Source organism: Bacteroidales bacterium (assembly GCA_013141385.1).
In the GTDB taxonomy this organism is placed as follows: Bacteria; Bacteroidota; Bacteroidia; order Bacteroidales; family Tenuifilaceae; genus UBA8529.
The window spans coordinates 1-57,671 of the sequence record JABFRB010000010.1 but is presented as its reverse complement, the minus strand read 5'-3'; the positions used below and the strand labels follow the sequence as shown (position 1 = coordinate 57,671).

Annotated in this window: 47 protein-coding genes and 3 tRNA genes (1 of these 50 running past the window's edge); 22 read left to right on the top strand and 28 right to left on the bottom strand. The window is 36.4% G+C overall.

Annotated elements, in window-relative coordinates:
• Positions 1–556, top strand: the 3' portion of a protein-coding gene (locus HOO91_05695; GenBank protein ID NOU17033.1) for a penicillin-binding protein. 1,832 nt of this gene lie to the left of the window's left edge; the window shows 556 of its 2,388 coding nt (coding positions 1,833–2,388); the start codon falls outside the window, past its left edge; it ends in the stop codon at positions 554–556.
• Between the two features lie 2 nt (positions 557–558).
• Here the strand turns inward: HOO91_05695 and HOO91_05690 are convergent, their stop codons facing one another.
• The 6 genes from HOO91_05690 to HOO91_05665 all read right to left on the bottom strand — a co-directional run bounded on the left by HOO91_05690 (position 559) and on the right by HOO91_05665 (position 7,215).
• Positions 559–2,229 (bottom strand): ABC transporter ATP-binding protein, encoded by a 1,671-nt coding sequence (locus HOO91_05690; protein ID NOU17032.1) that lies wholly within the window; start codon positions 2,227–2,229, stop codon positions 559–561.
• Positions 2,229–3,500 (bottom strand): NAD(P)/FAD-dependent oxidoreductase, encoded by a 1,272-nt coding sequence (locus tag HOO91_05685; GenBank protein NOU17031.1) that lies wholly within the window; start codon positions 3,498–3,500, stop codon positions 2,229–2,231. Before HOO91_05685 ends, HOO91_05690 begins: the two co-directional genes overlap by 1 nt.
• A 98-nt stretch (positions 3,501–3,598) precedes the next feature.
• The gene (radA, locus tag HOO91_05680; protein NOU17030.1) at positions 3,599–4,963 is read right to left on the bottom strand and encodes a DNA repair protein RadA; all 1,365 of its coding nucleotides are present in this window, start codon (positions 4,961–4,963) and stop codon (positions 3,599–3,601) included.
• A gap of 21 nt (positions 4,964–4,984) precedes the next feature.
• Entirely contained in the window at positions 4,985–5,989 is a 1,005-nt protein-coding gene (locus tag HOO91_05675) for a flippase-like domain-containing protein (protein ID NOU17029.1), read from the bottom strand.
• Positions 5,990–6,008: 19 nt separating this feature from the next.
• On the bottom strand, positions 6,009–6,359 hold the full coding sequence (locus HOO91_05670; protein NOU17028.1) for an aspartate 1-decarboxylase: 351 nt from the start codon (positions 6,357–6,359) through the stop codon (positions 6,009–6,011).
• 16 nt (positions 6,360–6,375) lie between these two features.
• Positions 6,376–7,215, bottom strand: coding sequence for a pantoate--beta-alanine ligase (locus tag HOO91_05665; protein ID NOU17027.1), 840 nt, complete (start codon positions 7,213–7,215; stop codon positions 6,376–6,378).
• Positions 7,216–7,525: 310 nt separating this feature from the next.
• Here HOO91_05665 and HOO91_05660 point away from each other — a divergent pair, with 310 nt between their 5' ends.
• Genes HOO91_05660 through glmS form a run of 3 tightly spaced genes read left to right on the top strand, consistent with a single transcriptional unit; the run spans position 7,526 to position 11,541 of the window.
• Positions 7,526–8,359, top strand: coding sequence for a glycogen/starch synthase (locus tag HOO91_05660; protein ID NOU17026.1), 834 nt, complete (start codon positions 7,526–7,528; stop codon positions 8,357–8,359).
• Positions 8,340–9,701, top strand: coding sequence for a DUF4270 family protein (locus HOO91_05655; GenBank protein NOU17025.1), 1,362 nt, complete (start codon positions 8,340–8,342; stop codon positions 9,699–9,701). Before HOO91_05660 ends, HOO91_05655 begins: the two co-directional genes overlap by 20 nt.
• Before the next feature lie 4 nt (positions 9,702–9,705).
• Positions 9,706–11,541: a glutamine--fructose-6-phosphate transaminase (isomerizing) gene (gene glmS, locus HOO91_05650; GenBank protein ID NOU17024.1), complete on the top strand. Its 1,836-nt coding sequence runs from the start codon at positions 9,706–9,708 to the stop codon at positions 11,539–11,541.
• A gap of 57 nt (positions 11,542–11,598) precedes the next feature.
• Here the strand turns inward: glmS and rfbB are convergent, their stop codons facing one another.
• Positions 11,599–12,654, bottom strand: coding sequence for a dTDP-glucose 4,6-dehydratase (gene rfbB / locus HOO91_05645; protein ID NOU17023.1), 1,056 nt, complete (start codon positions 12,652–12,654; stop codon positions 11,599–11,601).
• A 98-nt stretch (positions 12,655–12,752) separates the two neighbouring features.
• Here rfbB and HOO91_05640 point away from each other — a divergent pair.
• Positions 12,753–12,825, top strand: a tRNA-Lys gene (locus tag HOO91_05640).
• A gap of 125 nt (positions 12,826–12,950) precedes the next feature.
• Here HOO91_05640 and HOO91_05635 read toward each other — a convergent pair.
• The 7 genes from HOO91_05635 to HOO91_05605 all read right to left on the bottom strand — a co-directional run bounded on the left by HOO91_05635 (position 12,951) and on the right by HOO91_05605 (position 22,722).
• Positions 12,951–14,153 carry a HipA domain-containing protein gene (locus HOO91_05635; GenBank protein NOU17022.1) on the bottom strand — a complete coding sequence of 401 codons (1,203 nt, stop codon included), beginning with the start codon at positions 14,151–14,153 and terminating at the stop codon, positions 12,951–12,953.
• A gap of 55 nt (positions 14,154–14,208) precedes the next feature.
• Complete coding sequence (locus HOO91_05630; GenBank protein NOU17021.1) at positions 14,209–14,553, bottom strand: helix-turn-helix transcriptional regulator; 345 nt, start codon at positions 14,551–14,553, stop codon at positions 14,209–14,211.
• 118 nt (positions 14,554–14,671) lie between these two features.
• Complete coding sequence (locus tag HOO91_05625; GenBank protein NOU17020.1) at positions 14,672–15,820, bottom strand: hypothetical protein; 1,149 nt, start codon at positions 15,818–15,820, stop codon at positions 14,672–14,674.
• 2 nt (positions 15,821–15,822) lie between these two features.
• Entirely contained in the window at positions 15,823–17,244 is a 1,422-nt protein-coding gene (locus tag HOO91_05620) for an MBOAT family protein (GenBank protein NOU17019.1), read from the bottom strand.
• A gap of 109 nt (positions 17,245–17,353) precedes the next feature.
• Entirely contained in the window at positions 17,354–18,586 is a 1,233-nt protein-coding gene (locus HOO91_05615) for a TolC family protein (protein NOU17018.1), read from the bottom strand.
• Between the two features lie 39 nt (positions 18,587–18,625).
• Entirely contained in the window at positions 18,626–21,667 is a 3,042-nt protein-coding gene (locus HOO91_05610; GenBank protein ID NOU17017.1) for an efflux RND transporter permease subunit, read from the bottom strand.
• Positions 21,668–21,672: 5 nt separating this feature from the next.
• Positions 21,673–22,722, bottom strand: coding sequence for an efflux RND transporter periplasmic adaptor subunit (locus HOO91_05605; GenBank protein ID NOU17016.1), 1,050 nt, complete (start codon positions 22,720–22,722; stop codon positions 21,673–21,675).
• Between the two features lie 464 nt (positions 22,723–23,186).
• Between HOO91_05605 and HOO91_05600 the strand changes: the two genes are divergently transcribed.
• The 3 genes from HOO91_05600 to dcm all read left to right on the top strand — a co-directional run bounded on the left by HOO91_05600 (position 23,187) and on the right by dcm (position 26,641).
• Positions 23,187–23,849 carry a DUF2461 domain-containing protein gene (locus HOO91_05600; GenBank protein NOU17015.1) on the top strand — a complete coding sequence of 221 codons (663 nt, stop codon included), beginning with the start codon at positions 23,187–23,189 and terminating at the stop codon, positions 23,847–23,849.
• 24 nt (positions 23,850–23,873) lie between these two features.
• A complete protein-coding gene (locus HOO91_05595) occupies positions 23,874–24,482 on the top strand; it encodes an HNH endonuclease (protein NOU17014.1) in 609 nt (202 codons plus the stop codon).
• Between the two features lie 914 nt (positions 24,483–25,396).
• Positions 25,397–26,641, top strand: coding sequence for a DNA (cytosine-5-)-methyltransferase (gene dcm, locus HOO91_05590; GenBank protein ID NOU17013.1), 1,245 nt, complete (start codon positions 25,397–25,399; stop codon positions 26,639–26,641).
• Here the strand turns inward: dcm and HOO91_05585 are convergent.
• Positions 26,627–27,340 (bottom strand): restriction endonuclease, encoded by a 714-nt coding sequence (locus HOO91_05585; protein ID NOU17012.1) that lies wholly within the window; start codon positions 27,338–27,340, stop codon positions 26,627–26,629. The genes dcm and HOO91_05585 overlap by 15 nt on opposite strands.
• 118 nt (positions 27,341–27,458) lie before the next feature.
• On the opposite strand from HOO91_05585, the gene HOO91_05580 reads away from it, so the two are divergent.
• Entirely contained in the window at positions 27,459–28,094 is a 636-nt protein-coding gene (locus tag HOO91_05580) for a hypothetical protein (GenBank protein NOU17011.1), read from the top strand.
• 131 nt (positions 28,095–28,225) lie between these two features.
• Here the strand turns inward: HOO91_05580 and HOO91_05575 are convergent, their stop codons facing one another.
• A complete protein-coding gene (locus tag HOO91_05575; protein NOU17010.1) occupies positions 28,226–28,747 on the bottom strand; it encodes a GNAT family N-acetyltransferase in 522 nt (173 codons plus the stop codon).
• A 1-nt stretch (position 28,748) separates the two neighbouring features.
• Positions 28,749–29,582: a hypothetical protein gene (locus HOO91_05570; protein NOU17009.1), complete on the bottom strand. Its 834-nt coding sequence runs from the start codon at positions 29,580–29,582 to the stop codon at positions 28,749–28,751.
• 354 nt (positions 29,583–29,936) lie between these two features.
• On the opposite strand from HOO91_05570, the gene HOO91_05565 reads away from it, so the two are divergent.
• Complete coding sequence (locus HOO91_05565) at positions 29,937–31,037, top strand: class I SAM-dependent RNA methyltransferase (GenBank protein NOU17008.1); 1,101 nt, start codon at positions 29,937–29,939, stop codon at positions 31,035–31,037.
• 53 nt (positions 31,038–31,090) lie between these two features.
• Here the strand turns inward: HOO91_05565 and HOO91_05560 are convergent, their stop codons facing one another.
• On the bottom strand, positions 31,091–31,756 hold the full coding sequence (locus HOO91_05560; protein NOU17007.1) for an HAD family phosphatase: 666 nt from the start codon (positions 31,754–31,756) through the stop codon (positions 31,091–31,093).
• Between the two features lie 83 nt (positions 31,757–31,839).
• Between HOO91_05560 and HOO91_05555 the strand changes: the two genes are divergently transcribed.
• From HOO91_05555 to HOO91_05540, 4 genes are all read left to right on the top strand, one after another.
• A tRNA-Ile gene (locus HOO91_05555) sits at positions 31,840–31,916 on the top strand.
• A gap of 221 nt (positions 31,917–32,137) precedes the next feature.
• Positions 32,138–32,212, top strand: a tRNA-Val gene (locus HOO91_05550).
• Between the two features lie 328 nt (positions 32,213–32,540).
• Positions 32,541–32,996: a KTSC domain-containing protein gene (locus tag HOO91_05545; GenBank protein NOU17006.1), complete on the top strand. Its 456-nt coding sequence runs from the start codon at positions 32,541–32,543 to the stop codon at positions 32,994–32,996.
• Positions 32,997–33,219: 223 nt separating this feature from the next.
• A complete protein-coding gene (locus HOO91_05540; GenBank protein ID NOU17005.1) occupies positions 33,220–33,600 on the top strand; it encodes a TIGR03987 family protein in 381 nt (126 codons plus the stop codon).
• Between the two features lie 87 nt (positions 33,601–33,687).
• Here HOO91_05540 and HOO91_05535 read toward each other — a convergent pair whose 3' ends face one another.
• The 6 genes from HOO91_05535 to HOO91_05510 all read right to left on the bottom strand — a co-directional run bounded on the left by HOO91_05535 (position 33,688) and on the right by HOO91_05510 (position 44,574).
• Entirely contained in the window at positions 33,688–35,136 is a 1,449-nt protein-coding gene (locus HOO91_05535; GenBank protein NOU17004.1) for an NAD(P)(+) transhydrogenase (Re/Si-specific) subunit beta, read from the bottom strand.
• Between the two features lie 13 nt (positions 35,137–35,149).
• A complete protein-coding gene (locus tag HOO91_05530; GenBank protein NOU17003.1) occupies positions 35,150–35,455 on the bottom strand; it encodes an NAD(P) transhydrogenase subunit alpha in 306 nt (101 codons plus the stop codon).
• Positions 35,456–35,628: 173 nt separating this feature from the next.
• Positions 35,629–36,756: a Re/Si-specific NAD(P)(+) transhydrogenase subunit alpha gene (locus HOO91_05525; protein ID NOU17002.1), complete on the bottom strand. Its 1,128-nt coding sequence runs from the start codon at positions 36,754–36,756 to the stop codon at positions 35,629–35,631.
• A 191-nt stretch (positions 36,757–36,947) separates the two neighbouring features.
• Complete coding sequence (locus HOO91_05520; protein NOU17001.1) at positions 36,948–37,547, bottom strand: M23 family metallopeptidase; 600 nt, start codon at positions 37,545–37,547, stop codon at positions 36,948–36,950.
• Between the two features lie 245 nt (positions 37,548–37,792).
• On the bottom strand, positions 37,793–42,943 hold the full coding sequence (locus tag HOO91_05515; GenBank protein ID NOU17000.1) for a T9SS type A sorting domain-containing protein: 5,151 nt from the start codon (positions 42,941–42,943) through the stop codon (positions 37,793–37,795).
• A 170-nt stretch (positions 42,944–43,113) separates the two neighbouring features.
• A complete protein-coding gene (locus tag HOO91_05510; protein NOU16999.1) occupies positions 43,114–44,574 on the bottom strand; it encodes a LamG domain-containing protein in 1,461 nt (486 codons plus the stop codon).
• A gap of 417 nt (positions 44,575–44,991) precedes the next feature.
• Here HOO91_05510 and HOO91_05505 point away from each other — a divergent pair, with 417 nt between their 5' ends.
• Complete coding sequence (locus HOO91_05505) at positions 44,992–45,975, top strand: acyl transferase (GenBank protein NOU16998.1); 984 nt, start codon at positions 44,992–44,994, stop codon at positions 45,973–45,975.
• A 62-nt stretch (positions 45,976–46,037) separates the two neighbouring features.
• On the opposite strand, the gene HOO91_05500 is transcribed toward HOO91_05505, so the two are convergent.
• On the bottom strand, positions 46,038–47,213 hold the full coding sequence (locus HOO91_05500; protein NOU16997.1) for an aminopeptidase: 1,176 nt from the start codon (positions 47,211–47,213) through the stop codon (positions 46,038–46,040).
• Between the two features lie 709 nt (positions 47,214–47,922).
• Here HOO91_05500 and HOO91_05495 point away from each other — a divergent pair.
• The 3 genes from HOO91_05495 to thiL all read left to right on the top strand — a co-directional run bounded on the left by HOO91_05495 (position 47,923) and on the right by thiL (position 51,544).
• A complete protein-coding gene (locus tag HOO91_05495; protein NOU16996.1) occupies positions 47,923–49,542 on the top strand; it encodes an aromatic hydrocarbon degradation protein in 1,620 nt (539 codons plus the stop codon).
• Positions 49,543–49,658: 116 nt separating this feature from the next.
• The gene (locus HOO91_05490; protein NOU16995.1) at positions 49,659–50,375 is read left to right on the top strand and encodes a hypothetical protein; all 717 of its coding nucleotides are present in this window, start codon (positions 49,659–49,661) and stop codon (positions 50,373–50,375) included.
• A gap of 125 nt (positions 50,376–50,500) precedes the next feature.
• Entirely contained in the window at positions 50,501–51,544 is a 1,044-nt protein-coding gene (gene thiL, locus HOO91_05485; GenBank protein ID NOU16994.1) for a thiamine-phosphate kinase, read from the top strand.
• Between the two features lie 15 nt (positions 51,545–51,559).
• On the opposite strand, the gene HOO91_05480 is transcribed toward thiL, so the two are convergent.
• Positions 51,560–51,940: a YraN family protein gene (locus tag HOO91_05480; GenBank protein NOU16993.1), complete on the bottom strand. Its 381-nt coding sequence runs from the start codon at positions 51,938–51,940 to the stop codon at positions 51,560–51,562.
• A 21-nt stretch (positions 51,941–51,961) separates the two neighbouring features.
• Between HOO91_05480 and HOO91_05475 the strand changes: the two genes are divergently transcribed.
• Positions 51,962–52,633, top strand: coding sequence for a DUF4412 domain-containing protein (locus HOO91_05475; GenBank protein NOU16992.1), 672 nt, complete (start codon positions 51,962–51,964; stop codon positions 52,631–52,633).
• Here HOO91_05475 and HOO91_05470 read toward each other — a convergent pair.
• Entirely contained in the window at positions 52,596–53,549 is a 954-nt protein-coding gene (locus HOO91_05470; GenBank protein NOU16991.1) for an LD-carboxypeptidase, read from the bottom strand. The genes HOO91_05475 and HOO91_05470 overlap by 38 nt on opposite strands.
• Positions 53,550–53,782: 233 nt before the next feature.
• Here HOO91_05470 and metG point away from each other — a divergent pair, with 233 nt between their 5' ends.
• A complete protein-coding gene (metG, locus tag HOO91_05465; protein ID NOU16990.1) occupies positions 53,783–55,816 on the top strand; it encodes a methionine--tRNA ligase in 2,034 nt (677 codons plus the stop codon).
• Between the two features lie 57 nt (positions 55,817–55,873).
• Here the strand turns inward: metG and HOO91_05460 are convergent, their stop codons facing one another.
• Positions 55,874–56,272, bottom strand: coding sequence for a hypothetical protein (locus tag HOO91_05460; protein ID NOU16989.1), 399 nt, complete (start codon positions 56,270–56,272; stop codon positions 55,874–55,876).
• A 215-nt stretch (positions 56,273–56,487) separates the two neighbouring features.
• On the opposite strand from HOO91_05460, the gene HOO91_05455 reads away from it, so the two are divergent.
• Together HOO91_05455 and HOO91_05450 are read left to right on the top strand one after the other, a co-directional pair.
• Complete coding sequence (locus HOO91_05455; GenBank protein ID NOU16988.1) at positions 56,488–57,009, top strand: IS630 family transposase; 522 nt, start codon at positions 56,488–56,490, stop codon at positions 57,007–57,009.
• A gap of 10 nt (positions 57,010–57,019) precedes the next feature.
• Positions 57,020–57,424: an IS630 family transposase gene (locus HOO91_05450; protein NOU16987.1), complete on the top strand. Its 405-nt coding sequence runs from the start codon at positions 57,020–57,022 to the stop codon at positions 57,422–57,424.
• Positions 57,425–57,671: the final 247 nt, after the last annotated feature.

The following is a 57,671-nucleotide window of genomic DNA, read 5'->3' as shown; positions in this document are numbered from 1 at the left end:
ATATGAGATGGTTGGTGCTTATAGTACCTTTGCCAATAAAGGAGTTTATGTAGAACCATTGATGGTTACCAAGATAGAGGATAAGAATGGTAACGTATTGGCAAATTTTACTCCTCAAAAAAGCGAGGCAATAAGCGAGCAAACGGCATATTTAATGATTAACCTGTTAGAAGGAGTAATAAATAACGGAACGGGTATTCGGTTAAGGCTAACGTATGAACTTCTTGGCCCAATTGCAGGAAAAACAGGAACTACTCAGAATCACTCCGATGGATGGTTTATGGGAATGCTGCCTAATTTAGTTACTGGCACATGGGTAGGAGCAGAGGATCGTTCTGTACATTTTCAGGAATTGTATTTTGGGCAGGGAGCAACTATGGCTTTACCTATTTATGCTCTTTTTCTTGAAAAAGTTTACAAAGATTCGCGTTTAGGTATTTCCCCTAATGATATTTGGGAAAAGCCATTGGTAACCAAATATTTTGATACTGATTGTGAGGATGCAAAGGGAAAGAAGAAAATAAAAAAAGAGATAAACGAGGATGATTTTTTCTAAATTTAATTATTGCTTTCCCTACCAGGGATTGAATTAATTAGATTTTTTGTGTATTCGGTCTTTGGTGAGTTAAATATCTCATCCGAAGATCCTGTTTCAACCAATTCGCCATTTTTTAGAACAATAATTCTATCGCTAATGTATTTTACAACAGACAAATCGTGCGATATAAACAGCAAAGTTAAGTCAAATTTTTCTTTTAGATCTTTAATTAGATTCAGCACCTGTGCTTGAACCGAAACATCAAGCGCAGAGACTATTTCATCACAAATAATGACTTTTGGATTAACGGCTAATGCACGGGCAATAACTATGCGCTGTCGTTGACCTCCAGAAAATTCGTGAGGATATCTGTAGTAACTTTCGTGAGGTAAGGCTACATTCCTTAACAAATCGAGAACTCTTTGCTTTCTTTCCTTCTCGTTTCGATAAATATGATTCACCTTCAATGGTTCGGATATTGCTTGACCGATTGTCTTTCTGGGATTTAAGGATGAATAGGGATCTTGAAAAATTAGTTGAACCTCTTTCCTAAACAGAGATCTGGAACCTCTGTCCATTTTTCTGAGATTCATCCCTTTATAGGTAATTATTCCCGATTGATTTTGAATTAAGTTGAGCAAAGTTCTTCCAAGGGTTGTTTTCCCCGATCCTGATTCGCCAACAACACCAAGAATTTCACCCTCAAATAGTTCAAGGCTAACATTATCGACCGCATTAAATTTTTTAATAGCGTTTCCCCAAAGATTTTTTTTGGTGATGAAACTGGTGACAATACTTTTTGCAGAATAGAGTATATTATAATTCGTGGATGTTATTTTATCGGGTGCTTGGGCTAAATTATTATTTCCGTTAATAAAATCCTCAACGGTCAACAGACGATATGGTTTTTTATTTAGAGGAGGTCTACTTGCTAGCAAGCCTTTTGTATAAGGATTTTGAGGCGAGGAAAATATTTGTTTCACAGAGCCCTGTTCTACTATTTTCCCATATTGAAGGACAATTACTTTATCGGCTATTTCACTAATTAAACCTAAATCGTGGCTTATAAATATCATTCCCATTTGATATTTATCCCGGAGGGACTTTAATAGTTGCAGCAATCCCTTTTGGACAGTGACATCTAGGGCAGTGGTTGGCTCATCGGCAATCAGAAGTTCAGGGTTTCCCGATAAAGCCATAGCAATCATTACCCGCTGTTTTTGCCCGCCACTTAGTTGATGGGGATAGCTATTATATACTTTCTCTGGGCTTGGTAGTTGCATTTCAGTCAGGAGATCAAAGCACCTTTTCTTAGCAGTATTTCCCCGTAGATCTGAGTTGAGAAGAACCGCTTCGAGAAGTTGCTTTCCGCATCGCATCGATGGATTAAGGCAGGTTTGGGGTTCCTGAAAAATCATTGCGATGTGCTTACCTCGAATAGTTTGAAATCTTTTTTCGGTGAGGGCAAAGAGATTTAAAGTATCACTGCTATTCAACAAAAACTCGGAGGTACCGTTTTCAATTATAGCCTGTGGTGGTAATAGCCCCATTAAGCATAGAGAGGTAATAGTTTTTCCTGATCCTGATTCTCCTACAACACCCAATATTTCACCCTTTTCTAACTGGAATGACATCTGGATGAGGACATTGATATTTCCAAATTTCACACTAAGGTTTTCGACCTTAAGCATTATAATTCAGCATTTGAGAATTGATTTGCAAGAATAGCTTCGCCAATTAAATACCCATGAGCGGTTGCATAAATTATTGAACGAGTGGCACCAGAACAATCACCGGCGAATTTTATATGCTGCATGGATTTGTTATTCAGGCGATTTGAGTAAAATTTAATTTCAGGTGCGTAAACCAGATTATCATTATTTGCAACTCCAGGAATAACTTTATCGAGATTTTCGACAAAGTCGATTATACTTTCAATAATTCTTCGAGGAAATACAAGATTTACATCGCCAAGAATAAAACTTTTAGGATCGAGAGTTGGTAAAACTCTATATAAATTCTTTGTTCTTCTTGATTCCTTAAAATGACTATAGGTTTGTAGGATTACTTTATCCTCTCCAGCCAATAAATTCGATAGTTTTGCGATATAGGAACCGTACCCAATAGGATCGTTGAATGGCTCTGTGAACTTGAGGGAGGTTAAAATTGCAAAGTTGGTGTTATTGCTTTTCTCCATCATCTTAGCATGACCATTTACGGTCAAAAAATCCCCATAGTTTTCGGTAACAACAAAGCCAGAAGGATTATTACAAAATGTACGCACCATATACCCTGTTTTGCTTCGGTATTTAACCTTAAACTCGTACATCTCCTTATTTATCTCATCAACAACATGGTTGGGAAGTTCGAATCGAATTCCCATATCAACCCTTGTATTATCAAGCACTAACTTGGGAAATTTGGTCATCATTCGGTTAACCAGTTTGTGACCACTACGACCAACCGTTATTATGGCTATATCAAATAACCCATCCCCATTAATTTTAGCCCCATTTTTTTCTTCATCAATATCAATTACCTCGTAATTGAAGTGAAAATGGATATTTGGATGTGATGAAAAATCGTTGTAGATATTGAAAAGAACCTCTTTTAGTTGATCCGTTCCAATGTGATAAAAATCGGAACTGATGGGAAGAAATCCTTTTTCGTAAAAAAGTTTGTAGTAATGATGGTTTCCAAACGATTTACCTGTTTCAACAAGTTTGTTATCTGTATAATTTATATAGTAATCCACAAGTTTTTTTTGAAGCATAGGGTCGATGAAGATATCGCCGCCCATTTCTGTGGAAACGAACAGTTTTCCATCAGCTCTTATCCCCGAAATACTTGATGAGTATACATCTTTGCTTTTTTCAAAGACATGAATTTCATGTGATGATTCTTTTAACTTTTCAAGAAGGCCAATAGCAGCAGCCCCAAAACCAACAATAGCAATTTTCATAATGTTTTTAATAAATCAGGTTCAAATATCGAAAACAAAAATCGATAGTGCAAGAGAATAAAACTTAGATGTTGTAAATAATAGATGAAAGGCGGAATTTAGTTTTTCCCAAAAAGATGCCTAACCAGTTCCTCAACCTTTGATATTTGTACAAGGTCAATCCCATCAGTACGTTGATCTATACCCTTGTTGTATTTGGAGACAAATATTTTTTGCATTCCAAGTTTCTTTGCTTCAGCAATTCTTTGTTCAAGTCTACTAACTGGTCTAATCTCTCCTGAAAGGCCTATCTCTGCCGCAAAGCATGAAGTACTTGGAATAGAAGAGTCGAATGCTGATGAGAGAATGGATGATATAACAGCTAAATCAATAGCAGGATCAATAACCTTTATCCCTCCTGCGATATTTAAAAAAACATCTTTTGTAGCCAACTTAAACCCAGCTCGTTTTTCCAGAACGGCTAAAAGCATATTCAACCTACGAGTATCAAATCCAGTTGTTGATCTTTGTGGTGTTCCGTATGCAGCAGAACTTACAAGTGCTTGTATTTCTATTAGAAAAGGCCTAGTACCATCAATTGCGGCAGAAATGGCAATACCACTCAAAGCCTCATCTCGATGCGAAAGAAGTATTTCCGAGGGGTTTGTAACTTCAACCAGTCCACTGCTTTGCATTTCGAAAATTCCAAGTTCGGATGTTGAGCCAAAACGATTTTTTGCCGAGCGAAGGATACGGTAAATGAAATTACTATCACCCTCGAACTGTAAAACTACATCAACAATATGTTCAAGAACTTTGGGACCGGCAATACTTCCATCCTTTGTAATATGACCGATAAGAATAATTGGAGTCCCCGTTGTTTTAGAATAACGAAGTAATGCTACTGTTGATTCTCTTACCTGTGAAACACTACCCGGTGAGGATTCAATACTGTCAGTATAAAGTGTTTGAATAGAATCAATTACAATTAGATCGGGTTTAACATTTTCTGCTTGAGTAATGATATTTTCCAGAAGTGTTTCGTTTAATATTAAACACTCCTGATTATGTGGGTTTATTCTATCAGCCCTTAGTTTTACCTGTTTGGCACTTTCTTCTCCCGAAATGTAAAGGATTTTAAGATCTCTTAATCCAAGGGCAAGTTGCAGAGCCAGTGTCGATTTTCCGATGCCAGGTTCACCTGCCAGCAGAATTAGCGATCCTGTTACAATACCACCACCTAATATACGGTTTACCTCACCGATTCCTGTATCTAAACGTTTTTCGTTATTTGAGTCAATATCCCTAAGCGGTTTTGGTGTTGCGTTTCGAGAAACATCAACAAGACCGGATCTAGACTTGTCTTTACTTATCCTTTCTTCAACATAAGTATTCCATTCCCCGCAAGCAGGACAACGACCAAGCCATTTCACGGACTCAGCACCACAGTTTTGGCAAACATATGTACTTTGAGTTTTGGCCATTAGCTATGGATTTAGAATTTATTAAGGATTTGTGGGTTTTGTTTTTTTCTTTATAAATAAAATGGCCATGGATATTGTTCCTAAGACAATTAGAAGAATTGTTTGTGATTCATGAGCGATTGTAGCAAATACAAGACCATCCTCACGTGAAATTCCGAAAAGCCCTAATCCTGTTGCAGTAATAATATGGAAAGCCCCAAACCCCCCTTGTACGGGAACAATCATTCCAAAGGAACCAACAACCATAACAAATAGACTATCAACTAAACTTAGATCACTTGTAGGTTTGGTTGAAAAAACGAGCAACCATGTCATTAGCAGATATAAACTCCATATGAGGAAGGAGTAGAATATAAACAATCCTCTCCTCTTCATTCCTGATACAGATTTTAATCCATCAACGATACCGTAGTACATGCTTTTTACACGAGCTTTAACCTTGTGGCCAAAGACATTTTTTCGAATAAGATGAAGTAATAAGTATATAAAAAGCAAAAATGAAGCGATTATAATAATTGACATAAAAGAAAACCCAGAAGCCTTAAAGAAGAGAGGTTTAAATATTTTATGGAGAAGAAATTCCCCAAAAAAATCTATTTTAATAAAGAAAACGAGAACAACACAAAACAAGAGCATAACCAAGTCTGATGCTCTTTCAACCAGAACAGTTCCTATAAGTGATTCAAATGAGACATTGTCGGTTTTTTTGAGCACACCACATTTTGTAATTTCACCTAATCGAGGAAAAGCAAAGTTTGCAAGATAACCAATCATTACAGCACCAAAAACATTTTTGATGGATGGTTTTACACCCAAGGGTTCAATGAGTAATTGCCAACGCAATGCCCTAACTAGGTTAGCAAATATCGCCACGAGTATGGAGAAAATAACCCAAATGTAGTTTGCATCCTTAAAGCCAGTAATAATGATATTTACATCCACTTTGCGGAATGCAAAATACAGTAAAATAATCGCAAGGGCGAAAAAGAGCGAATAATTTAATACCTTCTTAATAGTGTTGTTCAAGAATTATTGATATAAAGGATTATACAAGTTTGTTCGTGATGGTATCAGGGAAAATAATGGAAGGTTTAAATTTTTTGGCTTCCTCAAAGGCCATCGTTGCATACGACATAATAATAATAACATCACCCACAGCACATTTTCGAGCGGCAGGTCCATTGAGACAAATTTGCCCAGAACCACGTGCCCCTTTAATCACATAGGTCTCAAGTCTTTCACCATTATTAATATTAACAATCTGAACCTTTTCGTTTTCAATCAGATTAGAGGCATCCATTAAATCTTCATCAATAGTAATACTTCCAACATAATGTAGGTTTGCCTCAGTAATTGAAACCTGATGGATTTTTGATTTTACAATTTCAATAAACATTTCTATTATGGATATTTTATTTATAAAACGTATTATCAATTAATCGAACATTTCCTGCTTGAACAGCAATGCAACCAATAATTGACTTTGAATCTTCCCAGTTTGATACAGGCTGCAAAGTTTCACTATCGACCAAAGAAAAATATTCAACAATTAGATTAGAATCCTTGTTAATGTTTGTAACTACCCAGTGTATTAAGCCTTTTACGGATAATTCATTTACTTTGTTGCGCGCTTCTGTTAAAGTTTTGTGGATATTGGGCGCACTTTTTCTTTTCTCGGGATCCAGTAGTAAATTCCTTGAACTCATTGCCAATCCATCTGGTTCGCGCATAATTGGACAACCAATTATTTCAATTTTCAACTTAAGTTGTTTTACAAGATGGCGGATTACTGCCAGTTGCTGAAAATCTTTTTGTCCAAAATAAGCACGGTGAGGCTCAACAATATCAAAAAGTTTGGATACCACCTGCGCAACACCATTGAAATGCCCAGGGCGATGTTCCCCTTCCATAACTTTGTCAAGTAACCCAAAATCAAAAATACGGGTGTCCTTTTCTGGGTATATCTCCTGTTCGGAGGGCATAAAGATGTAGTGAACACCCGACTCTTCTAACAGTTTTATATCATTCTCTGGTGTTCTGGGGTAATTCTTAAGATCTGATTTATCGTTGAACTGGGTTGGATTAACAAATAAACTTACAATAACAACATCATTTTCGTTTACGGCTTTGTCAACCAATGAAATGTGACCTTGATGAAGAGCTCCCATGGTGGGAACAAAACCAATTGTTTTGCCAGATGATCGATGATTGTTAAGGATTTTTTTCGTTTCAGATATTTTGGTGATTACCATAATTAGTTAAAGCAAATTGATAGAAGTAAAGTTAAATAAAGCTTAATAAATAAATTTATAATAGTTGAATAAATCGTTGCAAAGGTCGTAAAAATTTAAAAACTAATGCCATCCAAGAAAGAAAATGAACTAATTAAAAGCGCATTATCTAAGATATACTGAAAATCAGAGAATAAGCCAATGATAAATCTGAATTATTTTTTATACTTTTGTACAATTGAAAAATACCCGGATACGGATTTATTAATTATGTAATACCCGAGTCCGGGTTTTTACCTCTGATCTTTCAAATCAGAAACCTGAAATACTAATGAAGAGCACAAAGGTTCTATTTATCTCACAAGAAATTACGCCCTATTTGCCAGAAAGCGAAATGGCATTAATTGGCCGTAATCTCCCTCAAGGAATTCAAGAGAAAGGGAAGGAGATACGAACGTTCATGCCGCGATACGGATGCATAAACGAAAGACGAAACCAGCTCCATGAGGTTATTCGCCTTTCGGGGATGAATTTAGTTATCGATGACACGGATCATCCTTTAATCATTAAAGTTGCCTCAATCCAAAGTGCTAGGATGCAGGTTTACTTTATCGATAACGAGGACTACTTTCACAGAAAGTTTACCTTGTATGATGAGGACAAGAATTTTTTCGAGGATAATGATGAAAGATTAATTTTCTTTGCCCGCGGTGTATTAGAAACAGTAAAAAAGTTGCGGTGGGCACCAGATCTGATTCACTGTCATGGATGGATTTCTGCATTTGTTCCTTTACTCATAAAGAAAGGGTATAGTGACGATCCGTTGTTTGCAAAGTCAAAGGTTATTTATTCCATTTATAACGATGAATTCAATAAGAGTTTGAGGACAAGCGTTAGGAATAAGATTCTAATTGATGGGGTTACAAAGAAAGATGTTGAACTTTTAAAGACCCCCGATTATCTAAGCCTTACAAAATTAGCCGTAAACTTTTCCGATGGGATAATCTATGGTAGTCCTGAAATAAATAAAGATGTTGATGAGTATATTAAAACCATTAACAAAATCGTTTTACCATACCAAGCTCCAGAGCATTATATCGAATCATTTAATGATTTTTACGATCAGATTTTAAACAACTCAATAGATGGTCAAAAGAAGAATTAGTTTTAGAAGGGTTTTGAGTTCTTTTCATAGAATTGTAACCTATCAGTTTTTCCTTGCATTAGTTGCAATTGCATTAATCTTAAGTTCTTGTTATAACGAACCAGAATTTATAGGAAAAAATTTATTACCCATAAGCGATTTAAAATCAGTGAAACTTGATACCTCTTTTGAGGTATCTGCCTACACTGTTAAAACAGATTCAATTCCCACGGGCTTATATAGTACAGCTGTTTTGGGATGTTACAATAGTAATATATTTGGAAAAACAAAGGCCGATTTTCTTTCGCAACTACTCATTGTATTTACTACCGATACTATATTGAAAAAAATCTCACCTAGACCAGAGCCTGACTCTCTAATTCTTTACATGCCATTGTCTAGAACATGGGGAACTAAAAACAAAACAATAAATGTTAAAGTTTACGAACTATCGGATACATTAAATTACTCAATTTATTACAATGGGTTGGCATCTGTAGATGGAAAATATTACCCTACTCTTATAAACGTTCCCACAACGTATAGCGGAGAGGACACTTTAAAAATCCGATTTACTAATGAATTTGCTCATAAACTGATTAATGCAGACACTTCTTTATTAGTCTCAAACGCCAAGTTTTTAAAGTTTATGAATGGGTTATATATCACTAGCGATGATTATAATGGAAATGACGGAGTTTTATATTTTTTTAAAAGTGGAATGTTATTGAAGTTATTCTATGATTCACATGAAGGAGGGGTTAAACACGATACGATATTTACCTATGGAACGGGTTCGGGTCGATATAATCACTTCATTCATGAATTTATTCCAACAGCCAGACCTGATTTGCAAATACAACATTTTAATGATACAACATTTCAAGATTCAGTATTCTATATTTCAGGATTAGGCGGGGCAAGAGGTCTTATTAAACTTGATGGCGTTAGTGAGTGGGCAAAAAAAATGCCTATAGCAATAAATCGTGCAGAACTACGAATTGATGTACAAGAACACCCTGATTTCCCTAAAGATTCGATAATTAGTCCTCTTCTATATTACTATAATAGAGATAATGATACTTCATCTTTAAAGAGTTATAGGGCTACTTCTGCATATGATATAATAAGTCTATACGATTATTCAATAACACAAGTTCAAACAGCGAAATATTCAAAACCCAAAAAATACTATAGTATTGATATAACCCTTCACCTCCAGAATTTGTTAAAAGGGAAAATTAAAAAAGATTATTTCTATTTGGAACCAAATGACTTTAAGGTGAATTGTAAAGAAGGTATTTTTAGAACAGGAAATAATAGTAATCGAATAAAACTTATTATAACTTACTCAAAACTATAAAAATATGTGTGGTATTGTTGGATATATTGGTCATCGGCAAGCATACAATGTAATAATTAATGGATTAAAAAGATTAGAGTATCGTGGGTATGATTCGGCTGGAATATGCGTAATAAATGGCAAATCGCAATTATTTAAATGTAAAGGGAAGGTTATCGATTTAGAGAATCATATTAAAGTAAAACCTCTTGAGGGAACCATTGGAATTGGTCATACTCGATGGGCAACTCATGGCGAACCTAATGATGTCAATGCGCATCCACATGTATCGATGAATGGGATATTTACATTAATTCATAATGGGATAATTGAAAATTACAGTCAGCTTAAAACGAAACTTGAAAACAGAGGCTATAAGTTTACTTCTGAAACAGATACCGAAGTTCTAGTCAATCTTATAGAGTATATATACGAGAAAGGTAATGTTACTGCAGAAATAGCCGTTCGGCTTGCATTAACAAAGGTTGTTGGAGCCTATGGGCTTGCTATTTTATGTCACAATGAGCCCAACACATTAATTGCCGCACGTAAAGGAAGTCCATTGGTTATTGGTGTTGGTGAGGATGAATATTTTGTAGCATCAGATGCAACACCTATTGTAGAGTATACCAATAGCGTAATATACCTTAATGATAATGATGTTGCTGTAATAAAACGAGGAGAACTTAGTCTAAAGACTATATACAACGAATCGTTACAACCAAACATTCAAACCCTTGATTTAGACATTGAAGAGATTGAGAAGGGTGGTTTTGACCATTTCATGCTTAAGGAGATTTTTGAACAACCAAGAAGTATTCATGATACATTTAGAGGAAGAATATCTCCAAACATGGATGAAATTCATCTGGGTGGTTTATATCATGTTCTCCCTCGATTAATTGAGGCAAAACGAATTGTAATAATTGGTTGTGGAACATCTTGGCATGCTGGTTTGGTAGGTGAGTATTTACTTGAGGAGTTGGCGCGAGTACCTGTAGAGGTTGAATATGCTTCTGAATTTAGATATCGCAATCCGATTATTTATAAGGACGATGTTGTTATCGCAATCAGTCAAAGCGGAGAAACAGCCGATACGCTTGCTGCAATCCGTTTAGCGCGAAAAGCAGGAGCTCTTGTTCTAGGTATCTGTAATGTTGTAGGCTCAAGTATTCCTCGGGAAACGGACGCAGGTGTTTATACCCATGCAGGACCTGAAATTGGTGTTGCTTCAACAAAGGCATTTTCCGCTCAGGTGACTATTCTAACCATGATGGCTCTTTTATTAGGGTGGAGGAAAGGTTATTTTAGTCAAGAAAAGTATAAAGAACTTATTAAAGAGATTATTCAAGTTCCCGAAAAGATTCAGAAAATTCTGGAATCAAATGATAAGGTTATTAAAATTGCGGAGATTTTCAGCAAGTCGACTAATTTTCTCTACTTAGGGAGAGGGTATTTTTTCCCAGTTGCTTTAGAAGGTGCTTTAAAACTTAAGGAGATATCATATATACATGCAGAGGGTTATCCTGCTGCCGAGATGAAGCATGGGCCAATTGCCTTAATCGATGAAAAGATGCCTGTTGTGGTGATTGCTGCCAAAGATAGTAGTTACGAAAAAGTGGTTAGCAATGTTCAAGAGGTTAAAGCGCGGAAAGGTGTTATTATTTCCATTGTTACAGAGGGAGATACTTTGATTAAAGAGATGTCGGATTATGTATTGGAGATCCCAAAAGCGCACGAGATTGTTGAATCGCTCCTTGCGGTTGTTCCTTTACAGCTGCTAGCTTATCATATTGCTTTGATGCGTGGGTGTAATGTTGATCAACCAAGGAATTTGGCTAAATCGGTAACTGTTGAATAAGCAGTATGTAAGTCGATAATAATGAAAAAGGGAGCAAATCGGCTCCCTTTTTCATTATTATCGACTTACATACTGCTTTTGGTAATACTGCTGATAACCTCCCGATACAATATCATCTAACCATTTCTGGTTTTTAAGGTACCATTCAACTGTTTTGGTTAACCCCTCTTCGAATTGTAATGATGGAGACCAACCCAATTCCTTTTGAAGTTTTGTTGAATCAATTGCGTAACGGAGATCATGACCAGCACGATCTTTTACATATGTGATAAGTTTTTCCGATTCTCCTTTAGGTCTTTGGAGTTTATCGTCCATAATCTTGCAAAGCAGTTTAATTAGATCAATATTCTTCCACTCATTGTTGCCACCAATATTATAGGTGTCGCCATGTTTTCCTTTATGGAAAATAAGGTCAATAGCCGATGCATGATCTTCAACGAATAGCCAATCCCTTACATTCTCGCCTTTTCCATAAACAGGAATTGGTTTACTGTTTTTGATATTATTAATTGCAAGTGGTATAAGTTTTTCAGGAAACTGGTTACCTCCATAGTTATTCGAGCAGTTTGAGATTACAACAGGTAACCCATAGGTATGATGGTAGGCTCTAACCAAATGATCAGAGGATGCTTTAGATGCCGAATAGGGACTTCTAGGATCATAAGAGGTTTCCTCTGTGAATAATCCTTCTTCGCCTAAACTACCATAAACCTCATCGGTTGAAATATGGTAGAAAAGTTTTCCACCGTAGTTATCTTTCCAATATTTTCTGGCTGCATTTAATAGAACAACAGTTCCAAGAATATTGGTTTTTATGAATGCCATAGGATCAGAAATGGAACGATCCACGTGAGATTCCGCTGCTAAATGAATTATTCCTTCGATCTTATTATCGGCAAAAACTCTATCTATTGCCGATTCATCTGTTATATCAGCCTTGATGAACTTGTAGTTCGATTTTGCTTCAATATCAGTAAGATTTTCGAGGTTACCAGCATAGGTTAAAACATCTAGGTTGATAATCTGGTAATCGGGATACTTATTTACAAATCTCCGAATAACATGAGAGCCAATAAATCCAGCCCCTCCAGTAATTAGAATTGATTTCTTCATTGAATTTATCTATAAGCGTTTAAATCAAGTGCAAAGAAACACAAAAAATATTTTAAAAATAGTGTAAAAAGGTTACATTTGCACCCTATTTAAAAAATCGGCTCGTAGCTCAGCTGGTAGAGCACGTGACTCTTAATCATGGGGTCGAGAGTTCGATCCTCTCCGAGCCGACACATGGAAGGCACTTATGAACTTTACGTTTGTAAGTGCTTTTTTATTTGTGCCAAGGATTTGCCCGTCAAACCATTAATAATCCTAAAGAGTTTATGGTTAAAACTCTTGGGAGCCTCTATTAGTTAAATTAACCTATTGAATGCAATAGCCATTGAATCCTGTTCTGATCTAGATAGTTTGTATTTATTGGCAACAGATCTCCAATTACTAACAGATTTTTTAACTTGCTCAATTATGCTTAACGCTTTCTCCTTGTCAAGTCTAAAATAGTCAATTACACCTAATGCTACATTCAAATCAAGAGAATTATCTTCCAAAGAAATATTGAGGGAGAGACCTGTTCCAGTTTCATTTGGATTTAGATCAAAAGCAGGAGAGAGAATCCAGCCTTTATCAGTTGAAATGAAGCCATGATTTCTTAGATGGTCATCGGTATTGGATATAATAACATTAAAAACGATTCTTCTCCATAGTTCCTCCAGATCTCTCTCAACATATGCACCATGGCGAGCTATGAACTCGGCAAGTTCTATATAGCTTACTCCATCGTGAAAACTAGTTCCATCTGTATAACCCAGCAATGTCATTGCAGAAGCGTAGTGTATTCTTTCTCCTTTTGATGTTCTATCGAATCTTTGTGTCAAGAAAGTGTGATGTCTATTTGACAATTTTTGAATTTTTGCTTTTGCAACATTAATTCCAGCCCCAGTTGCAAGTTCATTTGCAACCATTTCCCAACCTCCAATATCCTTGCTATCATTCTTACTTGGGAATTTTGCAATCCATAGATTTTTCTCAGTATCCAACACGCTTGCTTTGGGTCTTGCGCCACCTATTGAGGAACCCGGGTTTACAAGCATAGTTAACCATTTCCAATAATCAGGATTCTCATTTGCATTATCGTCTTCTAGTTTAAGACTTATTTCTTCTAGTTCTCTTAAAGATGTCCAAGGAGGTGAAGCAAATTCCTTATTATCATTTAAGAAAGAACCTTCAAGAGTTTCTTTAAACCGAATAGCTCCCATACGATGTCCATCAAAGACTCCAAGTAAGTAATCTGTTTCTCTTAGTGTTCTCTCGCTTCGATTCTCTCTTCTTGCCGAAGCTGATTCTCGTCTTCTCATTAGGAGTCGTCCCCAACGATCTGGTGAGGAGTCAAGAAAAACCCCAAAATTCTGCTTTTCATCATTTGCGTATTGTGTTCCAGAGTAAAACTGCAAATCAGGATCAAGCAGTTGTGAATAGCCCGATTGAAGCCATTCTTTAGAGTAGTTAAAAGAAAATATTTCCTTACCCCTTACATATTCAGCAGTTAGCAAGCCCATGTAAATTGGGTCGATCATACCTATCCAATGAGCAAATACATATATTTCTCTTCGATTATTCATCAGTATTGTCGGTTAGTTTTTCTTTTACTTTTTTTGGAGCTCTTTCTTTAACAATAAGGTTAGCGTCCTGTAGCCTTCTTCCTAGCTTGTCATCTTTTGCAACTTCTAGTATATCGTTTTCAAGACCAAGCACAAAAAGAACGCTTACGATTGCACCAATACTTACTCTCGGATGTCCTTTTTCAATTGATAGGAGGGTAGGTCTGCTTATATTTGCCCTTTCAGCAACTTGTTCCGTGCTATATTTTCTTCTCAACCGTGCAAGTTTTATATTCTCACCTAAAGATGTGATGGATTTCTGCACTTTTGGAAGTAGAATTTGATTCTTTGTTTTCATAACGTAAATTATATATTACAAATATAGGTATATTTGATAAATATAATTAACATTATAAATATTTTGTAGTAAATCTTGACTTCCTAAAATGTAAAAAAGCAAAACAACAACAGGATTATTAATTGCGAGATAGTTTAGAGGTTTTAATCTCGTTATAAGCACTTTCAATAAACCCCCAACCCAGATTCGGCAATGTTGCTTCGGTTGCAAGTATTATGATTACATCATGATTCATAATCTCGTTTCGTAGGTTTACTTGCGAAACCTCCATGGTTTCACACAAAACAGGCGAATATATCTGTTGATTATAAAACCAAAAATGGTTGCTTGAGAAAGTTTTCCATATTCCAAGGTTATATAGCCCCCAGTAAAAGCTATCGCTAACAACCAGCACCGATGGTTTAATTTTACCTGAATCTGATTCTATTAGCACTTTGGGATATCCCATCTTTTCTCTTTTTAGCTTAAAAAGCAAGTTGAGCCCATTGCCTATATCGTAATCATCCTTTCGGGTGTAATCAATTTCAATATCATTCCAGTAGATATTAGGCATATCGATTTTTCTTTTGAATTCAATATATTTAATGATTGAATCGGAGGCAATGCACATCCCGTAAAAACTCCAATGAATACCTTGCTTTGGGTAAAGTTTATATTTTGATGTAAATTTATTATCAACAAAAAATTTATTAAAGTCGATATAATTCAGCCCAAGATCCTTTGCCTCTTTTATATAGTACTCATAGTTTGTTGTTCCTCTTGGAACTTTGTAGTTATCTGGAAAAAATTCAGGGTAGAAGGAGCCTTTTCCTGCAGCAAATACAACTATTACATCCTTGTTATATTTTGAAAGGGTATCCTGTAAAATCTTAACTTTCTGTAACCGATGTCTTATGCTATCAACACCAATAAAATCGGTTCCGTTATATGCCCTTATATAGTTTTCCTCATATAAATACATGTCTTTACCAATAATAACCCCGTTGGCTTTGGCTTTATCAAATAGGCTGAATTCAATTTGATTATTCATTCTGACAAAGAAACTTCTGAAACCAAAGTTGTCATTTAAGTACTTTTCTTCTTGCTGTTGATAATCCCCATCGAACCAATTTTTAATAGTAAGATTTCCTTTGTCAGCAAGTATAACACTTCCCCACAAAGGTTTGATAGAAATGATTTTATAACTACCCTGAAGAATAAATATCAGAAAAGCAAGAATAGCTAGAAGAAGCAATATCACACGTAATTTTTTCGAAGCTCTTTTCATTGCTAAAACCTAAAATATATAAATGGGTTGAACCCGAATGCTGTTATTAAACTAATTGAAATAAGAAGCAAAACAATTGATAATGTTGATACTACAACATGTTGCTTGAGATTATAGGTTTCAATATAAACTTTATCCTGAATGGTTTGACCAGATTTAGAGTAAGCAAAGAAAGCGAAGATTACTGCGATACCGAAATAGGTGTAAAACTCATAACCAAAGGACGGTATGGTATTAAAATTGAAGGCAAACATTCGTTTAACATAGGTAAAGGCATCGGCAATTTTTTCGATTCTGAAGAACACCCACCCAACTACAACTATTAGAAATGTAATGATGGTGCTTGGAAGTTTGCCTATTGTATGATAGAATTTTAGCAAGAATCCCCGTTCAAGCACTAAAAATAATCCGTGATAAGCGCCCCATAGTACGAAACTCCACGATGCTCCGTGCCAGAAACCCGAGGCAAGAAAAACCAGCCAAAGGTTAAAATATAAACGAAACTTGCTTACCCTATTTCCCCCCAATGGTATATATAGATAGCTTCGCATCCAGTTTCCCAATGATATATGCCAACGCCTCCAAAATTCAGTTATACTTTGTGATATGTAGGGATTATTAAAATTTTCGAGAAACCTAAAACCAATCATTTTACCTAGGCCAATAGCCATATCGGAGTAACCCGAGAAATCAAAATATATTTGAAACGTGTAGGCAAGAATTCCCACCCATGCCGTGTAGGTACCCATTCCGCTATAGTTCATCGAGAATATTGCATCAGCCTGTTGACCAAGATGATTAGCTATTAAAACCTTTTTTGCTAGGCCAATGGCAAAGCGATAAAATCCTGTTAATCTATTATCTATAGTATCGTTCTGAGAGCGATCCGTAATTTGATCGGCTAAATCATGGTAGCGAATAATTGGCCCAGCAATTAGCTTTGGAAATAGAATGATATAGAGTTGATAATCCCAGAAATTATCCAAGGGTTTGTGAACTCTCCTGTAGACATCAACAACATAGGTAATTGTTTCAAATGTATAAAAGGATATCCCAATGGGTAGAACTAATTTTGTCCATTGAATTGCATTAACACCAAAGGATGAGAGAAGAGTGTTAAAATTCTCGATAAAAAAGTTTGAGTACTTGAAGTAAAATAGAAGACCGAGATTGACAGAAACAGAGAGAGTGAGCATCAACCTTCGGTGAAGGGTGTTTTTGGTTTGTGACATCCATTTTACTAAATGGAAATCGAGAAATGTTGTACCGAGGATTACAAAAATAAACTTTGGAGCACCCCAGTTATAAAATATAATGCTGAATAGAAGAATTACAATGTTTTTATATTTCTGGCTAACAGCGTAGTAAGTAATTAAAAATGCTGGCAGGAAGTAAAGCAAGAAAACAATGCTGCTGAATACCATAAAGATCGAACTCAAAAATTTTTATAAAAATAGTAAAAGCGGGAAAATACCCGCTTCTATTTATGATCTTTAGCACAACACTGAGTCACACGATTGTAATTTCATAAAATTACATCAAAGACAAAAGTTGCTTTAGTTTTGTTTCAGCAATTTTAAGATTGTACTCAAAGTTAGTAAGTCTTGTGCAGGATTGAACGTAGTTTTCTTGGGCTTGGTGAACCTCCAATGTGGTTGTTTCGCCTAGTTTCATCCTTTGTAAACTTATTTCAAGATTTTCTTTGGTTAGCGCATTATTTTCCTTTTCAATTGCTTGTAAACGTTGCTGATTCTCGAATTGAGTAATTGCGTTCAACAGGTCGTTTTTAACTTGGTGTTTGATGTTCTCAAGATCATATTCTGCCGATTGAACATCAAGTTTTGCTATTGAAACTTGTCTGCGAATTTTTCCTGATTGATACAGTGGTATTGAAATCGATCCACCAAATTGAGGGCCATAATTACTCGATGAATTATCGATTTGCGACATGTAGTATCCTGCTCTAAAATTGATTTGAGGGAAACGTGATTTGTTGAATTCTTTTAAACCCAATTTGGCAATATCCATTTGTTTCTGAAACGATAATATGCTAGTATTCGTTGAGTTTAACTTTTGGATCAGTTCATCTTTGCTGAACGAAAAGTTGATTGGAATAGAATCTGAGACCTCAAATAAAGAATCAGGACTTACAGCGAGCAGCTCATTTAAATACTTTTTTGCTGCATCAATTGTAAACTGTTGGTTGATTGCGTTTTCAGTGTAAACATTCAAATCAATTTTTGCCTGAAGCAAACTGGATTTTCGGGCAGAGCCGCCATCGAAAGAGGTTTGTAGAATCTTAACGAGCGTCTTGTTGTAATCTATTATTTCGTTTATTGAATTTAGCTGCTGCTTTTGTCTTACAACATCAAAATAAGCGGAAACAACGCTATATTGAGTTTGTAATACTTTTTCCTTAAACTGAATCTCGCCTAGAGATTGAATTTCACTTAATTTACTCTTTGTAACAAACATTTTGCCACCATCAAATAGCATCCACGATAGTTCAATCCCTGAACTGAGTGTTTTATACGATTTTGCATTGTTTGGTGCAAAATTGCTGCTTCCTGTGAAAGAGACATTTGGCATCATGCCAGCATTGCCAAGTGTATTATTTGCCCTTGAAACTGCAGCATCATTATGGGCTACAAGAATTCCGTAATTATTTTTCAAGGCAATATTTAATGCATCCTCCACGGTCATTATGGTTTGGGCATCAGCAATTGAAAAAATAGTTAGGAATATAAGAACGAAAAATGATTTCATTTATATCAACATTAATATTTATTAATCAGGTAGATGCGATTATTTTTTACTTGAAAATAATATATACATAACCGGAATAACAAATAGGGTTAGTACTAAGGCAAAGAGTAAACCCCCTACCACAACAATACCAAGCGAAACACGGCTTGATGCACCAGCACCGATAGCCAAAGCAATTGGAAGCGCACCAAAGGTTGTTGCCAACGAGGTCATCACAATAGGTCGAAAACGAGCAGAGGCAGCTTCAAATGCAGCATCTTTTTTGCCCAACCCGCTCTTACATTTCTGGTTTGCAAACTCTACAATTAGAATCCCGTTTTTGGTAACAATTCCAATAAGTAGAATCATCCCGATTTGGGAAAAAATATTTAAGGTTTGTCCAAAAATCCAAAGCGAAAGCATTGCGCCTGTTATTGCCATAGGTACTGTGAGCATAATAATAAAAGGATCACGGAAACTTTCAAATTGAGCCGCAAGAATTAAATAGATAAGCAATAATGCCAATATTAGTGCAAATGAAATATTCGAGTTGCTTTCGGCAAAATCTCTAGAGGGGCCTGCAAGATCTGTACTAAAAGAATCATCAAGCAGTTTTGCAGCAATTTTTCGCATCTCCTCAATACCTTCCCCTACGGTTTTTCCTGGAGCAAGGTTTGCAGAAACATTAGCAGATTTATACCTGTTAAAATGATATAATGTAGGTGGATTGCTATTCTCCACTATTGTTACCAGATTGTCTAGCTGAATCATTGTACCAACATTGTTTCGCACATAAAGCGATGAAATATCGGCCGGTTTGTTTCTGTTTTCCCTATCAACCTGTCCAATAATAAAATATTGTTTGTTGTTTTTCAAAAAATAACCATATCGACCACCGCTTAATGCTAAATTTAATGCATCGGAAACATCTCTTTCGCTTACGCCAAGACTTGTGGCTTTCAGTCGATCAACAGTAATGTTTATTTCAGGTTTATTAAACTTTAGGTTTACATCAACACTACTGAAAATCGGACTACTTTGAGCCTCATCTAAGAACTTGGGTAGTACCTCTCGAATCTTATTGAAATTTAGATTTTGCAGTACAAACTGAACTGGCAGCCCACCTGATGATGCAGCTGTTATAGTTGCCTCCTGACTGGAAATAATTCTTGCATCGGGAATTGACCGATACATTTTTGTTAACCTATCATATATTTGTTGTTGCGAAGCCTTACGTTCGCTGGGATCCAAGAGAAATGTCATAACGTTTCCTGTATTTGCTCCTGAGCTTCCCATACCACCTCCGTATCGAGCAAGAATAAAATTAGCTTCGGGTATTGAATCGATCTGTTTTTTTGCAACCTTATCAATGATTTTTTGCATTGCATTAAATTCGGTTCCCTCTGGAGCTGTTAAAGAAGTTCGAATAAAACTATGGTCTTCAAGAGGTGCAAGTTCAGATTTTAACTGCTTGGAAATTATAAAAATCAATAAAATACAAGCCCCCAAAATTGCAAAAGAGATCCACTTTTTCGCAATAAAATAACTAAGTATTCTGCGATATCCATTTTCTAAACCCACATAAAAGTCTTCGGTGGCCAAATAGAATCGAGAGTGGTGTGACGCTGAGCCTCCAAGAAAAACGTTAAGTACGGGAGTAAGAGTAAGTGATACCAAGGCAGAGATTAGCACTGCCGATGCAACTACAATACCAAATTCTCTGAACAATCTTCCCGTAAAACCTTGTAGGAATACAACAGGAATAAAAACAATAGCCAGTGTTATTGATGTTGAGATAACGGCAAAGAATATTTCACGAGTTCCTTCAATAGCAGCTTGCATTTTATCCATACCCCGTTCAATTCGCTTAAAGATATTTTCGGTCACCACAATACCATCGTCAACTACTAGCCCCGTGGCTAGGACAATTCCTAGTAGTGTTAGCACATTGACAGAATAACCCAGAAGATACATTACGAAAAATGTTCCAATGAGCGAAACAGGAATATCAATTAGCGGTCGTAATGCGATTACCCAATTTCTGAAAAACAGGAAAATGATTAGTACAACAAGTGATATTGCAATAGCCAATGTTTCTATTACGTCACGAACTGATTGTCGAACGAATATTGACCTGTCACGCCCCACATCAAGGCGAACGCCTTCTGGCAGGAATTTTTTAATCTGTTCCAAACGTTTATAAAACTCATCTGAAATCTCAATGCTGTTTGCTCCGGGTAGTGGAATTAAAACCATTGATAAACCTGTTGCCCCGTTAATACTAGCAGCGGATTCCTCATTTTGAGGACCCAACACGGCTTCACCAATATCTCTAAATCGAATTACCTGATTATTATTTTGTCTAATTATAAGGTTGTTAAAATCTTCCTCAGTTGTTAACCTTCCATAGGTTTTTACAATAAGTTCAGTTCCATAACCTCTTATCTTTCCCCCTGGCATTTCAACATTTTCCTTAATTAGAGCGGAGTTTATATCCGATGCAGTGATGCCTCTTGCAGCCATCTTCAAGGGATCTAACCATAAACGCATCGCAGGTTTTTGTTGACCGTAAATACTTACTGAGCTAATCCCCGGAATGGTTTGAAATTTTTCCATCAGAATATTTTCCGCATAGTCGCTTAGTTCAAGGGAATTCATTGATGTGCTTCGAACAATAAGGAAAATAATTGGATCTCCATTCGCATCAGACTTGGTAACCGTAGGGAGTGCGTCAAGGTCTTGGGGAAGACTTCTCGCTGCTTGCGAAACTTTATCGCGAACATCATTTGCGGCCTTTTCCAAATCGGCATCAAGGTTAAATTCAACGGTTATATTGCTAGAACCAACTGATGATGATGATGATATTGATTTAACCCCTTCAATCCCATTAATTGATTTTTCTAAAGGTTCGGTAATTTGCGACTCAATTATTTCGGAATTAGCTCCTGTATATGATGTTTGAACAGTTATTATTGGCGGGTCAATTGCTGGATATAAACGTACTCCAAGAAACGATAAACCGACTACTCCTAGAAGTATAATCATGAGACTCAATACAATAGAGCCTACAGGGCGTTTCAATGCAAGATCTGAAATAATCATAGGTATCAGTTTTTTACATTTGAAAATGATAGTTTGACACCCTCTTTCAAAAACAGAAGACCATTGGTTACAATCGTATCACCCATGTTGATTCCATCGGTAATTTCAACCTTTGACTCTTTTCTTACCCCGGTTTTAACCATTACAAAATGAGCCTTTCCATTTTTCGAAACTATTACACTTTTATTCCTTTCCTGAGGAATAATGGCTTGGGTAGGAATAAGAATTGCATTTTTATTTTCACCAAGGGTGAGTTGTACGTTCGTAAACCCGCCGGGTACTAATTCTTCAGGCTTACTGTTAACTAATGCCCTAACTTTAATATTTCGAGTGGCTGCATCAATTCCGCCCTCGGTTGCTATTACTGTTGCATCGTATTCGGTATCTTTCCCATAAATAGTAAACTTCACATTCAATCCGGGTTTTATTTCGCTACTATATTTCTCGGGAACGCTAAAATCTAATTTTAGCTTATCCTCCATTCGGATTGTTGCTATTTGAGTTGAAGGGGTGATTTGAGCCCCAACGCTTATATTACGTAGCCCGATAATTCCATCGAAAGGAGCCAAAATCTGTGATTTTCGAATTAGGGTTTGTTGAACTTCAATCCCAGCCTTTATCGTGTTAACATCCAAAGAGGTTTGATCAAAATCGGATTGGCTAATACCATCTACTTTTAATAGATCTGATTGTCTTTGGTATATTTTTTCCTGAACCTCAAGCTGTGCCTGTAATTTTTTAAGATTGGCTTGGAGGTCATCATTATAAAGTTGGACAAGTAGAGTTCCCTTTCGAACTAACCTCCCTTCGGGTAAATTGATTTGAACAACCCTTCCTGCCATTTCGCTCATCAAGGCAACCTCCTCAAAGGCCAATAATGACCCAGAAATGGTAATTTGATTCGTAAGTAAAGTAGGTTTGGTAATAATGGCATCTACTTTTATTTGACCTCGTCCACTTTGCCCTTTACTGGGTTCATTTACCTTCTTTTTCCCGCATGACACAAAGGAAAAACCTGCAATTGCAATGAGAATTATATATACAAATCGATTCATATTGTGTGTAAGATTGATAAAGTTTGAGTTTGATACTCTGTAATGCGTTTGGTTTACTTTTGAAAAGAATTATGCAAATTAAGAATCAAAGATAGGTAGAACATGGTTATAAGATGTTTTTTAATGAAATGATTTAAAACACAACTATAAATAATCTCACGCAAAGTCGTTAAGGCGCAAAGAAAATAGGATAGATGTGTAGCAAACTTAAAATCAATTGAAAGACAATGGTTAAATTGTACCAAATTGAACCTACATCTGTTCGCAAAGAGAAAAAACCAAAGGTTTTTTCTCCCTTAGCGCACTCTGCGCCTTTGCGCGAACCATACAGGGGTTCAGCGAAATTAAGTTTTAATGATTACCTTAACTTGTAATCCTTACTTTCAAAGAAAATGTTTGCTAAAATATAAACCTGAGTGGTTACGGAGAAAGAATTATTCGTGTAAATTTGAGAAAAAAAAGAAATGAAATCAGCATTAGATTTTCTGGTAGCCCTTAAAGCTAATAACGATCGCGATTGGTTCAATGCCAATAAGGATTGGTTTCAAAAATCGGCGGAAGAATTCAAAGAGTTTACCAATTCCCTAATCCTTGGAATTAATGAGTTTGATGATTTTGTGGGATCGATTGATCCTAAGGATTGTATTTTTAGGGTATATCGCGATGTTCGATTTTCGGCAAATAAAGCCCCGTACAAGACAAATTTCGGTGCATACATCGCAAGAGGAGGTAGGAAAAGCCCGTATGCTGGTTACTATTTTCATTTAGATACTGAAAGTTCGTTCGCATCGGGCGGAATATATATGGCAGCACCTGATGTTATGAAGCGGATTCGTGAGGACATAGATCTTTATGCGGATGAGTTTTTAGCAATTGTAAACAACAAAAAATTTAAAGAAACCTATCAGTTTTTTGATGAAGAAAAGTTAAAGCGAGTACCACAAGGTTTCGATAAAGATTCACCAGTGGCTGAATATTTCAAGTTTAAGCATATAACCCCATACCATAGCCTAAGCGAGAAGGATATTACGGATAAAAATCTCCTTAAGAACACCCTCGTAGTATTCAAAGAGATGAAACCGTTGGTTGATTTCTTAAATCGATCAATTAGGGGGTTAAACGAATAGTTGTATGTCATTTAACTTGACGAAATGAACCCACTTATCAAAAAATTACTTGGTTTTGACCAAGACACTTCTGATGAAAAAGTCAGAGAAGATTGGGCAATTAGAACAAAAAATGTATGTAAACCTTGTTGGGAATTGAAGTATTGTCCTTATGGTGCGCTTGTAGAGGATTTTCCGCTTTTATCAATGATACGAGAAGAGGCAATTGAGAACATAAATTTTATTAAATTACAACTTGAGAAAGGGACATACGACAAGGAAAGGACAAAATATTTTGAAAAAGAAGTCAGAGACTTTAAACCTGAAGATTATCCTGAAAGAAACACCTCAGAAGACATTGAGAAGAAATGTTCAATTTTCGGTCATTTGTGTCCTGTGTTTTTTGTAAACGAACCATTCACTGAAACAAATGAGAGAAGAAGAATTGGACGTTATATACCAAGACATATTATGCTTAAAGTCGTGCGAAAAGATAACAATCAATGTCAAATTTGCGGAAAAGTACTAAAGGACGACGAAATTGAATTCGATCATATTATTCCACTTTCAAAAGGAGGAAGCACAGAAGAACATAACTTAAGAATTACGTGCGTTGGTTGTAATAGAGATAAATCTGATAATTTTGAACCATAACAAATAAACAACACACCCTGTTAGCCCAAGGTTATAAATAAATAGTAATAATCAATCGGTTTGGCGTAGATTAGCAAAGCGCACCTGCGTCAGTTTATTCTTGCAGGCTTTGCCTGCATATTTAGAAAGCCTTTTGGAAATTACTTCTTTTTCAGCCAACTAGTTTCTAAACGGTTTGGGCTGAGGTTCTTTTTCCACCAGATCGTTTCCAAACGGATTAAAAGTACATCTGGGAGAATTAACCTGTTTCCAAAATGTTTGGGAATTACTTTTTTTCCACCAGCTTTTTTCCAAAAGTTTTGGAAGGAGGTTCTTTTTCCGCCAGCTTGTTTCCAAAAGTTTTGGAAGTTATTTTTTCTTCGCCAGTTCGTTTCTAAAAATTTTTGGAATTACTTTTTTTCCACCGGATCGTTTCCAAACGATTTAGAAGTAGTTTTGGGAGAATTAAACAGTTTCCAAAATGTTTGGGAATTACTTTTTTTTCACCAGTTTGTTTCTAAAAGGTTTGGGAGGACTTATTTTTCCGTCAGCTTGTTTCCAAAAGGTTTAGAAGCACCTCTGGGAGAATTAGCCTGTTTCCAAAATGTTTGGGACTTACTTTTTTTTCGCCAGATTCTTTCCAAAATATTTTGAAACTCCCTTTTTTTCGCCAGATTCTTTCCAAACCTTTGGGAATTACTTCTTTTTTCAGCCAGTTTGTTTCCAAAAGTATTTTGTGGAAGGGGTTTCCTTTTAAAAGGTTAAGTTTCCAACACATTGAATAAATAATCTCAGCGAGTTTTGTTCTAAGCTAACAAATACCACAAAACCTAAATGAGACGGGTTGTTAAAGTGTTAATAAATATAGATGAAACGGTAAGTAGAAAACGATAAAACCACAATATATTTGTAACCATTGTGTAAGGTTATATAGTATGGTTATGGGTGAATACTTAACATTGTCAGAAGCTTCAGAACTTATTGGAAAAAGCAAAGAAACGTTGAGAAGATGGGATCGTGAGGGTATATTACCTGCCGTACGGGAGCCAATTAACAATTATAGAGTATATAAAAGATTGGATGTAGAAAAACTCTTCGGTGAAATTTTAAATATTAAAACTCAAGAAGTTGACGACAACTTTACCGAACCTCAGAACTCATATTCTGTGATAGAATTATTTGCGGGTGCTGGCGGCTTGGCTGTGGGATTGGAAAAGGCGGGATTAAAATGTTCTGCATTAAACGAGATTGATAAATGGGCTTGTGAGACACTTCGAAAGAACCGCCCCAATTGGAAAGTACTTGAAGGTGATGTTCGCTCATTTGATTTTTCTGAATATCATAATAAAATCGATGTTGTTACAGGTGGATTTCCATGCCAAGCATTCAGCTATGCTGGTAAAAAACTCGGGCTAAATGATGCCAGAGGAACTTTATTCTATGAATTTGCACGAGTTGTTAAGGAGGTAAATCCTCCAATTTGTATTGGGGAGAATGTTAGAGGTTTATTAAGTCACGAGGGCGGAAAAACATTACAAGGAATGATTTCTATTTTAGACGAAATCGGGTATAATGTTACACCAATTAAAATTCTTAAAGCAATAAATTTTAAAGTACCCCAAAAAAGGGAACGCATTATTCTGGTTGGTGTTCGAAAAGACATTGATATAAAGTACGAATACCCTAAACCATACAGAAATATCTATAATTTAGAGGATGCTTTAAAAAAAGGGCAATTATACGATTCAGATGTTCCTAAATCAGATGGGGCGAAGTACCCAAAAAGTAAAAGGGATGTACTGGATTTAGTCCCACAAAAAGGTTATTGGCGGGATTTACCGGAAGATATCCAAAAAGAATACATGGGTGGGAGCTTTTATTTAGGTGGTGGAAAAACAGGAATGGCTCGCCGAATAGGATGGGATGAACCCTGTTTGACATTAACATGTAGTCCTGCTCAAAAGCAAACAGAAAGATGTCACCCAGAAGAAACACGCCCTTTTACGGTTCGTGAATACGCTCGAATTCAAACATTTCCCGATGATTGGAAATTCACTGGTTCTATTGCGCAGCAATACAAGCAAATAGGAAATGCTGTTCCTGTTAATTTAGGAAGAGAAGTGGGATACTCAATCGTAAAGTTTTTAAATAAATATTATCAACAGCTAAAAATGAAATAAGGGTGATTTTCTTATTTCTTTAGCCAAATCATCACAGCCTTTTTTAAAGAAATCTTTAGTATCAAAATTATTGATGCATTCATGTAGTGCAACCACTAGGTGATCGTAAAAATCAGGAAAACCTGTAATTCTATGCCAAAAATCTTTGCCAACAAGCACTGGATGCGTTTTATCAATTTTTTTGTAATGCATGCTCAGTTCCGAAGGTTCGCCGTAAAGCACACCTACAACGAAATCAGTATTGCTAATACCTGCTAAAGCTTTATTGGTTCTTGCCAAATTAATTGTATCGGTAAATTTCTTGATTAAAGGTTTAACATCCTCAGAATTAATAGTATTTGGACCAGCTTTCAATTGACACCATTTATTCCGTTTGTCTATTTTATCAACAAACTCAATATCCATTCCCTTAATTAGAGAGCCTTGAGCAATATTTAGCTCAATAAACATATTTTGAATTTGCGTCCCAAAAGAAGTATTAATTGAAGTTCCCAAAACTCTAGGATAGTAAAGAGCCATCGCAATTCCTTCGGGGCTATATTTATCATCCAAAACTTTCGATAAATACTTAGCAACTATTGGATTGATTTTATAAGATTTTAGTTTTGAATTCTTTTTTAAAGATGAGTTTACATGTGGTTCAAAAATCTTTTTCTCAAAAAAATCAACGATCTTAATCGTTAGGTCTTGTTCTGTCATATTTAATTTATTTCAAATATAGCAATTTCTATCAATCAATGGAATGTCAATATATTGCTGGAATATTGAATGATCGCTATATTTGCCAACACATCTTTAATAGACAACCCAAAACCGCATGGAACAAATATTAATAGGAAGCCTGATTTTAAGCATTATACACGCCTTAATCCCAAATCATTGGATTCCGTTAATTGCAATTTCAAAAACCGAAAGGTGGACAAATAGGGAAACTCTTTTTGCAACCTTTATTACAGGATTCTCACACACGCTAAGCACCATATTTATTGGGATAATAGTTGGATTTGTGGGTATAAAACTATCCCAAAACTATAGTTACATCACGAAAATTGCAGCCCCGCTCATATTAATAATAATAGGAATAATCTACTTCGTAATTGATTTAAGATCATCGCATCACCATCATCATCACTTTGAGGTAAATGAGCAGAAACTTAAAAATAAAAAATCGCATTTTGCGATTATTTTATCGTTAAGCATTGCAATGTTCCTTACACCTTGCATTGAAATTGAGGCTTACTATTTTCAGGCAGCAACAATTGGGTGGTTAGGAGTTTTGATAGTTTCCTCGGTCTATCTACTAGTTACCCTAATAATAATGTTCTCACTTGTTTACCTTGGATTAAAAGGGATCAACAAAATTAACTCACACTACCTTGAGCATCACGAGAAAAGGATAACAGGAACGGTACTAATACTTTTGGGATTGTTAGCCTATTTCGTTGAGTTTTGAGATTAAAGAATCAATGTCGTTTAGTTAAGGAGATTCCGCATCAAGTGCGGAATGACAAGAGGTGTGTACATCATTCTTACTGTCATTCCTGCGAAGGCAGGAATCCCTATGTTATAAGAATTAAACCTTAACTAAACGACATCGATTAAATTGTTAGGGTTTATAATTGAAAAAATCAAAAGATTCTGAAAAACACCATTTTTAATAATCGCATTTTTTAAAGTTGCCTCCTTTACCAATCCATTCTTCTCAAGAATACGAGCCGATGCTATATTCTTTTCGAACACCTCTGCGTACACCCTGTGTAGTTTAAACTCATCAAAGGCTTTGCGAACAAGTTCTCCAACAACCCAAGTTCCAATCCCTTTTCCCCAATAATCTTGGCTAAGCCAATACCCAATCTCCCCATTCTGCCTATAAACATCCTCTTTTAGGAGAATCCCTGCAGCCCCAATGGCTTCGCCATCAATATCAATTGCAAATTCGGTTGTTGGATGGCTATTCGAAACTATTTGAATAAACTGAATGGCATCCATTTCGGTATATGGGTAAGGGAATCGATCCCTTAAATTTTCAGCGATTAATCGATTATTTGCATGTTTTGGGAGTGATTTGCAATCAGCTAATTCGAAAGGTCTAAGAATAACATTCATTTTAGTAATACTTAATGGTTCGAGAAATCTTATGCTCAAGTTTTTTATCCTTGATTTTATTGTTCTTCCCAAGGGTCACCTGATAAGTGTTTTTTTCAACCCAATTCCCTTGCCCATCAAGCTTGTACTCATAAAAATAGCCTTGATCAATTTTAGTTGGGTCCTCTAGCGACTCAAGCATTACCTCACCATTTGGATAGTATTGTCTTTCAATTTGACCAGATTGGTAGGGTTTCAACTGATCTATTGGATAAAGCCAACGTCCAACAAATTGATTTGTCGATTTTAGTACCATCACCCGTATGATATTGACATTTGGGGAGTAACCAATCTTTTCTATCATCGAAAAACCGCCCTTATCATCTAAAACCCTTACCTCAATAGGTTTACCTGTACTATCGCAAAAGATCATGCTTGTGGATTCGAGAATCTTATTCTTAAAAGAGATAATTTCCGAGATGTATCCCGTTGTATCGTTGTATGTTAGTTGGGTTTCATCTACCTTCCAGCCAAGCATATTCACAAAGTATCGATGAGTTTTCTTTGTTAGCTTACGATTCTGGTTATAATCGTAGATAGTTTCGCTGAGTTTGCCGCCTGCGTTCCCAAATCTCGATTCATTGATAATATACCCATCTTTATTAAAACGCATAGTAATTTTAAATGGTCGAGGAGGAACTTCGTTAATCATCAATTCGTAGGTATCTTCAGTACTTTCAATCGTTGAACCCTTGCTTTGGAATGGATTGCTTTTTAAATAAACTTCTATTGTGGGCTGTGGAAAAACATAAAATGATGAAATACAAAAAAAGGTTATGATTAATAGTTGTTTCATTGATGGTGGGTGGTTTGGTAGTTGTTTAGGACACAAATTTAACGAACATTATTAACTTGTTTTAACAGGAACGGATATTTGATACTTTTGCTATTAATAAATTTGACGAACAATTTGTAAGAGTGTGATTATTCAGCGACAAAATAATTTCACGCAAAGTCGCTAAACCGCAAAGAAGACAAGATTGATGAGAAACTAAATTAGAATCAATTAAGATGACATGACTAATTTCTACCAAATTGGATTCACGGTTTGAGCGCAAAGGGAAAAAACTTTTAGTTTTTTCCCTCTTGGCGTGCTTTGCGACTTTGCGTGAACCCAGTTTGGCTTAACTAAATTTTATACTAAAGCCAGATGTTATCCAAAGGATGTATTGCTGAATGTAGAGGTTGTAAGCATCGTGAATGGACTATGGAGGATAGCCTTCAACAGAAATACGCATTTCTATCAAGCAAACTATCAACATGGGACGATATCCTAGAACCCGTTGTTTCTGTTCCCGATGAAAATCGCTGGGGATACAGACATAAAACCACTTTAAACACCCGATGGGATGAAAACGGTTGGCATTTTGGGATGATATCGATGGATGAGTTAATTGATATTCCAGATTGTCCTCTTCATAAGCCGGAAGTAAACGAAATTCTTAACATACTTAAGAAGTTTTTGCCTACTGGTATTGAGTTTCCATTGGGATTCTATGTTCAAACATCAGCCCAAATTGTATTGATTGTTAAAGCGAAGAAGGTTCTTAATGATTATTGGTTAACAGATGAAGTCATTTCCGCACTTCGACAGAACGGAATTCAGGGTTTTTGGATTCACTATAATCCTTCAGCGGGCAGGCGTTTATTTGAAAAAGCAGAGTGGAAATTACTATTTGGGCAAGAAAGATCATTAGATTTTAATGATCTTTGGTATGGCCCTGGAGCATTTCAGCAGTTAATCCCTAGTTTATACAACAGTTCATTGGATGAAGCACTAAACTTTTTTAGCCCTCTTAATAAGTATTCCGTTGCAGATCTTTACTGTGGCACAGGCATATCCATGGCTCGATGGGTAAAAGCAGGTGCTAAAGTTTTAGGTGTTGAACTTGGCAAAGAGGCCGTTGAATGTGCAAAACTCAATGTACCCGATGCAACTGTTCTAAGAGGTGCTTGTAGACAAAGAGTTCCACAGATTCGGGGGTGGGTGAATCAGCAACGGGATAATGGGAGAGAGGTATATCTTTACATTAACCCACCAAGAACAGGAATAGAGCAGGAGGTGCTTGATTGGATTATTGGCGAGGGAAAACCCCAAAGGATTGCTTACCTCTCATGCAGCGCTGGAACTCTTTCAAAAAACTTAGTTGCGTTAACAAATAATGGATACAAGGTTACACGACTAATCCCGTATGATTTTTTCCCACAGACAATCCATGTGGAGTGCCTAGCATTGATTGAAAAAGAATGAAGATATTCAAATGTCTAGAATCTACTGTACAAGAACTCTAAACTTTAAGAACTCTAGTTCACTTCAAGTATTTCAAATAGCCCCTCGATCGTCTCTCCTTCCTTCAATTTTAAAAAGTAAGCATTAATCCCAGCTGCTTTTGCCCCTTCTACATGTTGTTCTGTATCATCTATAAATAGGGTTTCCTCAGGTAGTAATTTATTTTGATCTAGAATGATTTGGAATGCCTCCCTATCGGGTTTTATAATATGAATTTCATGGGAGTAGTATATTTTATCAAAAAAGTATGAGAGATCACTTACCCCATAAGTTTTTTGTAGATCACGATTGTAAACTTCGCAATGGATCTGATTCGTATTACTTAATAAAAAGGTTCGATAGGATTTGTGAACACTTTCTAACACTTTTAGTCTAGGAATCGGGAAATCGAGGAGAAGAGAATTCCAAGCCTTATCAATTTGTTGATCCGTTAATGGTTTTTTAGCCAGCAAACGAATCTCATTTCTAAACTCTTGTGGTGTTATAAGACCTTTATCAAGATTATTAAAAAGCCCAGTTTGTTTTGCCAATTTAAACACATCATCGAAATTTTCGAAACCCAAACGCTTAAATTCTTGAAAAGTAAGATTGTAGTCAATATTAAGAATAACACCACCTAAATCGAAAATAATATTTTTGATATTCAGGTGTTTGGCAGGTATAAAAATAAGTTTTTGCATAAAAAACGAGGTAAGCTGTTGAAATTTCGGGTACAAATATGTAATATTGCACTCCAATTAAAAAACCTTTTGCGGTTTTTTTAGGGCCCATAGCTCAGTCGGTTAGAGCATCTGACTCATAATCAGAGGGTCGCTGGTTCGATACCAGCTGGGCCCACCAAGTAAAGCCACCTACAGAACAACGTATGTGGCTTATTTTTCAAATGTGCCTTTAGCTCGGTTGGTTTAGAGCATTATCCGGCAACTGCCGGAGTAGGGGCCACTGGTTCGAACCGAGCGGAGCGAGCTCACGACCGGAGGGAGTAATCCAGTAAGGCACACTGTTGTTTTAAATTTTTTAAATTTTACTTAAAGATATTGATTTACCAAATTTGAAATAATGTGCCTTTAGCTCAGTTGGTTTAGAGCATTACCTTGACAGGGTAGGGGCCACTGGTTCGAATCCAGTAAGGCACACAAAGCATAAAAAAGTCCATCCCAACCGATGGGCTTTATTTTTTAAGAATCCTTTTAAGATATATGAATTAGAACTTATATGAAGCAACACTCATACATGAAAATACTCTAAACATGCTTGATATTAGATATATTGGAGACTACTAAGTTAACCAGACAAAGCTTTGAGAGGAATTAATGAGACTCTTCAGCGTTTATGTTTTAGTATTAGAGCAACCTCAGAGTGTTACTTAAGCAAGACAAAAAAGCCTTTATTTAAGCACGTTAGGTAGTTTAATCGTTTTGATTACCTTTGCGCCCCTGAAATAAAATCACTTTAAGTTTATTTATGAAGCGAATTGTTGAGTACAGAAGATTACTGAATGTTTCACCTGATGCTGATTTGGGGGGCTTGAAAACGAGTTACCGTAATTTAATGAAGGAGTGGCATCCCGATAAATTTATTGATGACCATGTGCGTAAAGCCGAAGCGGAGGATATAAGTAAAAATATAATTGAAGCGTATCATTTCCTAGTTAGTATATCACCTGAAACTCGGGCATCTAATATAGAGGAGTATACCTATGTAACCAATAACTCAATAATTGATAATTATTCTTACAAAGGGCAAACCCTGACAATTACCTTTCAGGATGGGAGTGTTTATGAGTATTTTGGGATACCAAAGAATATTTATAACAAGTTTCTTAATTCATCAGCCCAAGTTAGGTTTGCCAGAAGACATATTTACCATTCATATACCTATAGAGTAGCAAGTAAACAAACAGTTAAAGAGGCAGTTTAATTCTATTTTGTCAGATTAGAAAAACACACGAAAAATTAACCTATTCTGAAATGGTCTATAAAAAAGGAAGTCATTCATTCAAATGGCTTTTTTAATTCAAGGTCTTTGGCGGATACCAATAGGATTAGTAAGACATCTATCCAAGATTTTCTTGATTCAACAGTGAACGAGTAATACTTTTTACTACTTTTCCCGCACAGATTTCCACCTTATTATCAAAGCGATGAATTCAACAACGTTAGTTTACGCAATAGTGTTTATCAATTTAGCGTGCGTTCTTTATACAATTGGTGTTTGGGCCGAAAGATTTCAGCGACGACTTAAATGGTGGCACACTTACTTCTTCATCTCTGGATTTATTTGTGATACAATTGGCACAACCGCTATGAGTCTAATCTCTGGTTCGCTATTTAAACTGACATTTCATGGAATTACTGGCAACATAGCTATTCTCCTGATGCTATTCCATGCTATATGGGCAATTGTAGTATTAGCAAAGAAGAATGAAAAGATGATTGTAAACTTTCATCGATTTAGTATAGTTGTGTGGATAATATGGTTAATACCAATGATCTCCGGAATGGTATTTGGCGCAATGCACTGACAAGCAATAGTATTTTGATATAAAAGAAAAGACCACCAGAATTGATGGTCTTTTGTAATAAATATAATATATTCTTATTGTTATCTTCTATAAAGCCTTTATCTCCGCAACTAATTTCTGCATTGTTGCTTTCGCATCGCCAAATAGCATTCGGTTCTTTTGATGATAGAAAAGGTTGTTTTCGATTGCAGCATAGCCTTGAGCCATAGATCGTTTCATTACGATGATATTTTTTGCATCCCATGCTTTGATAACGGGCATCCCGTAAATTGGACTTGCAGGATCGGTTTCAGCGGCAGGGTTAACCACATCATTTGCACCAATCACCATTACTACATCGGTATTGGCCATCTCATTGTTTGCATCCTCCATCTCAACAAGTTTTTCGTAGGGAACATCAGCCTCTGCAAGTAGAACGTTCATGTGACCGGGCATACGTCCAGCAACTGGATGAATACCGTATTTTACTTCCACGCCTTTGCTTGAAAGTAGAACATCAAGTTCGTGGCAAAGATGCTGTGCTTGGGCAACAGCAAGTCCATAACCGGGGATTATATATACTTTTTGCGAGTAGCTAAGAAGTATTGCAGCATCGCTGAGGGTAATCTCCTTTACGGTTTTGTCTCCACTTCCAGCAATTCCAGCAGCACTTCCGCCAAAGGCACCAATAATTACATTCAATAAGGAGCGATTCATTGCCTTACACATCAGAATGGTAAGAATGGTTCCCGATGATCCAACAAGAATACCACCAGTTAGCATTGCTTGGTTATGGTAGAGAAATCCACCCATTGCAGCGGCTACACCTGTAAATGAGTTTAATAGTGAGATAACCACAGGCATATCGGCCCCACCAATCGGCATAACAAAGGTTACTCCATAGATAAGAGCGGCACATGCAAATAGATAAATTACAAGATTATTCCCTGCCTCTGGTTTAATGGCCATTATAAGAACCAGTGCAACAAGCAGAATAATCAAGAAAGAGAGGTTGACAATTCGCAAAATTGGGTGTTTGATATCGCCTATGCGACCATCGAGTTTACCGAAAGCAATCATACTTCCAGCAAACGATACTCCTCCAATCATCAAGGCAAGGAGAATTGCAATGGCTTCGCCGTTTAACATGTTCTGCGCACCTTCGGCAGCTAGCATATTCTGCATTCTTGGGAATTCCATCATTGAGATTAATGCAGCACAGGCACCCCCCATTCCATTGAACAGTGAAACCATCTGTGGCATAGCCGTCATCTTTACCTTTTTTGAGGCGTACCATCCAATAAAAGTACCAATGGCTAAAGCGATTACAATCCAAGGGATATTTCCGATGGATTCACCTTCCTTTTTATGAAAAAGGATAGTAAAGAGGATAGCAGCAGCCATACCAGCAGCAGCCCATAGGTTACCAGTACGTGCGGTATCGGGATGACTTAGTTTTTTCAAACCAAAAATAAATAGAACCGATGCAACCAAGTAAGAAATCTCCAGAATGGAAATCTCGTTGGTAAATTCAATGATTTTTGTAAGTTGTTCCATTATTTAATCCTCCCTATTTTTTCTTTTTCTTAAACATTTCGAGCATACGGTCGGTAACTACGAATCCCCCAACAACGTTCAGTGTTCCAAGTATCACAGCAAGGAAGCCAAAGATAAGTGAAAGGGTATCATGTGCGTGACCCATTACGATGATGGCACCAATGATTACAACCCCGTGGATAGCATTACTACCAGACATAAGGGGAGTATGCATAACCGCTGGAACATGCGAGATGACTTCAATCCCAAGGAAAATAGATAGGATAATAATGAAGATCATTTCCTTATATTCGATGAAAAACTTTAAGATTTCTTCCATGTTTTTTAAGTGTTTTTTGAAAATATGATTAATATCAAAGAATCAGATTGGAATGAAGGAAGAGAAAGAATAAATATTGAAGATTGAATATCTTCCCATTATTTCAACATTCCAGTATTCCATTTCATTGTAAATCCCCATGAACATTCATTAACTAATCTCAAATGTTGAGGTTAACTAGTAACCACCGCCCGCACTCTTTCGTGAACAATCTCTTTGTTGTGAGTAACAGCAGTACCCTTAACAATATCATCGTCCCAGTTAAGGTTTAAATTACCCTCTTTGGTTATGATAAGTTTTAAGAAGTTGATCACGTTCTTTCCAAACATCTTGCTTGCATCCGAAGGCATATCAACAGCAAAGAATGAATTACCAATAACGGTAATTCCGTTGTAAACGTATGTTTCGTTGTTCTTGGTAACCTCGCAGTTTCCTCCTGTTGAGGCTGCAATATCTATAATTACAGCACCTGATTTCATTGCTTCCACAGTATTTTTTCTAAGCAACAGTGGTGCTTTTTTACCAGGAATTTGTGCGGTACAAATTACCACATCGGATTTTATAGCATGGTCGTGTATGGCTTGTGCCTGCCGTTGTTTAAACTCTTCGGATTGCTCAACGGCGTAACCTCCAGCAGACTTATCATCGGAAGCACCCTCAACTTCAATAAACTTCCCACCAATTCCCGTTACCTCCTCTTTAACAGCTGCACGTACGTCGAATACTTCTACTACTGCTCCCAGTTTACGTGATGTGGCAATGGCCTGAAGACCTGCAACACCTGCGCCGAGTATCAGTACTTTAGCGGGAGTAATTGTTCCTGCAGCAGTCATGAACATTGGGAAGAATTTTGGCAGAGTGTTGGCAGCAGTGAGCACCGCTTTGTATCCCGCAACGGTTGCCATAGACGATAGGATGTCCATAGCTTGTGCGCGCGAAGTTCGTGGGATTACATCAAGGCTAAAGCTTGTGATGTTTTTTGCAGCCAAATCTTTTACTAGGCCCGTATTAAAATATGGATTTAACACGGCAAGAAAAACTTTCCCCTCTTTCAACAACCCTTTCTCTTCATCCGTGGGGGGATTGATTTTCACCAATACTTCCGATTGGTTGATTACATTCTCTTTTGTATCCATTTTTGCACCGACCGCTTCATAATCGGCATTGCTGGCAAATGCGCTTAATCCGGCATCATTCTCAACAATTACGGACACATTCATTCTAACTAAAGCAGCAACGCTTTCGGGCAGCATAGCAACCCGGCGTTCGTCTTTTGTCTCTTTTAATATTCCTAATACCATAACTTTTAAGGGTTTTGTGCAAGAATAACAAGTAAAAGTAAAATAAGTTGAAGGTATTAACAATAGTTTTTCGGGTAAAAGCAGCACGAGTATTTCTGAATTTATCTAAGTATTATACTGATAGTGAGTTAAAAACCAATTAAGCAAAGGATTTGGTAATTATTGATGAGCCTTAGATTCTTTACTGATTTTTATTTAATGTTTTTTTGTAAAAATTCTATTGGATTAAAATAATATCTGTTTAAATCTTCAATGGAAAAGCAAACAAGGGAGTAAGATTTAAAGAATCGTTCAGGGTATCCTGAGATTGGTTTTAGTGGTAACGGTTTAATCTTTAGAATTTCTAGATGAAAATGATCGAATTGCCAACCATTTTTATTTAGTTCCTCTTTATTCATAAATCGAGCAATAGGAATATCAGGGTTGATATAATCATTTACCTTAACTTTTATTCCAGAAATGTGCTCGTAAAGTGTCCAGAATCTTATGTTTTCGAATTCATGCTCAATAATAATATTGGCGTAAGGACCATCGTTCCTTTTGCTAATAACCCTACCCTTAGCAATTGGGAAGATGGGCTCGTTTGAATAGTTATTATTAGGTCTTTTTATATCAATTCCAGTATGATAATGAGCAGGAATATTCAATCTTGACTTTCTTACCAACCCAAAATCTCCAATCGGCGACAACTTTATTTTAGAGAGATCTTTACGATCAGGTAGTTCAACAGGTAGAAACACCTGCGATCTGATTGAAAGTAATACAAACGCTAAAACGTATATTAATTGCATGAAATCCCATATTGAGAATGTAGGATAAAAATATATAAAAGAAGGAGATTTCAAATCCTTTGGTTAGATTGATTTTGAAAACTATGATTGATGCGGCTGGAAGGATATGCCTTGACTTTATGAAGGATATTATTCCAAAACTTCAAAAAAAGAAACCCCTTAATGAGAGGTTTCTTTTTTAAGCACCGTGGATCAAATTTAGTAGGAAACTAAAAGTCTTAATAATTTATCAATTAATAAATCACTTATTGTTTAATCAATTTACCCGTTTTAGTTACTTTATTATCTGTAATTTTAACAGTATAAGCACCAATGGCTAACCCACTCACATCAATTTTTTCGGTTTCTGATTTTGCGATTTTACTAATTAGAAGTTTACCAGTTAAATCGTAAATTGATATTGTTGCATTTTTGCTGATACTGTTTATGGTTAGTTCGTTTGTAACCGGGTTAGGAAACATCGATAATGAACTTTCGTTTATTTCTAGTATACCAGTAGCTAGATTAACTGTAACAGTTACATTTACAGTATTTACTATCATATCAAAGGTTATATCAGAACCTGTTGAACCAATAATAGGGATTCTCATAAAAACATCTCCGCTTTTTGGTGGGTATGCGGTTGCTAAGCCAACTGCATACGTTGTTTGATTTATGTTAAAGGCAGACATCATATCGCTATTTAGAATCTGAGGTTGACCTAAATTACTAAAGTCTTTTGGAACAGAAATATTTAAACCAAACAGTTCACCTTTGGAACGGAACTGAACAAACCTTTTATCGATAGTAATTTTTATCTCCGCATTTTCATTGCCCGATTTTTTGCTACCAGCAGGAAATGAAGTAATAATACCCGCTGAATATTGCAATATTAGCGAAGCATCATAAGCGGTGATACTACCAACCCCATCAACATTAGCGGTTACAATACGCCATGCTTCCCATGGTAATGGGTCAGCTGTGGGCAACGGGTCCAAACCTACAGAGTACTGCAAGGTTAGGGCAGCATCGTAGGCCTGAATGAGCGTATTGTCATCAACATCGCCAAAGCGTACAACTTCAAAAGAAGCACCACTTGTGGGTGTTGCAACTACTACATTACCTACTAAATCTGTTCCTGTCGCAAGCGAAACATTCACAGTTCCACGACCACTTGCAACAGTGTGGTTGAATGTATAGACAGTATTTGAAACCTTAGTCATATTGGTTACTGCAAGTGTATTAACACCGCTTAGAGCAATTTGTGGTATTGGAGCATCTGCCATTGGTTCGCTGAAAGTGGCAATAATGGTGATATTCTTACTTGCACCCACAAAACCGTCTGTATCGGAGTAGGTTATGGCTGCGGTTGGTGGAATATTTTCGTTAATAGTAATCGTTCCGTTTGTAATACTTGTTACTGCTGTTGTATTGTAAAGAAAGTTCGAAATAGTTAACGAAGAAGTCCCTTCTGCAAGAGTGTTGAACTGCAATTTTAAAATATTACCAGCACCTGAAAGTGGTGTTGATGTCATATAGCTGATTTGCAGATGCCCTGCTGTACTTGAATTTACCACAACGCTACCACCATCTGCAATTGTACCTGTTAGCGATTTATCAGCGTATTGAAGTTTTGTTTGATCGTAGTCGAAATTACATTGATACGAAATAATACCGTCACCTGATGCCAAACTTGTGGTTTCTATCGATATTTCAAATGTTTCGTCTACACGGTAAGAACCATCTGGTATGGTTATTTTTGTAGCGTTTTTTATGCAACGAACTGCAAACCCGTCCTGCTTGTTGTAGTTACCGCTGCTGGTGCAACTGGCGAAGCCGTAAAATAGGTGGCGGTTACATGCGATGGAAGCGTCTTTCTGAGTACTGCTCCAATAGTAGCTGTCGCCGCCTAGTTCGAAGAACAAACCATTGGTATAGTTACGGTAGCCACTGGGCAAAGCAGTAAATCCGCTTTCATTGGTTGCACCAGTATTTGGTGTTGTCCAATGTGTAGTTCCGATTTCTTTCATTTTACCTCCTGCAACGCTTTCACCACCCAAATAAGTAGTTAAAATTGCCCATTCGTCATCTGTAGGCACGTGCCAACCTGAGGGACATACATTTTTATTGCCGTTACTTGCAACATCAACTGAAAACCAATTATAGAGTGCACCATAAGTGGCTTTGTAAGTGGCGGCATCGTTGTTATACCAGCAATAAGCGGCACCAGCTATTGTCCATGCTGCATTGTCAGTTACCAATGGTATGTCAGAGCCATCATTGTACTTGGTGGTTTTCAAGTTTTCTTTCATCCATGTTTGTGTACCAATAGTTACGGTTTGGTAAATATTCCCATCAATGTCGGTTACCGTTGGAAGCTGTTCGTTATATAGGGCTTGAATTTCTTGGTCGTTTAGAGCACGATTGTATATGTGTAGGTCATCAATATCGCCATTATAATACCAACCCGCGTTTTGGGCTCTGCCGAAAAAAAGATCACTATTGTCACTAGAGATCGTTCCCGAAACATCATATGTAGTATTCAATGCACCATTAATGTAGATTTTTACTTTTGACCCATTATACGTCATTGCTATATGTTGCCATATACTTGCCATGATTGCACCTTGAGGCGTTTGTATAGGCAAATCCCATACCCCGCCTATTCTAGCTTGCAATTTCAATGAACTATTCTTTAGTTCTAAAGACCACCCATTTCCTATACTAGGGTTACATCTGGATACAATAAATTGGTCGTTAATGTCAACTCTGAATGGATTTATCCATGTTTCGACCGTTAAATCGTTGGTAATATTGAGGTTCGAAAAATATGGAATGGAAATGTAATTATTAACTCCATCAAAACTATATGACTTATTTGCGTTCCCAAATCTATCTGTGCTTAATGTTGCACCATTTACGGTTCCATTATTTCCATTTCCGCTTTCATCATTGGCATTACCGTTGAAGGGGTAGTAGGCAACCAATCCATCAATTGTAAAACTCATCTCAGTAGCCCATGCCCCTCCCTTATATCCATTATCTACAGATTGTACGCTCCAATAGTAGGTGCCAGCAGGTAAATTTTTTAATAGAAATGAAGTTCCCAACTGTGCATTACCCATGGTCGGTTTTTTAAGGATACCATCGCTTAGGGAGTGTGGACTTACAATATCGAAACCTCCGGGAGTTTTACCCACTCTTACATTGTAGGTTAAAGCAATTGAAGGAGTTTCATTATCCGTAGCGGCATTCCAATTTAAAGTAACTTCAGAGCCATAGGGAGTAGAAGTTAGGTTTGTGGGTGTGGCAGGAGCAGAATTGGGAGTGGTAGCATTATTGCTGAAGAGGGATGTAGTGTATTGTGTTCCTGATATTGCTCCACAATAAAGAATGTCTAGATCGCCATCTAAATCATAATCCCCCCATTGCATAGAACCGAAGATTACCCCAGGTAAAAAAACATCTGATTGTTCAGAAAAGGTATTATCGCCATTGTTTTTATAAATCCTTGAGATATTTGTACCTCCAGCACTCAAGTCGCCAGAAAGAAATATATCTAATAATCCATCATTATTATAATCACCGCATTTTACTATACAATTGCTACCAACAGCAGGAATTGAAACACCCAAATCTATAAAGTTATTATTACCCATGTTTGAATAGATTTTAGTTACCCGACTGGTACAATCATTATTGGTACATCCAGCAATTATAATATCTAAATCCCCGTCATTATCCAAATCTCCCAAATCTATAGAACTTGCTTGAACGGGAGTAAGATTTACCCCTGTTAGTTCGGTGAAAGTATTACCACCATCATTCCTATAAAATTTTGAAATAATTCCACCATTATATCCAGTAGAAATAATATCTAAATCTCCATCGTTATCCATATCTCCCCATTTTGAAAATCCCTGTGAAACGCCAGCAAATGGAGTACCCACTAATTCGGTAAAGGAATTATTACCATTATTGATATAAATTTTTGATAAATAGGTCCAAGTATTATTTATCATACCTGTGAGAAATAAATCCAAATCTCCGTCATTATCGCAATCGCCCCATTCAAACGATCTGCCGTGAACCCCAGGGAGAGAAATTGACATTTGCTCAGTAAATGTTTGGTCGCCATTATTTTTGTAGATTTTTGAAATGTCTCCCGATGCTGTCCAACCAGATACTGCGATATCCAGAAATCCATCATTATTGTAATCACCCCAGTCAACAGAACTACCATAAATCGGGACTATTGCAATTCCCTGCTGCTCAGAAAATGTATTATTCCCCTCATTTTCATATACTATTGATGCAGAATTCCCTTCATTAATCCCTGTAATAATAATATCTAAAAGCCCATCATTGTTATAATCCCCCCATTCCAACTGACCAAGAGAAAATGATTTTAATCCAGCATCAATTTCAGTAAAATATGAAAGGCTTGCCACCTCAACCGTATCGGAGTGGATACTCTCATAGCCGAAGTTATCAAAGGAAGTAACAAAGTACTGGTAGGATGCTCCAATAGTTACATTGTTATCAATGTAAAGAGTATCATCCACATATGGTGAACTAACCATAATGCTGTCATATAGGACATTATCCCTATAAATACGATACTTTGTTTTACTGCTGATGTTTTCTGCCGACCAAGAAATCCTATTTTGTCCAAGTTGGCTTGGTGTTCCAATTACAATGAGAGGAGGTTGATAGTTGGCATAGAGATGAGAGATTTCAGAATTTGTTAAACCAATATTATAGAGACGAATATCATCTAATTTGCCCGTATAGTTATAATCACTTCTACCCATTAAAGCACCTATTTCCCATAGATCAACATCTCCTATATTAGAGGTGCAGGATATTAATAATTCATTTTTAAATATGCCGTCTACATATACTTTCATTTTGCTACCATCGAAAACACCTGTAAAAAAATGCCAATTATCAAAACTCACCCCTTCAGCATCCTTGACTAAATCAGAGGCAGTCTGTCCAATTCCTAATGCAGCATTTATTTTGGTTCCATTTAGACCGTAAAATAGATTGTAGTTTTGACAGCAACAAGAATTTGTACCAAAATGAAAGATTCCCTGATTAGCATAACCTGTTCCACTAGATTTTACCCAGGCAATAATAGTAAAAGGTGAATTACCATGTGGAAAATTTATTCCACCATTTAAACCTTGTATATGGGAATTACCATCAAAACTATAAGCACTATTTACATTCCCAAACCTATCAGTATTTAGGGTCGCTTCATTTACCGTTCCATTATTCCCATTCCCGCTTTCATCATTTGCGTTCCCGTTAAAAGGATAATAAGCAACTAAACCATCTTGCAGGTTTACTTGTGGTTTTGCTAAAAAACCTATAAGCAAAAGGCCTAATATTAAGATTGTTAGCTTTTTCATAACCGTTAAGTTTAAATTGTTAATACTGGTTCATGTTATGATTATTTCTGAAATCGCTGAAATTTTGTAGAAAGAACAAAATGGAATTCCATAAAAGGTTAGAAATAAACACCCTAAACAAAATACATCATCTATGTTTGCTATTATTTTTTGTTTACAAACATGTTTTTTTATTTCCCCTCATTATATAAGGCTTGAATTTCTTGTTCACTTAGGGCACGATTGTAAATGCGGATGTCATCGACTTTCCCATTTAAGTAGTAACAATGCATTCCTCCTATACCTGATGGATTTACACATGTTCCAATATAATACTCTTTATTTGCAACAAAAGTGTTGTTAACAAAAGTACTATTACTGCTAATTTCCTTCCCATTGATATACATTCTAGTACCTGATGAATTAGTAGAAACAGTATAATGAATCCATCTATTGATAGGTTCGTTATCATATAGTCCATTCAATAAATTAACATGGCAATGACTTTGAAACTGATAGTTTCCTGGTACCTCAGGATTAAGTATAAACATTAACCAGCTAGTCCCGCAATTATTTCCACCATATCCAAATAGAACGGGGTAACTATCTAAATTATTTGCATTAAACCAAAGGGATACTGTTCTTTCGTCTGTTGGCAAATTAGTTGCAGAGCCAACGATATGGTCATCCACCCCATCAAAACTATAGGCACTATTAGAATTTCCAAATCTATCCTCTGCTAGTGTGGCTCCATTATTAATCCCATTATTTCCATTTCCACTCTCATCATTTGCATTACCATTAAAAGGATAATAAGCAATTAGGCCATTGGTAGGAATTGCATTTTTTTCAAGTTCAATTAACAACGGCAAATTCCAAGTTTCATTCTTAAACATCTTCAAAGAATCTATTGGATAGATATGTGTATATGTTATGTACTCGGTCTTTTCCACTGTCAAGGTATAATTGCTTAAGCTATCTTTTACAGTAACAACATTATTTAGAATGCTATCAAGATTTTGAACGTAAGAATAGGAAGCATGACTTACAGTTAGTTTGGCTGAAAGCAGCTTGTCACTTTCTTTGTCTGTAACCCCAATCATAAAACCAAAGGTTTTTACTTCAATGATAGGGAAGCTGTTAAGCCCAAAATCTTCTGGTTTCTTATTTTCTGTGCTTAACACTTCAACATTTACAGGAGTTGTAGCGTTTTTTGTAACAGTGAATGCGATTGGTAATGGACTGCTGACATTTTGTGCTTCCTGAGAACCAACTAAAGGTGCTGCAAAGATCGTACTGTCATTCGAATTGAGTATTAGAAACTCGGTTAGTTTATAATTTCCAGTTTTTAGCACCATTTTTTGAGTGTAGTAACTTCCATTCATCTGCTGAATTTTTACTTCAGACGAGGTGTATTTAGTGGCACTTCCATCGCTGTTCTGAATGGTAAGGATAATTCTATCTGCATCCAATAGATCGTAAGCCATAGCACGTTTCATGGTTGATGCGTTTTGGGAATACGAAATGTTGATGGCAAATGCCACCTCACTTTCGGTTGTAATGGGTTCATTGCCATCTTTTTGACAGGTTACTAACAGGCTGCCAGTAAGGATTACAGAGAATAACATAAAAAAGGTTGTAGATTTTTTCATAACTTTAAGAGGTTAATAGGTTAATACTTCAATTAGTTACCGTCTGGGGCATAAAGAATTTTATTTTACATTTTGGTTCTTGCGAAGAAATTTGATATAAAGGCTGAGAGATTCGATAATTTCTATAGTTACAATTGTTGCAACTATTTATTAAGTTGAGTAAAAACAAGATTTTTCTTACAAATATTCCAGAATCTATAAAAACTCCATCACCATTAAATTATTGGCGGAAAATAATTTCTATCTATATTTTGAATAAAATTAAGTCAAATAAAAATAAAAAGATATAACCCTTTCGGGTGATACTCTGAAACTCAAACATGATAAAAGAATATTTATAAATAGCAGATTACAAGTGCTTAAGATTCTTGTTTTGTTCGTTAGCAATTAATTAAACTCTTGATATATCTTTGCAGGATGGTTAATTTAAAAGAAGAGATATTTCAGATTAGCAGCAAAGAGGAGTTTGAAAGGATAGCCCTTGAGGTTTTTCGATACCAGGCTCAAAATATTCCTATTTATAAGGAGTATATCGAACGACTTCGGATAAATCCAGAAGAAATAAACCATTCTGAAAAGATTCCATTTCTTCCTATTCAGTTTTTTAAATCAAGAGAGATAAAACCAATAGGTGTTGAAGCAAGCGCAGTATTTGAAAGTAGCGGAACAACTGGAAGTCAAACAAGCAGGCATTTTGTTGCTGATATTGAGTTATATATAAAGAGTTTTACCTTAGCGTTTAGCCATTTCTATGGCAATCCCGCTGATTATTGTATACTAGCATTGCTTCCATCATATATTGAACGCCAAGGATCATCATTGGTTTTTATGGTTGATCGGTTAATCAAACAATCTAAACACCCTGAGAGCGGTTTTTTTTTAAATGAGTTTGATAATCTTGCTGAAATCCTTAATCGCTTAGATTCTAATGGGCAGAAGTGCTTATTGATAGGTGTTTCATTTGCCCTTGTTGACTTTACAGAAAAGCATACCTTTAAGTTGAAAAACTCTCTTGTAATGGAAACTGGGGGCATGAAGGGTAGAAGAAAAGAGATGATAAGGGAAGAGTTACACCATCAGCTATGTAACGCTTTTGGTTTAAAGGGGATTCATTCCGAATATGGTATGACAGAACTATTATCGCAGGCCTATTCTGATGGCAAGGGTATTTTTAAATGCCCAAATTGGATGAAGGTAGTAATCCGCGATCCATATGATCCCTTTTCAACATTATCGCATCAAAAAGCGGGTGCTGTCAATATAATTGATCTTGCAAATATTTATTCCTGCTCATTTATTCAAACGGAAGATTTAGGTAAAACCCATGATGATGGCTCATTTGAAATTTTAGGTAGAATGAATGAAGCGCAGCTAAGAGGTTGTAATCTTTTGGTTTATTGAAACGAAAAAAACCTGATAGTTTTGTTTTCTATCAGGTTTCTACGACGTTTAATACAAGCCGACTATTTAGTAATATTTCTAAATTTAACAATCCCCATTTTAGTGGCTATTTCAGTAGGAATAGCATCTTTATGCACAAGAATTGCAATGGTTTTCATCTTCACAAAAGATTCGGACATGTAAAAAAACCCGTTATAAATATGATTTTCTGTTCCCCAGCTATTTTTGGTATAGTAGTACTTTGTTCCATTCTGATCGTTTGCAATACCTACAAGGTGCATTAGATGATCGTCGGTTGTTGTTTGATTATCAAAGTTTAGCTGACGGGTTTCTTGGGTAACATTTATCTCGGGTACGGGTCCGCTAAAAGTAAACATCTGTGCTACTCTATCTTTTTCTGAAACTTCAGTCCATCGACTCATATCAGTGTTTTTAAGATCTTCCACTTTTGCAGCAGGAAGAATAGCCACCCCTTTTTTATATGCAAAACCTTTTTCGCTAACATCACCATCCCAGCAAACTGAGTATCCGTTCATTATTGCATTATCAATTATTGTGGAAAGATCATTAAGTGGAACATTATAGTATGTATCTCGGTGCCAGTTGTCGGGAATCTCAAGTATAAAACTTTGATAGAAGGGGTGATGGTTGAAAGAGGTAATCTCAACGTAATCATCCAGTTTCAATCCAGTTGATTCTAGAAATGATTTTGGAGTAAATTTTTTCCCATTGATGGTTAATTCTGTTGGTGCTTTGCCTAGATATGCATCAAGAATTGATTCATAAGCAGGAGCCCAAGCAGTTGTTAATTTCTTATTAGGATTTTTAACAATAGCGTCAAGGAAAACATTCAGAACAGACTCTAGTTCACCATGAACATGGTCATTGCTACCATAATTCTTGCCTTGATACGATTCTTCAGTAGCCATACCATAACTTCTCATCATATTCAAAACATCATGAGCCTGACCACCTTGACCAAAATTATTTGTACCCTGATACCGGACATAAAGATTGGCTTTGTCGGAGTATGCACACCTTGCAAAATACATTTCCGATAGATCAAATTCAGGTTGACCTAAACGGATTAATTCTGTCTCAATGAAAGAGATTGTTGCAAAGCTCCAGCATGTGCCTGTGCTTTGTTGATTTTTTACTGGAGTGGTTTTAACCTGTTTAAGCATTGTAAAGGTGTACCCATTCCCGCTGTCCTGAGAGTAAATACTGCCAGTAAACATCAACAAAATCAACCCAATAAGGCTTAATTTCAACAATCCGTTTAGTGATTTCATATTTTTAAATAATTAACAAATTAGTATCTCCGTTGTTTTCAAAACACATTCGAAATTCATTTGACTCCTTAAATGTATAATCGGTTTAATTTGTCGGATAAGTTAGTAAAAAACAGCGGGCACATATTTTTTTATCAAATAAAAATTTATTTATGTTATTTAACATGTAAACTGGCTGATAAATATGTAATTGGGCGATAAAAGGCTTTTATTATTAATCACTTAGTTTTTTAAAAATTTTATTGTTATTAAGAAATATATATATTAGCATTTAAATTTACATCCTGATTCGATGCGCAGGGCAAGGTTGTTTCTAGCAATTGTAGGATATTATGTCTTTTTAAAACGATTTATAAAAAAGTCGTTTAGTATGATTTTTTATTCTAGTACAGAGCTAAAAGATACTGCAATCGATACCTATTCGTTAAAATCACAAATCTTTAAGTTTAGCCACCTCTACCATTTCTTTTTCCACCATGATTCCTGTAACATTGGACTAAAAACAGGATTCCTTTCACAATTTCTGATTATTTGATTCATATCTTTTTGCCTAAATAAAGTACGGGTGAAGTATCTTTTTACTTCGAACAGTCGTATAGAACACACGTTCAATTTAACCTAAATGAAAAAAAGTAATAACCTTAAATTAATGTTTATGAAAAGAGTACTATTTGCTTTACTATTTACAGGATTGATGTCACCAATTGCAGTATTTGCTGGTGGTATTGTCACCAATGCGGGCCAAAGCGCTTCATACGTTCGTATGCTTGCTCGCGATGCATCTACAAGTTTGGATGCGGTTTACTATAATCCGGCTGGATTAACAAAACTTGCGGATGGATTTCATCTATCACTTAGCAATCAATCAGTTTTTCAGAAAAAAACAATTGAAAACAAATTTCCTTCACTTCATAAGGCTAAATATGTTGGTGATGTTACAGCACCATTATTCCCAGATCTTTATGCTGTGTATAAGAAAAATAAACTTGCTTTAGGTTTTGGTTTTCAACCAAATTCAGGAGGAGGATCTGCAAAATATGATACGGGTCTTCCAAGTTTTGAAATACCAGTATCAGCCATTCCAGCAATGCTTGCTGCAAATGTTCCCACAATTCCAACCACTAACTATTCAGCGAATATTAATTTTAAAGGGACAAGCGTATTTTGGGGAGCTCAGCTCAATGCCAGTTATGCTATAAACGATATGATTTCCCTATCAGCAGGAGCACGAATGATTTTTGCTAAGAACACCTATAAAGGGTATCTAAAAAGCATAATGATTAATCCAAACTATCCTGCATTTGGTGCTTCATATACTGGCGGAATGGTTTCAGCAACCCAATTCTTTACTGATGGAGCTACTTACCTTACAGGGGTTTCTAATCAACTCTCAGGCTCAGCAACCTCATTGCAACCAGTTATTACTGGTGGTGGTGGATCCGTCCTGCTTTCAAATGGTACAGCTGCAGGATTAACACCAACTCAAGTAGCAACATTACAAGGGACTATTACATCTTTAGGCGGTAACCCAACAGGTATGACAATTGCACAAACTCAAGCCTTCCTATCAGGTGCTTCAACAACCTATGCAGGAAAGGCTTCAACAATGACAGCAAATGCAGCCGCAACTGCTGATAAGGATGTGGACGCAGACCAAACAGGTACTGGCTATACTCCAATTTTTGGTGCAAACCTCACCTTTGGCGAAAAATTAAATATTGGTATTAAGTATGAGTTTAGAACTAAGCTTACACTTACAAACAAAACCAAGGTAGATGGAACAGGTCTATTTACCGATGGTAATAAGATTAGAAGTGATATACCTGCAATTCTATCTGTTGGTATCGGTTATAAAGTTCTTCCTCAGATGAGAGTGAGTGCTGGTATGCATTACTACTTCGACAAAGATGCTATTATTGAATCAGCTCCAGGTGTTAAGAAGGTAATTGATGGAAACCTATACGAAGTTGCTTTAGGTGGTGAGTACGATATCACCGACAAAATTCTTATCTCCGCAGGATATCTTTATGCCAAAACTGGTGTAGGTCAAAGATATCAAACCGATTTAAGTTATAGTTTAACCTCAAATACTGTAGGCTTTGGTGGAGCTATTAAGGTTTCAGAGAAAATGGTATTGAATCTCGGTATGCTTTATACAATGTATAAGTCTGATGCAAAAAGCATTGACTATACAAAATATGGTGTTCCATCAGCACAAGAAACCTATAACAGAACAAACATAGACTTCTCAATTGGAGTAGATTATCATTTTTAAATCGTTTGAATAAAAATAATTATCTTGCAAGGGTCGGTTTATTCCGACCCTTGTTTATTTAAAACCGAATCCAAACACAGGAATTCATAACCTTTGAGGTCAAATATTTTAGGAGTATGAAGCAAATTGCGTTACTAATTACAATTCTTTGTTGTTTCTTTTATGTCAATGCACAACAAATACTTGAAAACCCAGCGATAGCTGATCGAACCCATCAGGACTTAACAATTTTAAGAGTAGGTCTATATAAAGATTCAACAGTTATTGAACTTTCAATTCAAAATAAACTGGCACAAGGAGGGTGGTTTTGTGCGGATAGGAATATATACATTGAGAACCCTAAAGATCATAAACGGTTTAATCTTATAAAAACGAGGGGTATTCCAACCTGTCCTTCGGTTCATAATTTTTTGAGAATAGGCGAGAAATTGAACTTCACCTTAGTTTTTCCTAAAATACCAGAAGAAACAAAGTTAATTAACCTAATAGAAGATTGTGATAAATCATGTTTTAGATTTACAAAGGTAATCCTTGACGAAAAGTTAAGCAAGGATATAAAACTATACGATCAAGGAGTCGAACTGTATGCTTCAAATAAAATAAATGAAGCCATCGATTGTTTTACAAAAGTTGTTGAGGTGATACCAGAATTTCCAACATATGTATACGGTTACTCCTACTTTAATTTAATCAGAATTTTTTTCAATAAGGGAGATAAATTAACAGCCAGATATTGGTACGATCAACTCGAAAAATCACACTTAGCTGACAAGGACTATTTTATTAATTCGCTTAAAAAAGAGGGAATACAGGTAAGTAGCAAATTTATTTGAACTTTTCTTTCACAAAACTTCTTAGCAAACATCGCAAACACTAGTATTTTGTTTTTGCTTATTAACATATCATCTTTTTATCTTGCCACTAATCTACTTATCTTTGCCTCTTAATTTTTTCAACAATGTCAAATAAGTCGAAGCGTACGGAATTACACGAGTTGGGTGAGTTTAGAGTAATCGATCACCTAACTGAAAGAGCAAAGAATACAAACAAATCCACAATTAAGGGCGTTGGAGATGATGCTACCGTGATTAATCCTGATGGCAAAAGGATGGTAGTAACAACTGATTTACTCCTTGAAGGTGTACATTTCGACTTAACTTATTTTCCTATAAGGCATTTGGGTTACAAAGCGGTAATAGTAAATCTTAGCGATGTTTATGCCATGAATGCTTTACCAAGGCAAATTACAGTTTCGATAGGCGTTTCGAAGCGTTTTTGTCTTGAAGATCTTGAAGAACTATACAGTGGTATATATTTAGCTTGTGAACGATATGGGGTTGACCTTGTTGGTGGTGATACATCAACCTCCTATACTGGATTAACATTAAGCATTACTGCTATTGGTGAGGCGAATGAGAAAGACTTATGCTACCGTAGCGGAGCAAAAACAAACGACTTACTTTGTGTTACAGGAAATCTTGGAGCAGCCTATATGGGACTTCAACTACTTGAGCGCGAGAAAAAAGTGTTTGATGGAAACCCAAACATCAAGCCTCAATTTGAAGGATGGGATTATATTCTTGAACGATTTCTTAAACCAGAAGTACGAAAGACAATTCTTGAAGAACTTCATATTGCAGGGATTAAACCTTCCGCAATGATCGATATTTCCGATGGGCTATCATCTGAAGCAATGCATATCTGCAAAAACTCAAACGTTGGTTGTAGAATTTATTTGGAAAAACTACCTATCGATCAACAGACTTTTAAGATTGCTGAGGAGATGCATATTGATGCAATTGTTGCTGCGCTTAATGGTGGCGAGGATTATGAGTTGCTTTTCACCGTCCCAATTGAATTTCATGAAAAAATTTTAACAATTGAGGGAGTTTCGGTAATTGGTCACATAACCCCCGAAAACACTGGTGCATTCCTCGTTACTCCCGATGGGAATGAGATAGAACTTAGAGCACAGGGTTGGAATGCGCTAAAGGAGGAATAGTTAATATCTCTAATACTAAAAGATAGGTTGAAAAGCATCCTGAATGTGCTCCAATTCAAAGACTTCTCCTTGCAAAATGATTGAGATAACATCGAATTGTACATCCATATTTAGGTTGTAGTTTTGTACATATGCCTCTGCTGCTTCAATTATAAACCTTTGCTTTTTACGTCGAACAGATTCCTTCGGCTCCTCCCAGTAATTGGTCCAACGGGTTTTTACTTCTACTACAATCAAGGTATTATCTTTGATTGCAACAATATCAAGTTCTTTATGTCCATAATGCCAATTCTTGTGACGGATCTTATATCCATTTTTGGCTAAATATTCTTCTGCAATTGCCTCGCCACGTTTACCCAGTTCCTTAGGGTGATTAAGATCATTATCATTTTTCATTTTCAACGTAACAAAAGTGATATGAAAGCGCTATACAGCATAATGATAACTAGACCTTTCATATTAATCGAACTATTCTTACTGTTAACTTTTACAGGTAATGCAGAATCAAAATTACAAAAATTTGAGGGAAGCATCAATCTGGAGAGAAAAACTATTTACGACACCTCTTTTATAAAAATACAAGTGAAGGGTAACTTGGTCCGTCTTGATGAGTTTGATTCCAAAATGAATTCGGTAAGTATTTTAATTATCAACCTCGAAAGCGAAAAAGTTGTTGCACTTTCTCCCAAGCGTAAATTGTTTTATGAGCTTATGACTAAAGGACTTACTCAAACCTCAAAAGAAGATACAACAATTATAAAGACAGAGAATAGAATGATGGTTAATGGTTATAATTGCAGTTTAGTGCGAGTTAAAAATATTTCACAGGATACTGAAACAGCTTTTTGGGTTACTCAGCGCAATTTTCCATTTTTCAAATTATTGAATGACATTCTCCGAAATATAAAATCAGACATCAACCTGTTTTCAAATCTCCCCGGAATAGATGGAGAATTCCCAATGCTAACAGTTGAGAGAACACTTCTTCGGAAAGAAAAAATGAAGGTTTCAGTTACTGAAATAAAAGAGGAGTTGCTAAACGTGAATATGTTTAAAATTCCTTCTGACTATCAAAAAATTGACCAATAGAAGGTTTTTCGAAAGCAACTGTTGCACCATTATCAGTTACCTCTAATCGAACTCGTCTACCCATAATTAAAGAATAGTTTGGTTCAACATGCCCTGCGGGAAAATCAAAACAAATTGGTATATTATAATTTTTTAGGGCATTAGAAACAATTTCGTGTGGAGTGAATCCGAAAGGGGTATGGTTATCCTTCATCTCTGTGAGACCACCAACTATTAATCCGGCAATATTAGTAAGTTTCCCGCCATGCTTTAAATTCATCATCATTCTATCGATGTGGTATAGATATTCATCCAAATCCTCGATAAACAAAATTTTCCCAGCGGGATTTATATCAGCATTCGTTCCAGAAAGACTATATAAAATAGAAAGATTCCCTCCCACCAAATTCCCTTCTGCTTTTCCCTGTTTATTAAGTGGATGAGGGTTAACAGTGTATTTGGGACTTTCTCCCGTTAAAACATTAATTAAACATTCCAGGGATTCATTAGTTCCACCTTCGGATTGAAAGTTGAATGGCATAGGGCCATGAATTGTTTCAATACCATACCAGCCATTCAAAAGACTGTGAAAAACCGTGATATCGCTATAACCAACCACCCACTTTGGATGTTGTTGAAGTTTGCGAAAGTTTAGGTGCTCAAGTAAACGAACGGATCCGTAACCGCCTCTTGCGCATAGAATGGCTTTAACGGAAGGATCTTCTATCATACCCATAAAATCACTTGCCCGTTGTTCTTCGGTTCCTGCAAATTGATGAAACCCAGCAAATAGATGTGGCGCAGTTTTTACTATAAACCCTTTTCCTGTTAAGAACCTGATTGCGGGATTAATTTCTTGCACTAAAACACGTCGGGCTGGAGCAATTATCCCAATACAATCGCCTGGTTTAATAAAAGGGGGTGTGATGTTTTCCATTTCATGTAAATAAAATCGGGTAAAATAACCTACTTCCTCCTATTGATAATTCAATTCATTTTATTGAAAGTGGAACATAGGTGTTTCACTCGAAGGAAAATAGTTAGTATATTTGTTGGCTAATTACACTTTAAAGGTAATAATTTCCGTTGATTTTTTTCTTCGATTGAAGATAATTATAAGCCTGTTTGACCGGGCTTGTTTTTTTGTGTTTAACTATTTAATTACGTGTTATGAAAAGTTACAAACGTTACCTAATCACATCTGCCCTGCCATATGCCAATGGGCCTATTCACATTGGACATTTAGCCGGTGTATACATTCCATCGGATATATATACAAGATATTTACGAATGAAAGGGATTGATGTTATTTCGGTTTGTGGATCCGATGAACATGGAGTACCAATTACAATAAAAGCTCGTCAAGAAGGAGTTTTACCTCAACAGATAGTTGATAAGTATAACGATATCATCAAACAATCATTTAAAGATTTTGGTATTGCATTCGACATCTACTCAAGAACTTCCTCAAAGGTTCATTATCAAACAGCTTCAGAATTTTTCAGGAAGCTTTACGATGATGGAACATTTATCGAAAAAACAACTGAACAGTACTACGATCAGGAAGTTAATCAATTTCTTGCTGATAGATATATTACTGGTACTTGCCCTCATTGCTCAAACGAGCGTGCTTATGGCGATCAGTGTGAGAAATGCGGAACAAGTTTAAATGCTACCGATTTAATTAACCCAAGTTCTACGCTCAGTGGATCAAAGCCAATTTTAAAGGAGACAAAACATTGGTTTTTACCACTGGATAAATACCAAGGGTTTCTTGAAAAATGGATACTAGAAGATCATAAGGAGTGGAAGGCAAACGTCTACGGGCAATGTAAGAGTTGGCTGGATCAGGGTCTTCAACCCCGAGCAGTTAGCCGGGATTTAGATTGGGGTGTTCCTGTTCCTGTTGATGGTGCAACAGGTAAAGTTTTATATGTTTGGTTTGATGCTCCTATTGGTTATATCTCTGCAACTAAAGAGTTAACCCCCGATTGGGAAAAGTATTGGAAAGATTCTGAAACCCGAATGATTCATTTCATTGGTAAGGACAATATCGTTTTCCATTGTATTGTATTCCCCGCAATGCTAAAGGCGGAAGGAAGTTATATTCTCCCTGAAAATGTTCCTGCAAATGAGTTTCTCAACCTTGAAGGGGATAAGATATCAACCTCACGAAACTGGGCGGTTTGGTTACACGAGTATTTAGTTGATTTTCCTAATAAACAGGATGTGTTGAGGTATACCCTTACTGCAAATATGCCTGAAACAAAGGATAACGATTTTACTTGGAAGGATTTTCAAACTAGGAACAACAGTGAGCTGGTAGCAATCCTTGGAAACTTTGTGAATAGGGCAATGGTGCTTACTCAAAAATATTTTGATAGTAAACTACCCGTTTGCTCAGAGCTAACACCCTTTGATAAGGAGACCCTTGCTGAAATACCAAAGATAAAAGATGCAATTGAGTATAATCTCGAAAACTTCCGCTTCCGTGAAGCGCTTAAAGATGCAATGAATTTAGCTCGTTTGGGAAATAAGTATCTAGCAGACACAGAACCTTGGAAGATATTTAAGGATCAACCGGAGAGGGTTGCTACAATCCTTAACATATCACTTCAAATAACAGCAAACCTGTCGATTCTGCTTCAACCATTCCTTCCATTCTCTGCGGAGAAGCTTAGACGAATGATTAATCTTGATAGTTGCGATTGGACTAGGGCGGGAGCAAGTGATATTCTTGGAGTTGGACATCTTCTTAATCAACCAGAACTTCTTTTTGATAAGATTGAGGATGAGGCTATTAACACTCAACTTGCAAAATTAGAGGCCACCAAAGTTGCAAACGAGAAGATGAACACTAAAGTTGAACCTCAAAAACCAAATATTACATACGAGGAGTTCTCTAAAATGGATATTCGTGTAGGCACTGTTTTGGAGGCTGAACGTGTCCCTAAAACACAAAAGTTGATGAAACTCCTTATTGATACTGGAATTGATAAAAGAACCGTTGTATCTGGAATAGCGGAACATTTTACCCCAGAAGAGGTTATTAACAGGCAGGTATCAATTCTAGTTAACCTTGAACCAAGAAAAATTAAAGGGATAGAATCACACGGGATGATACTAATGGCGGAGGATTCGGACGGTAAACTTCGCTTTATAATTCCTAGTGATAAGGTAGAAAATGGCTCAACAGTAAAATAGCAACTAATAAAAAAACCCCGATTTTAGTCGGGATTTTTTTATTAGCAAAAATTATAATTAAGCTTCATTATTTTCTATTGTATAGGTAATACGAAAGCCGACGTTTGCCAAGATGGAATAGGAATCATTAAGGTTGTAAGAGGTATAAAAAAGATTTCCATTATAAAAGAAATCTACCTTATTGAAATATATTGACCAGTTTCCATAGGATTGATTTGAAAAATGGTGTGATGTTGCAATATAATTTGAAAAATATACATAATAGCTAAAAGTACCCGCCTGACTTGCTGTAATGTAAATATTCTGATTGTAATTATTATAAGGAGATACAGAGGCATGCCCGGAGAAATACCCAAAATTAAAAGTATGAGCTCCTGGAGGAATACTCTTCAAATCTGACGCATTAAACAAACTTGTAGTTGCAATTAATGCAAATAGTACAAATAACTTTTTCATAGTGATAAAATTTTAAGGTTAAGGAGCAGAGGAACATCTCTTAAATTGAATTTTACAGAGTTAGGAATGTTCATTGTTTAAGATTTAGTTAAGTTTTAACAACTAAAAATACAATAAAAATTTTTATATAGCAAATGATGTGTTGGTAATTGTGTTTATTATATGAAATCTAATATATAACAATACATTATTTGTATATTTGCATAAAATCGATTATGCAAAAACTATCCATCCCTAACTTCACCGTAGAGGAACTCGAAAACATCCTGAACAGCAACGCTGATTATGTTGTAGGATCTAGGATCATGGCTTTAATTCAAATCAAGAAAGGGCTATCCTCCAGAAAGCTTGAGGAGCTCTACTACAAATCACACTCACGATTCTGCGTATGGGTTAGGAACTTCAACAAAGATGGTGTGGCAGGGCTAAAGGATAAGCCTAAAAGCGGGAGAAAGCCCAAATTAGACCACGCCCAGATGGGAGCGCTGAGATGCGTATTGACAAATAATAGACCGGATGAGTTTGGCTTTAACTCCGCCACATGGAGCGGCCCGCTAATCGGGGTGTACATCAATAAAACCTATGGGGTAGAATACAAGAAGGCTCAGGTTTACAACATTCTCAAAACGCTCGGTTTCTCCTTCCAAAAGGCAAGGGGCAAGCACCCTGAAGCGGATCCAGCCCAGCGGGCAGCGTTCGTTGAATCGTTAAAAAAAACTAGCGGAGGAACCGGCTAATGCGGTTTTCCTGTTCGAGGACGAGTTCAGCCTGAGCAATACCGCAACCCTTTCCTACATGTGGGGCTTAAAGGGGAAACAGCCTGTCGTTGGATGCAAGCAGAGGCAAGGAGAGCGGCAGACCACGTTTGGAGGCCTGAATATTGCTTCCGGGCAGGTTACGGTAAACTTCGCGGACAAAGGGAACTACATGTCCTTTAGAAAACACATCAGGAAGCTTCTAAGGGTATACCAGGAGGCAAGTAAAATCGTGCTAATCGTTGACAACGTTAGGTATCACCATGCGAAGCTGCTGAAAACTTTCCTTGAGCGGAATCCTAAAATAATGTACTTACCTCCGTATTCTCCGGACTTCAACCCCATTGAAAGGGTTTGGTGGTACATGCAGAGCATCCGCACAATAGGTATTTGTTGACCCTAAAGGAAAGAAAAGCAAGATTCTGGCAAATGTTTTCCCTCTTCTCTGTCCCAAATGAAAAAATCTTAATGATTTGTAACGTTAATTATTAGAAACTATATAATACAGAAATAATTGTTTTGAGGTGTTTATTTAAGCACTAATTTTAACATTCTGATATGTAATGGGATCACCTTCAACCATTCGAACAATAAGTTTATGAAAAATGGTTTGCTTATGTATCGATCTGTTGATCCTAAAGCAG

Bases quoted from the DNA above. Each gene is read 5' to 3' on its own strand.
- HOO91_05690 (NOU17032.1), bottom strand. From the start codon at position 2,229: ATGCTTAAGGTCGAAAACCTTAGTGTGAAATTTGGAAATATCAATGTC.
- HOO91_05685 (NOU17031.1), bottom strand. From the start codon at position 3,500: ATGAAAATTGCTATTGTTGGTTTTGGGGCTGCTGCTATTGGCCTTCTT.
- radA (NOU17030.1), bottom strand. From the start codon at position 4,963: ATGGCCAAAACTCAAAGTACATATGTTTGCCAAAACTGTGGTGCTGAG.
- HOO91_05670 (NOU17028.1), bottom strand. From the start codon at position 6,359: ATGTTTATTGAAATTGTAAAATCAAAAATCCATCAGGTTTCAATTACT.
- HOO91_05665 (NOU17027.1), bottom strand. From the start codon at position 7,215: ATGGTAATCACCAAAATATCTGAAACGAAAAAAATCCTTAACAATCAT.
- HOO91_05660 (NOU17026.1), top strand. From the start codon at position 7,526: ATGAAGAGCACAAAGGTTCTATTTATCTCACAAGAAATTACGCCCTAT.
- HOO91_05655 (NOU17025.1), top strand. From the start codon at position 8,340: ATGGTCAAAAGAAGAATTAGTTTTAGAAGGGTTTTGAGTTCTTTTCAT.
- glmS (NOU17024.1), top strand. From the start codon at position 9,706: ATGTGTGGTATTGTTGGATATATTGGTCATCGGCAAGCATACAATGTA.
- rfbB (NOU17023.1), bottom strand. From the start codon at position 12,654: ATGAAGAAATCAATTCTAATTACTGGAGGGGCTGGATTTATTGGCTCT.
- HOO91_05635 (NOU17022.1), bottom strand. From the start codon at position 14,153: ATGGGCTTGCTAACTGCTGAATATGTAAGGGGTAAGGAAATATTTTCT.
- HOO91_05630 (NOU17021.1), bottom strand. From the start codon at position 14,553: ATGAAAACAAAGAATCAAATTCTACTTCCAAAAGTGCAGAAATCCATC.
- HOO91_05625 (NOU17020.1), bottom strand. From the start codon at position 15,820: ATGAAAAGAGCTTCGAAAAAATTACGTGTGATATTGCTTCTTCTAGCT.
- HOO91_05620 (NOU17019.1), bottom strand. From the start codon at position 17,244: ATGGTATTCAGCAGCATTGTTTTCTTGCTTTACTTCCTGCCAGCATTT.
- HOO91_05615 (NOU17018.1), bottom strand. From the start codon at position 18,586: ATGAAATCATTTTTCGTTCTTATATTCCTAACTATTTTTTCAATTGCT.
- HOO91_05610 (NOU17017.1), bottom strand. From the start codon at position 21,667: ATGATTATTTCAGATCTTGCATTGAAACGCCCTGTAGGCTCTATTGTA.
- HOO91_05605 (NOU17016.1), bottom strand. From the start codon at position 22,722: ATGAATCGATTTGTATATATAATTCTCATTGCAATTGCAGGTTTTTCC.
- HOO91_05600 (NOU17015.1), top strand. From the start codon at position 23,187: ATGAAATCAGCATTAGATTTTCTGGTAGCCCTTAAAGCTAATAACGAT.
- HOO91_05595 (NOU17014.1), top strand. From the start codon at position 23,874: ATGAACCCACTTATCAAAAAATTACTTGGTTTTGACCAAGACACTTCT.
- dcm (NOU17013.1), top strand. From the start codon at position 25,397: ATGGTTATGGGTGAATACTTAACATTGTCAGAAGCTTCAGAACTTATT.
- HOO91_05585 (NOU17012.1), bottom strand. From the start codon at position 27,340: ATGACAGAACAAGACCTAACGATTAAGATCGTTGATTTTTTTGAGAAA.
- HOO91_05580 (NOU17011.1), top strand. From the start codon at position 27,459: ATGGAACAAATATTAATAGGAAGCCTGATTTTAAGCATTATACACGCC.
- HOO91_05575 (NOU17010.1), bottom strand. From the start codon at position 28,747: ATGAATGTTATTCTTAGACCTTTCGAATTAGCTGATTGCAAATCACTC.
- HOO91_05570 (NOU17009.1), bottom strand. From the start codon at position 29,582: ATGAAACAACTATTAATCATAACCTTTTTTTGTATTTCATCATTTTAT.
- HOO91_05565 (NOU17008.1), top strand. From the start codon at position 29,937: ATGTTATCCAAAGGATGTATTGCTGAATGTAGAGGTTGTAAGCATCGT.
- HOO91_05560 (NOU17007.1), bottom strand. From the start codon at position 31,756: ATGCAAAAACTTATTTTTATACCTGCCAAACACCTGAATATCAAAAAT.
- HOO91_05545 (NOU17006.1), top strand. From the start codon at position 32,541: ATGAAGCGAATTGTTGAGTACAGAAGATTACTGAATGTTTCACCTGAT.
- HOO91_05540 (NOU17005.1), top strand. From the start codon at position 33,220: ATGAATTCAACAACGTTAGTTTACGCAATAGTGTTTATCAATTTAGCG.
- HOO91_05535 (NOU17004.1), bottom strand. From the start codon at position 35,136: ATGGAACAACTTACAAAAATCATTGAATTTACCAACGAGATTTCCATT.
- HOO91_05530 (NOU17003.1), bottom strand. From the start codon at position 35,455: ATGGAAGAAATCTTAAAGTTTTTCATCGAATATAAGGAAATGATCTTC.
- HOO91_05525 (NOU17002.1), bottom strand. From the start codon at position 36,756: ATGGTATTAGGAATATTAAAAGAGACAAAAGACGAACGCCGGGTTGCT.
- HOO91_05520 (NOU17001.1), bottom strand. From the start codon at position 37,547: ATGCAATTAATATACGTTTTAGCGTTTGTATTACTTTCAATCAGATCG.
- HOO91_05515 (NOU17000.1), bottom strand. From the start codon at position 42,943: ATGAAAAAGCTAACAATCTTAATATTAGGCCTTTTGCTTATAGGTTTT.
- HOO91_05510 (NOU16999.1), bottom strand. From the start codon at position 44,574: ATGAAAAAATCTACAACCTTTTTTATGTTATTCTCTGTAATCCTTACT.
- HOO91_05505 (NOU16998.1), top strand. From the start codon at position 44,992: ATGGTTAATTTAAAAGAAGAGATATTTCAGATTAGCAGCAAAGAGGAG.
- HOO91_05500 (NOU16997.1), bottom strand. From the start codon at position 47,213: ATGTTTACTGGCAGTATTTACTCTCAGGACAGCGGGAATGGGTACACC.
- HOO91_05495 (NOU16996.1), top strand. From the start codon at position 47,923: ATGAAAAGAGTACTATTTGCTTTACTATTTACAGGATTGATGTCACCA.
- HOO91_05490 (NOU16995.1), top strand. From the start codon at position 49,659: ATGAAGCAAATTGCGTTACTAATTACAATTCTTTGTTGTTTCTTTTAT.
- thiL (NOU16994.1), top strand. From the start codon at position 50,501: ATGTCAAATAAGTCGAAGCGTACGGAATTACACGAGTTGGGTGAGTTT.
- HOO91_05480 (NOU16993.1), bottom strand. From the start codon at position 51,940: ATGAAAAATGATAATGATCTTAATCACCCTAAGGAACTGGGTAAACGT.
- HOO91_05475 (NOU16992.1), top strand. From the start codon at position 51,962: ATGAAAGCGCTATACAGCATAATGATAACTAGACCTTTCATATTAATC.
- HOO91_05470 (NOU16991.1), bottom strand. From the start codon at position 53,549: ATGGAAAACATCACACCCCCTTTTATTAAACCAGGCGATTGTATTGGG.
- metG (NOU16990.1), top strand. From the start codon at position 53,783: ATGAAAAGTTACAAACGTTACCTAATCACATCTGCCCTGCCATATGCC.
- HOO91_05460 (NOU16989.1), bottom strand. From the start codon at position 56,272: ATGAAAAAGTTATTTGTACTATTTGCATTAATTGCAACTACAAGTTTG.
- HOO91_05455 (NOU16988.1), top strand. From the start codon at position 56,488: ATGCAAAAACTATCCATCCCTAACTTCACCGTAGAGGAACTCGAAAAC.